The sequence below is a fragment of the Chitinophaga sancti genome, from assembly GCF_034087045.1.
Taxonomy (GTDB): domain Bacteria; phylum Bacteroidota; class Bacteroidia; order Chitinophagales; family Chitinophagaceae; genus Chitinophaga; species Chitinophaga sancti_B.
In genome coordinates this window covers 5584157-5641827 of sequence record NZ_CP139247.1, presented here as the reverse complement: position 1 = coordinate 5641827, position 57671 = coordinate 5584157, and the positions used below count along the sequence as shown (strand labels likewise).

Annotated in this window: 42 protein-coding genes (2 of these 42 running past the window's edge); 25 read left to right on the top strand and 17 right to left on the bottom strand. The window is 45.1% G+C overall.

Annotated features, from left to right (window positions below):
* A protein-coding gene (locus SIO70_RS22850) for a Gfo/Idh/MocA family oxidoreductase (RefSeq protein WP_320574637.1) crosses the window boundary here: on the top strand, positions 1–970 show its 3' portion. Its footprint begins 116 nt before the window's first position; 970 of the gene's 1086 nt are visible here — the last part of the coding sequence; its start codon lies beyond the left edge, outside the window; it ends in the stop codon at positions 968–970.
* A 102-nt stretch (positions 971–1072) separates the two neighbouring features.
* On the opposite strand, the gene SIO70_RS22845 is transcribed toward SIO70_RS22850, so the two are convergent.
* The gene (locus SIO70_RS22845; protein WP_320574635.1) at positions 1073–2008 is read right to left on the bottom strand and encodes an SMP-30/gluconolactonase/LRE family protein; all 936 of its coding nucleotides are present in this window, start codon (positions 2006–2008) and stop codon (positions 1073–1075) included.
* Between the two features lie 62 nt (positions 2009–2070).
* Between SIO70_RS22845 and SIO70_RS22840 the strand changes: the two genes are divergently transcribed.
* Complete coding sequence (locus tag SIO70_RS22840; RefSeq protein ID WP_320574633.1) at positions 2071–2427, top strand: DUF2200 domain-containing protein; 357 nt, start codon at positions 2071–2073, stop codon at positions 2425–2427.
* Here SIO70_RS22840 and SIO70_RS22835 read toward each other — a convergent pair.
* The 7 genes from SIO70_RS22835 to SIO70_RS22805 all read right to left on the bottom strand — a co-directional run bounded on the left by SIO70_RS22835 (position 2424) and on the right by SIO70_RS22805 (position 9815).
* Positions 2424–3764 (bottom strand): alpha/beta hydrolase, encoded by a 1341-nt coding sequence (locus tag SIO70_RS22835; RefSeq protein WP_320574631.1) that lies wholly within the window; start codon positions 3762–3764, stop codon positions 2424–2426. The genes SIO70_RS22840 and SIO70_RS22835 overlap by 4 nt on opposite strands.
* Positions 3761–4336 (bottom strand): hypothetical protein, encoded by a 576-nt coding sequence (locus SIO70_RS22830; RefSeq protein WP_320574629.1) that lies wholly within the window; start codon positions 4334–4336, stop codon positions 3761–3763. Before SIO70_RS22830 ends, SIO70_RS22835 begins: the two co-directional genes overlap by 4 nt.
* Before the next feature lie 6 nt (positions 4337–4342).
* Positions 4343–4609, bottom strand: a complete 267-nt coding sequence (locus SIO70_RS22825) for a PadR family transcriptional regulator (RefSeq protein WP_320574627.1) — start codon at positions 4607–4609, stop codon at positions 4343–4345.
* Positions 4610–5126: 517 nt separating this feature from the next.
* Positions 5127–5936, bottom strand: a complete 810-nt coding sequence (locus SIO70_RS22820) for a hypothetical protein (protein WP_320574626.1) — start codon at positions 5934–5936, stop codon at positions 5127–5129.
* Between the two features lie 118 nt (positions 5937–6054).
* Positions 6055–6552, bottom strand: a complete 498-nt coding sequence (locus SIO70_RS22815; protein WP_320574625.1) for a hypothetical protein — start codon at positions 6550–6552, stop codon at positions 6055–6057.
* A gap of 196 nt (positions 6553–6748) precedes the next feature.
* Positions 6749–9139 carry a TonB-dependent receptor gene (locus SIO70_RS22810; protein ID WP_320574624.1) on the bottom strand — a complete coding sequence of 797 codons (2391 nt, stop codon included), beginning with the start codon at positions 9137–9139 and terminating at the stop codon, positions 6749–6751.
* Positions 9140–9227: 88 nt separating this feature from the next.
* Positions 9228–9815 carry a hypothetical protein gene (locus SIO70_RS22805; RefSeq protein ID WP_320574623.1) on the bottom strand — a complete coding sequence of 196 codons (588 nt, stop codon included), beginning with the start codon at positions 9813–9815 and terminating at the stop codon, positions 9228–9230.
* Here SIO70_RS22805 and SIO70_RS22800 point away from each other — a divergent pair.
* The 4 genes from SIO70_RS22800 (at position 9809) to SIO70_RS22785 (ending at position 11994) form a co-directional block, all read left to right on the top strand.
* Positions 9809–10147, top strand: a complete 339-nt coding sequence (locus SIO70_RS22800; protein WP_320574621.1) for a hypothetical protein — start codon at positions 9809–9811, stop codon at positions 10145–10147. The two genes, SIO70_RS22805 and SIO70_RS22800, sit on opposite strands and share 7 nt — an antisense overlap.
* A gap of 122 nt (positions 10148–10269) precedes the next feature.
* Positions 10270–10836: a Crp/Fnr family transcriptional regulator gene (locus SIO70_RS22795; protein ID WP_320574619.1), complete on the top strand. Its 567-nt coding sequence runs from the start codon at positions 10270–10272 to the stop codon at positions 10834–10836.
* Positions 10837–11014: 178 nt separating this feature from the next.
* Positions 11015–11686, top strand: coding sequence for a type 1 glutamine amidotransferase domain-containing protein (locus tag SIO70_RS22790; protein ID WP_320574617.1), 672 nt, complete (start codon positions 11015–11017; stop codon positions 11684–11686).
* Positions 11687–11697: 11 nt separating this feature from the next.
* On the top strand, positions 11698–11994 hold the full coding sequence (locus tag SIO70_RS22785; protein ID WP_320574615.1) for a putative quinol monooxygenase: 297 nt from the start codon (positions 11698–11700) through the stop codon (positions 11992–11994).
* A gap of 43 nt (positions 11995–12037) precedes the next feature.
* On the opposite strand, the gene SIO70_RS22780 is transcribed toward SIO70_RS22785, so the two are convergent.
* A complete protein-coding gene (locus SIO70_RS22780) occupies positions 12038–14437 on the bottom strand; it encodes an ABC transporter permease (RefSeq protein ID WP_320574613.1) in 2400 nt (799 codons plus the stop codon).
* A 152-nt stretch (positions 14438–14589) separates the two neighbouring features.
* On the opposite strand from SIO70_RS22780, the gene SIO70_RS22775 reads away from it, so the two are divergent.
* Both SIO70_RS22775 and SIO70_RS22770 read left to right on the top strand, forming a co-directional pair.
* Positions 14590–14814 carry a hypothetical protein gene (locus SIO70_RS22775; RefSeq protein ID WP_320574611.1) on the top strand — a complete coding sequence of 75 codons (225 nt, stop codon included), beginning with the start codon at positions 14590–14592 and terminating at the stop codon, positions 14812–14814.
* Between the two features lie 133 nt (positions 14815–14947).
* On the top strand, positions 14948–15175 hold the full coding sequence (locus tag SIO70_RS22770; protein WP_320574609.1) for a hypothetical protein: 228 nt from the start codon (positions 14948–14950) through the stop codon (positions 15173–15175).
* Here SIO70_RS22770 and SIO70_RS22765 read toward each other — a convergent pair.
* Positions 15162–15536 (bottom strand): helix-turn-helix domain-containing protein, encoded by a 375-nt coding sequence (locus tag SIO70_RS22765; protein ID WP_320574608.1) that lies wholly within the window; start codon positions 15534–15536, stop codon positions 15162–15164. The genes SIO70_RS22770 and SIO70_RS22765 overlap by 14 nt on opposite strands.
* A 103-nt stretch (positions 15537–15639) precedes the next feature.
* On the opposite strand from SIO70_RS22765, the gene SIO70_RS22760 reads away from it, so the two are divergent.
* Positions 15640–16575 carry a quinone oxidoreductase gene (locus tag SIO70_RS22760; protein WP_320574605.1) on the top strand — a complete coding sequence of 312 codons (936 nt, stop codon included), beginning with the start codon at positions 15640–15642 and terminating at the stop codon, positions 16573–16575.
* Positions 16576–16583: 8 nt separating this feature from the next.
* On the opposite strand, the gene SIO70_RS22755 is transcribed toward SIO70_RS22760, so the two are convergent.
* Complete coding sequence (locus SIO70_RS22755) at positions 16584–16721, bottom strand: hypothetical protein (protein ID WP_320574604.1); 138 nt, start codon at positions 16719–16721, stop codon at positions 16584–16586.
* Between the two features lie 69 nt (positions 16722–16790).
* On the opposite strand from SIO70_RS22755, the gene SIO70_RS22750 reads away from it, so the two are divergent.
* Positions 16791–17279: an N-acetyltransferase family protein gene (locus tag SIO70_RS22750; RefSeq protein ID WP_320574602.1), complete on the top strand. Its 489-nt coding sequence runs from the start codon at positions 16791–16793 to the stop codon at positions 17277–17279.
* A gap of 192 nt (positions 17280–17471) precedes the next feature.
* The gene (locus tag SIO70_RS22745; protein ID WP_320574600.1) at positions 17472–19391 is read left to right on the top strand and encodes a TonB-dependent receptor; all 1920 of its coding nucleotides are present in this window, start codon (positions 17472–17474) and stop codon (positions 19389–19391) included.
* A gap of 88 nt (positions 19392–19479) precedes the next feature.
* Here the strand turns inward: SIO70_RS22745 and SIO70_RS22740 are convergent, their stop codons facing one another.
* Together SIO70_RS22740 and SIO70_RS22735 are read right to left on the bottom strand one after the other, a co-directional pair.
* The gene (locus tag SIO70_RS22740) at positions 19480–20811 is read right to left on the bottom strand and encodes an MFS transporter (RefSeq protein ID WP_320574598.1); all 1332 of its coding nucleotides are present in this window, start codon (positions 20809–20811) and stop codon (positions 19480–19482) included.
* On the bottom strand, positions 20795–21511 hold the full coding sequence (locus tag SIO70_RS22735) for an HAD family hydrolase (protein ID WP_320574596.1): 717 nt from the start codon (positions 21509–21511) through the stop codon (positions 20795–20797). The genes SIO70_RS22740 and SIO70_RS22735 overlap by 17 nt, the downstream gene beginning before the upstream one ends.
* Positions 21512–21592: 81 nt before the next feature.
* Between SIO70_RS22735 and SIO70_RS22730 the strand changes: the two genes are divergently transcribed.
* On the top strand, positions 21593–22195 hold the full coding sequence (locus SIO70_RS22730; RefSeq protein WP_320574594.1) for a Crp/Fnr family transcriptional regulator: 603 nt from the start codon (positions 21593–21595) through the stop codon (positions 22193–22195).
* 37 nt (positions 22196–22232) lie between these two features.
* Here the strand turns inward: SIO70_RS22730 and SIO70_RS22725 are convergent, their stop codons facing one another.
* The gene (locus SIO70_RS22725; RefSeq protein WP_320574592.1) at positions 22233–22892 is read right to left on the bottom strand and encodes an alpha/beta fold hydrolase; all 660 of its coding nucleotides are present in this window, start codon (positions 22890–22892) and stop codon (positions 22233–22235) included.
* Positions 22893–22919: 27 nt separating this feature from the next.
* Here SIO70_RS22725 and SIO70_RS22720 point away from each other — a divergent pair, with 27 nt between their 5' ends.
* Positions 22920–23858, top strand: a complete 939-nt coding sequence (locus tag SIO70_RS22720) for a hypothetical protein (RefSeq protein ID WP_320574590.1) — start codon at positions 22920–22922, stop codon at positions 23856–23858.
* Positions 23859–23986: 128 nt separating this feature from the next.
* Here SIO70_RS22720 and SIO70_RS22715 read toward each other — a convergent pair whose 3' ends face one another.
* Positions 23987–24859, bottom strand: coding sequence for an MBL fold metallo-hydrolase (locus SIO70_RS22715; RefSeq protein WP_320574588.1), 873 nt, complete (start codon positions 24857–24859; stop codon positions 23987–23989).
* 46 nt (positions 24860–24905) lie between these two features.
* Here SIO70_RS22715 and SIO70_RS22710 point away from each other — a divergent pair, with 46 nt between their 5' ends.
* The 9 genes from SIO70_RS22710 (at position 24906) to SIO70_RS22670 (ending at position 48011) form a co-directional block, all read left to right on the top strand.
* Positions 24906–25565: a hypothetical protein gene (locus SIO70_RS22710; RefSeq protein ID WP_320574586.1), complete on the top strand. Its 660-nt coding sequence runs from the start codon at positions 24906–24908 to the stop codon at positions 25563–25565.
* A 273-nt stretch (positions 25566–25838) separates the two neighbouring features.
* Positions 25839–28949, top strand: a complete 3111-nt coding sequence (locus SIO70_RS22705; protein ID WP_320574585.1) for a DUF4450 domain-containing protein — start codon at positions 25839–25841, stop codon at positions 28947–28949.
* A 4-nt stretch (positions 28950–28953) separates the two neighbouring features.
* Entirely contained in the window at positions 28954–29244 is a 291-nt protein-coding gene (locus tag SIO70_RS22700; RefSeq protein ID WP_320574583.1) for a hypothetical protein, read from the top strand.
* A gap of 521 nt (positions 29245–29765) precedes the next feature.
* A complete protein-coding gene (locus tag SIO70_RS22695; RefSeq protein WP_320574581.1) occupies positions 29766–34850 on the top strand; it encodes a hypothetical protein in 5085 nt (1694 codons plus the stop codon).
* Complete coding sequence (locus SIO70_RS22690; protein ID WP_320574579.1) at positions 34735–37626, top strand: hypothetical protein; 2892 nt, start codon at positions 34735–34737, stop codon at positions 37624–37626. Before SIO70_RS22695 ends, SIO70_RS22690 begins: the two co-directional genes overlap by 116 nt.
* Positions 37583–37906 (top strand): hypothetical protein, encoded by a 324-nt coding sequence (locus SIO70_RS22685; protein ID WP_320574577.1) that lies wholly within the window; start codon positions 37583–37585, stop codon positions 37904–37906. The genes SIO70_RS22690 and SIO70_RS22685 overlap by 44 nt, the downstream gene beginning before the upstream one ends.
* 146 nt (positions 37907–38052) lie before the next feature.
* Positions 38053–45087, top strand: a complete 7035-nt coding sequence (locus SIO70_RS22680) for a hypothetical protein (RefSeq protein ID WP_320574575.1) — start codon at positions 38053–38055, stop codon at positions 45085–45087.
* A complete protein-coding gene (locus tag SIO70_RS22675) occupies positions 45069–47390 on the top strand; it encodes a gliding motility-associated C-terminal domain-containing protein (RefSeq protein WP_320574573.1) in 2322 nt (773 codons plus the stop codon). Before SIO70_RS22680 ends, SIO70_RS22675 begins: the two co-directional genes overlap by 19 nt.
* A 117-nt stretch (positions 47391–47507) precedes the next feature.
* Positions 47508–48011, top strand: coding sequence for a class I SAM-dependent methyltransferase (locus SIO70_RS22670; RefSeq protein WP_320574571.1), 504 nt, complete (start codon positions 47508–47510; stop codon positions 48009–48011).
* A gap of 185 nt (positions 48012–48196) precedes the next feature.
* On the opposite strand, the gene SIO70_RS22665 is transcribed toward SIO70_RS22670, so the two are convergent.
* Positions 48197–50380: a beta-1,3-glucanase family protein gene (locus SIO70_RS22665; protein WP_320574569.1), complete on the bottom strand. Its 2184-nt coding sequence runs from the start codon at positions 50378–50380 to the stop codon at positions 48197–48199.
* A gap of 98 nt (positions 50381–50478) precedes the next feature.
* On the opposite strand from SIO70_RS22665, the gene SIO70_RS22660 reads away from it, so the two are divergent.
* Entirely contained in the window at positions 50479–51021 is a 543-nt protein-coding gene (locus SIO70_RS22660; protein WP_320574568.1) for a hypothetical protein, read from the top strand.
* Positions 51022–51120: 99 nt separating this feature from the next.
* Positions 51121–52149: a DMT family transporter gene (locus SIO70_RS22655; protein ID WP_320574566.1), complete on the top strand. Its 1029-nt coding sequence runs from the start codon at positions 51121–51123 to the stop codon at positions 52147–52149.
* On the opposite strand, the gene SIO70_RS22650 is transcribed toward SIO70_RS22655, so the two are convergent.
* The gene (locus SIO70_RS22650; RefSeq protein ID WP_320574564.1) at positions 52056–52670 is read right to left on the bottom strand and encodes an alpha-ketoglutarate-dependent dioxygenase AlkB family protein; all 615 of its coding nucleotides are present in this window, start codon (positions 52668–52670) and stop codon (positions 52056–52058) included. The genes SIO70_RS22655 and SIO70_RS22650 overlap by 94 nt on opposite strands.
* Before the next feature lie 385 nt (positions 52671–53055).
* Between SIO70_RS22650 and SIO70_RS22645 the strand changes: the two genes are divergently transcribed.
* Positions 53056–57671: the 5' portion of an Ig-like domain-containing protein gene (locus SIO70_RS22645; protein WP_320574562.1), read on the top strand. 10651 nt of this gene lie beyond the right edge of the window; the window shows 4616 of its 15267 coding nt (coding positions 1–4616); it begins with the start codon at positions 53056–53058; its stop codon lies off the right edge, out of view.

The window sequence follows — 57671 nt, the reverse complement described above, 5'->3', positions numbered from 1 at the left end:
AGGGTACGGTACCCGCGTTGCCGAAGCCATCCAATCCTGCTCGCGCGTCAAACTCGTCGGGGTCATCAGTGGCACGCCTTCAAAGATCAAAGCCTGGCAGGCCAAATACAATATTCCGGAAAAGAATTGCTATAACTATGAGAACTTTGACGAGATCAGAAATAACCCTGATATAGATGCTGTGTACGTCATTACACCTAATGCCCTACATCATGACCAGGTCATTCGCGTTGCAAAAGCAGGTAAACATGCGATTTGTGAAAAGCCAATGGCAGTTAATGCAAAAGAAGGGGAGGAAATGGTAGAGGCCTGCAAAAAGGCCAATGTAAAGCTCCTGGTAGGTTATCGTATGCACTTTGAACCCAATACCCTCGAAGTCATTAGAATGCGTAATAACGGGGATTTCGGTAAGGTTCTTTTTTTTCAGGGACTTTGTGGATTTAAGATCGGCGATCCCAGCCAATGGCGTCTTAATAAACAATTAGCTGGCGGAGGATCAATCATGGATATCGGTATCTATGCCATCAATGGCGCAAGATATATGACAGGAGAGGACCCTGTCTGGGTAACCGCACAGGAAACCAAAACAGACCATGTGAAATTTAAAGAAGGGGTAGACGAAACGATCCAGTTTCAATTCGGGTTTCCCAGTGGCGCTGCGGCCTCCTGTCTGTCTACTTATGCGATGAACAACCTGGACAAGTTCTTCCTGAACGGAGATAAAGGCTTTGCTGAAATGCAGCCCTCTACTAACTACGGACCCATTAAAGGACGGACTAACAAAGGAGAATTAACCAAACCTCATACCATTCACCAGGCAGTTCAAATGGATGAAATGGCAGCTATTATTTTTGATAATAAACAACCCATCGTGCCAGTCAATGGCGAAGAAGCCGTTAAAGACCTGAAGATTATAGATGCTATCTATGAGGCAGCACGTACTGGCAAAAAGGTAAACCTGCATCTATGATTAGATGAATCATTATATTCCGGCGAAAGTCCAGGAGGGGGGCAGGAATCAGGGTGGCCATTCAGCAGAAGACCAACCGGGTAAAAGCCTGGCAACTTTTATTCACTCTACCCCTCTCACCCTCATCCTCAACGTATACACCCCCTCTGACGCTGTAATAAACAGTAGCTTCCTATCTTTCCCTCCAAAACACACATTCCCCGTCCAGCTCTTCGAAACCGGTATATTCCCCAGTTTTTTACCTGTGTTATCATACACTGTCACTCCATTCCCTGTTATATACAAATTGCCCTCACTATCCAGCGTCATCCCATCAGATCCCTGCGGCACAAACTCCTGTTTATTTTTCAAACTCCCATCCGCATTGATTTCAAATCTATAGGTCTTATTCGCCGCTATATCCGCCACATACAAATACTTGCCATCCGGCGTACCCACAATCCCATTTGGCTTTACTACACCATCTTCCACTATTATCGGTGCACTTTCTCCCTTGCGCAAATAATACACCTTCTGTCCGGCAATATCAGGCTGTTTCCGATCCCAATATTCTCTTTGATAATACGGATCAGTAAAATAAATTCCACCTTTTGCATCAATCCATAAATCATTCGGCCCATTCAATCGCTTGCCTTCAAATAGACTCAATAGCACGGTTACTTTTTTATCAGGGCTAATAGACCAAAGCTCATCCTTCTCATCTGCACATGCGATCAGGTTCCCTTTTTGATCAAAATACAAACCATTGGAACGCCCGGTCTTATCCATAAATAAAGTGAGTTTCCCTTTTGTATCATACTTCCATATTTTATCATTCGGTTGGTCAGTGAAATAAATATCTCCTTTTTTATTCACCGCCGGACCTTCTGAAAAAGCAAATGTAGCAGGGAGTTTTTTTAGTTGAGCACCGGGTGCGACTACGCTGAGCTGGGCGGCTACCTGGGTCGAAATCAAACAAAAAGTAATTAAAGCGTGGATGCTGTTCATATAATTAGTTTTCTCTTCCCCAAAATAAGTAAAACCGATTGTACAATTCATATTACGCGCACTTTTTATTGCTTATGGAAAAGATCATAAACCAATAATAACTATCTTTAAATATGGACCATCATGAACGTATCGCAAAACTTACCTTCGCCGGTGTCTACCCCATGTACCTCCAAAAGGTAGAAAAGAAAGGCCGGACAAAAGAAGAACTGGATCAGGTGATCGAATGGTTAACCGGTTTCAATATCCATCAACAAACCGAACTCATTAAAGAAAAAGTAACTTTTGCCACCTTCTTCCAAAAGGCAACCATAAATCCCAATGCACACCTCATTACCGGTGTGATCTGCGGCTATCGTGTAGAGGAGATCGACAACCCCTTAACCCAACAGATACGGTACTTAGATAAGCTGGTAGATGAGTTGGCCAAAGGGAAGAAGATGGAAAAGATATTAAGAACGGAGCACTAATGCACCGTCCTTATTTTAATCCATTTAGTAATCTCTTCTAACACCAATGGAGAAAAGGTCTGTTCAATCCTCGCATACTCTGTCGGACTCCCTGTTTTGCATTCCTGGAACAAGTGATTTAAACCCTCATACTCTTTGATCGTTGCATCTTTATTTCCTGCCTCTTTCAGCGCTGCCGCTATTTTTGGCAGGTTGTCCTTTGCTGGTACCTGCAGATCTTTATCTCCATTTACCGCCAGCACAGGACAATGCACTTTCCTGAGAGAAGTGGTTGGATCATATTTCATAAAGAACTTGATCCATGGCCATGGATGCATCATTTCTTTCACCTCCTCTTCCGGATTTCCTTCTCCCAATTGCTTATAATAGGATGTCAGGTCTCTTTTGATCGTACTATCATCATCATTGTTGAGGATGATGTCAAAAGCTCCTTTATTTGTCGAATTAATTTTTGTAATGGCACTATCTGCTGTTCCTTGTGCATGTAATACCAATGCTGTTTGTTTGAGGAGTAATTCATCACCCCTGATACCCGTACCGGCCAGCATAACTATGAAGGCTACATTTTTATTTCTTGCTGCGACTATCGGTGCGATCAATCCGCCTTCGCTATGCCCTATCAATCCAATTTGTTTTATTTCTTTGCGTGTCTTCAGGTAGGCAATGGCGCTTTCTACATCGTTAGCGAAATCCAGCGAGGTAGCTGATTTGAAATCACCGGTTGACTTAGCTACTCCCCGGTCGTCATATCGCAACACTGCAATTCCCTGACGGGTCAGGTAGTCTGAAATAATCAGGAATGGTTTATGTCCCAGTAGTTCCTCATCCCGGTTTTGTTGGCCGCTGCCTGTGATAAGAATTACAGCAGGGTAGGAGCCGGTTTTCCTGGGCAGGGTCAGGGTGCCAGCCAGTGTTACATGTGCCTGGGTATCTTCGAAGGTGACCTCTTCAGAATAGTAAGGAAGCGGTAATGTTGGTTCCTGTGGATGTTTGACAGGTTCCACAAAACCTCTTACAAATGTAAGTGGCAATGTTTTACTTCCCTGGGTAAACGTACCTGTCAGGCTATCGGTTTTATATTCACCAGTGTATGCGGCATGAACGGCATCGATTTTTAAATGAATGTCAGGGTTGTTGTAAGTGAATTCACTTACAGGAATACCTTTCGCTCCCTGGTCCGGACTATCTAATGTAACGTTGTACCCGGTATCCGACTTTTGAATATTTAATACCACGCGTAGTGGCCCCAGCTTGCCATTCCAGCTACCAGCAATGTCCTGTGCAATCCCGGCAATAGCTATGAGCAGGGTTAGAAAAGTGATCGTAATCTTTTTCATGGTTTTTTCTTTCTTATTACTTTAAGAATATAGATAATAATGAAGTATAGCAGAATACAGGTAACAATGGCAATCGGAATAAAGTAATTGCCGGCAATTTCCCGGATACCTTCCTGTTTTCTTGTGATTCCAAAAAAGAATGTATGCGGACCTACCCAGAGACCGGTTATTTCCGGTTTGATAATTTTCATGACAATCAATATTGGAAAGGTCACCAGCATGATGGTCATAAATGAAAGCACGATATATGCGATCCCGTTTCGCAGGTTCAGGAACAGCGCCTGTAACAGGTACCTGACATTGAAGGTCTTGATAGCCTGGTCAATTTTTTTGCTGGCCACGACCTCTTTGAGTGTTATTTCCGGATCGCCTAGTCTGTCCAGGATATTGAGTAGTGCCGTCATCTCATCCTCCCTGTGATCTGTGATATACTCATAGATATAGCTGTTCACCTCCATCAGACATTCTTCCTGGTCTTCCTTTGAGAGGATTTGTACGACTCTTTTACAACGATTTATATAGTTATTATATACTCGCTGGCTGGCAGGGTTTTTAAATTCTATTGCTTTCATGCAGGATTATTTTATAAAATTTTCATCTATAGATTTCTTCATTGCCGCCAGGTGTGCCCTGCCATCTTCTGAAATGTAATAGTACTTGCGGGGGATACCCGTTGGTTGTTCTATCCATTTGTAGATTAGTAACTCCTCTTTCTGAAGCCGGGTCAGTAGTGGGTACATGGTGCTTTCAGTCACCTCGGTGTTGAAATCCTCTTTTAGATGCTGAATGAGTTCGTAGCCATAGCGTTCCTTGGCGTCAAGCGCCTTTAGAACGAAGTATGGCAATAGCCCTTTTTTTAATTGGGTCTCCCAATTTTTTAAGAATTCGTTTTTCACGATGCAAATATATGGTATTAGGATGTACTATGCAATACGATGTATTATTAAATTCAAAATACACTGATTATCAATATAAATTGAAGGGGGCAAAATGCCTGATTGGCAGATATGAGAATTTTTTGGTTCCTATGCCGCTTATTTATTGGCTCAATAGCTCATTCACATGTGCTTAGGATTGTCCTGACTTAGGAGCAGCTTATAGGGGTATACACATACTAAATCACTGCAAACATACTTTGCTGCAGGAATGATCAATAAGGTGGTTTTTTAAGAATATAGAGTGGTGCCTGACTCAAAAAAGTCTGGAACGATATGAAATTAAAGTAACTGTTATCGTGGATGAATTTGCGGAGAAAGGAAACAGGTGGAATTTAGATAGATGAATCTGCTGAGAACCAGTGGATACCCGAATAAAATAAAACAGGCTGTATCATAAAAAGATGATACAGCCTGTTTCTACATACTATTGCTTACAAGTAGTATTGTAATCGCTAAAGATCTGGATACCCATATCCTGCAATTTGCTACCACCCCTGTCTAACTCACCTTTGATCAATTTGCCCATACCGCTCTTTTTCTTTTCCTCCTTGGCCGGATCATAAGTGCTGTAATTACCTCCAGCAAGTTTGTCTGCTACAGTAGGACAATCGCTTACCAGTTTCTTGATGTCAGATGTGGTCAGCTCTTTTGGCTTATCATCACCTTTCTGTACCAGGATATCCGGGTTGTCGCGAAGGTTTTGATTAGAAGCTTCCATTTCTGCAACGTCGCTGTTACCTACAGCTACAGGAGCCGGATAACCATACAGACGATACATTTTGATAGGGCCGTCAACCAATACTTCTGCCATGTGTGTGGTGTTGGAGAGGTTCTTGATTGTTTTAATCTGCGCACCTAAACCGCCACCGCTGGTTAAAGCTTCGCGCTTGTTGACAAACTTGATCATACGGAAGTGTCTTTCCACGCTATCTTCGATAGCTACGTACTCTTTCATATCATCCGCATCCAGTACTTTAAATTTCTGCTTCTTTTTTTCGGCGTCAATTGATTCCTTAGCAATAAATTTGACTTTCTTCTGGTTTCTCCAGGGATTTGATGCATTGCCATACAGCTTTACAATTCCCTCGATTTTCTGGTCGTCTTTTGTGATAATGTACCCCTGTTTTTCTGTCCCTTTAAGTTCGTACTCATCGTTTTCAGTGTTGGTAGTGTCTTGTGCAAAGGCTGCCATTGATAGAATGAACATGCCTACAGTCAGAATTGATTTTCTCATAGATGTTTTTGAGGATTATGCAGGCAAAGAAAGTACGATTATTTATCATATTAAATAAAAATGGACTGTTTTAGAGATTGTAGGGACGGATTAATAAAGCAATGTCGGGTGGTGGAGTTTATTGCATAAATACGCCTGAAGGGCCGCCGTATAGTGGAGAATAGCCGTAAGAATTACTTCTGCTTACACTTACGCTACCGGAAATGGAAAATGTTTTATCATTACTGATATACATTACACCCACCTGGGCAGCAGGGTAAATGCCAAAGCTCCTGGTCTGCATAGGGCCATAGCCGGTTTTGCTGGTTGTGGGTTGGTAAAACAGGTTATTGGATTGAAACAGGGTAGGAGTGGCAGATATATTGCCAAAGGCAAAGAGGTTGTTAGTCAGCTGACGGTTCAGCTGTAATGCCATTGGAGCTGACAAAAACTTACTGCTACCGCCTTTAAATGCCATAAAACCGGTAGAAATGCCGGTATATTTAGTCACAAACCATTTATTATGCTGCCTGGTAGTATCAGACAATCGGCCAGGTGCCCCGGAATAAAACGGGGACTGAGCCTTTGTCGCTAAAGCAGACATTATAATCGCGATAAAAAGGATGGCGCGTCTCATAATATGAAGGTAACTATCCTTTTTGTGAATAATGCTAAGAAAATCATAATATTCATACAGGAAGGGTGCCTTTTCAGGAAAAGACACCCTTCACAAGGGGAATGTTTGCCTGGTATAATTATTTACATTGCAAATACATGATTTTGGCGTCAGCGTATCCCTGTTACTTAAGTCACATCCCCTTTTTTATTCATTTTTAAAACTTATAAGAAATAGACAACCGATAATTTCTCGGCGCTTCTGCCTGATAGTAATAAGCATTGATATAAGAATAATACGACCCACTAAACAAATACTTATCTAATATATTAAAAGCATTCGCCGTGATGCGCAATTTATTTCCTTCCCAGAATAAACCACCATCCAGTTTGAAATAATCCGGTAATCGCTGCAACCCTACACTCCATGTATCTGTCTCACGACCTGCCAGATACGTAAACCCACCTGAAATACCAGCGCCTCTCAGCTTACCGGTCCGTAGTTTATATGTCAGCCATGCATTGGCCACATGCTTTGAATAACCAGGCACCACGTCGCCCACTTTAATACCTGTAGCTTCAGAAACACCCGGATTTACCTTGCTCACTTTTGAATCCGTCAAGGCATAGTTTGCTGTTAAGTCCAAACCAGGCAGAATTTCACCACGGAGATCGAACTCCACACCCTGTGCTCTTCTCTGACCAAATACAATACTCAGTCCAGAATTTGCCGGAGCATTCGGATCTGCAGTCAGTTCATTTTCTTTTAAGATGCGGTATACAGATACGGTGGTATTCCATTTCCCTTCCATCCAGTCTCTTTTAATGCCAACCTCTGTATTATTACCTGTCAATGGTTTTAATTTACCCACGCTCACAGCACCTGCCTGTGGGGTAAATGCCTGGTCATATAATGCGTAGATAGAAGTATAGTCGTCAATAGATACACTCAAACCTATTCGTGGTGTAAAGCGTTTTGCTTCGCTCACCGTACCGAAATCGGCCTGGTTGATATAAGTATAACGACCTGCTAATGTCAGTCTCAATTTGTTATTGAATAAACCCAATTCATCCTGCAGGTAAAAGCTGGAATAGCGGGAGTTGATAAGGCCATAACCCTTAGCGGCTCTTGCTTCCAGGCTTAAGGTGTGGTCAAACACAGGGTACCCGTTGGATGGATTATCGAGGGTCAGGCCTGGTGCAAAAGGATCGAATGGTGCAGTGCCGGTATCCAGCGAATGTGTTTGTGCATAATCCGCCACGTACTTTTTATTACCCATGTCAATACCTGTTAAGATCTTGTGTACCACAGGACCAGTAGTTACCTTACCATTCAGGAAAAACTGCCCTAAAGACATGGTACTTTTTGCTTCCCAAATACCTGTGTTCCTGTAATATTTACCATCAGCTTCTACAGAATCTGCCCACATAGATGAGCCATCCTGATTATAGAGATAATAAGCAGCTTGTGCGGTCAGTTTCCAGTTTTCATCGATCTGGTGCTGCACATTAACGGTAAAGCTGTGGTCGTTGATGATGGTAGGTTTCAGGCCAGCTGGCAGGGCACTTAAAGTACGGTCATAAGTGGCATAACCAAATGGGCTGAATATATAATAAGATCCTACGTCAGACATATTTGCACGCTGGTAGGTATACTCGGCAGTTATCTTGGTATTATCATCTACCTGGAAAGAAACGACCGGTGCAAAAGCATACCGATCGTTGAACTCATTTGTTCTGAAAGAGTTTTTGTTTTGACCGGAAAGGTTCAGGCGGTAGAGGATCTTTCCATCTTTGCTTAACTTTCCATCCAGGTCCAGCGAAGCACGGTTCAGGTTATAACTACCCATCGTATAGCTGAATTCATTTTTGCGCTGACCGGTAGGTTTCTTCGTCACCACATTATACAAACCACTTGGGTCGCCACTGCTGATCATGAATCCTGCCGGGCCTTTTACGAATTCAATGTGGTCTACAAAACTCATATCTTCCGTGAGTGGTCCCCAATAGGAGCTGACTACATTAAACCCGTTGCGGAATGCCTTTACCTGGGAGCCACGCATAGTGATATTGGTATACAGATCGCCCCAGTGTTCTAATCTTACAGCACCACTCACATTACGGATGATGCCATCGCTCATACTGATGATCTGTTGCTCTTTGATAGACTGGTTGGAAACCACCTGGATATTTTGTGCCACTTCTATCAATGGTTCCTGCAGGCGTAGGGACTGCGATGGATTGTCCATCTTCACACTATTGGTACGTGCATTGACCATCACTTCTTTGAGCTGGGTTCTATTGATGTTCAGTTCAAAATTTACGGTTTCATTCTGACCAGCTTCTACAGTCACCTGTTTTTCCTGTGGTTGGATATTGACTGCACTTACGGTGATAGTATAGGTGCCTGGTGCCACACGGTTGATACGGAAATGGCCTTTGTCGGTCGTTGCAGCGCCATAAGACGTACCTTTGAGGCTTACGGTTACATAAGCTACAGGATTACCGTCTTTTGTGGTGACTACGCCGTTCAGACTGCCGTGTTGTTGTTGCGCATATACAGTTGATGTCAGCAACAGTAAAGAAAAAATAGGAAATAGTAATTTCATGATCGCAGGTTGACTATAATGTTGGCAAAGAAACATTAAAATCAACCGGGTGTATAGCGGATTCACCAGAATTTCCGGATAGCGTAAACTATTTTCCGGATAGCGTAAATGCAGGCTGAGGCTTACTGATATTAGAAAGTGCAATGAGTCCCGCACTGGCAATGATTGCCCCGCCTACAAATGGAAACCCTGCCCCCACTATATCTTCCATGGAAGAAGAAAATAGAAACGGCAAACAGAATAACATGCCTGCTGTACCCATGAAAATAGCCGTATAGGCACCGAACTTTGTGATCCATGAGGTAACAGGCATGGGATGGAGGGGCGGCGCATAGCTAAACACCGCCTCCCGCAGGGTACTGGTCTGGCAGTGGGCATAGTCTTCTATCGTCCAGGTACTGATAGGTTTAGCCTGTGTACCGTTTATAAAATCATGGTAAAAGGTACGCCAAAGATCGGGGAGGAGAAGGGCACCGAATAAAAAGATCAGGAGGCTGGGGATGGTCCGGTTACCGTTTCCCAGCATAAATGCCTGTAGACGGATTTCGTGTACGGGTGTCATTTGGAAGCCGAGTAAGACATGCTTCAGATCATGGCTTTCGTAACCCGGTACAAGGTGCAGGTTGTGGCGTATAAGACAGACCGCGATGTCCTTACCCAGGGTACCTTTTGACACTCGTTATCTGTAGCTTTTTTACCTTCCTTGCCTTTGGATCGGACGATGAAAAGAAAGACATTTCTAAAATGAACACCGAAGCATTTACGATTTCTAAAAATTTTGTAGAAGAACAACTAAAGGCACCCGGTAGTGCAGATTTTCCAACACTGGATTTAACTTCTGACTACATTGGGGACAATACCTTTAAGGTCAAGAGCTACGTGGATGCTCAGAATAGTTTCGGGGCTAAGCTCAGAACACATTATGTAGCAACCTTGAAATTCAATGGTGGCGATTGGGCAGATAAGTCGAACTGGACGCTGATTGATCTGAAAACCACTGAACAATAATCGGGAGGGAATATCAAATTGAGAATTGTGTAAACGATTAGCTATTTCCAACCAATACCGGGTAAAAACAGGTTGTATCGTAATTTCTGTACAACCTGTTTTTTATACCTTTAGTGTCAACTATGGATAGACTAAGACAACATATTGACGCCATTGCACCATTAACCGATGAAGAATTTGAGTATGTAAAAGGTTTCTTTACCCTGAAAAAGGTACGAAAGAACCAGTTCCTAATTCATGAAGGAGACGACGCGAAATATGAATACCTGGTCCTGTCAGGGATCTATAAGGTCTTCTTTGTGGACAATGCAGGAAAGGAATACATTATGCAGTTTGCACAGCAAAACTGGTGGATGTCCGACTACTATGCCTTCTTTAAACAAAAGGAAGCCTCCATGTTTATAGAATGTATGGAAGGTGGGGAAGTGCTCTATTCCACACTGGCGTCCAGAGAAAAGCTATCTGCTGACCTGCATAAAATGGAACACTTTTTCAGGGCCAAGCTTACCAATGGCTATGTTGCCCTGCAACAACGGATCAGGTTATTGCTTTCAAGTACGCCACAGCAGCGCTATGAGGAGTTTTCAAGGTTGTATCCTGAGTTGATAGAACGAATACCAAAGAAGTTTATAGCAGAGTACCTGGGGGTAAGCCGGGAAACCCTGAGCCGGTTATATGGTAAAGTGTGATTCTGAGTCGGTTGTATGGCAATGTACAATACCGAGCCACTATATAGCACAGTATAATCCTGATCCCCTTTACAACTAAGTGTGATCCGGATCACACTTTTTTAGTGACCAGCCTCCTTCTCTGACCCTGCCCTATGGATGTAATTTTGAGTAATCAAAAACACTTAAATCTTACATCATGAAAACAAAAGTATTAATCATCGTATCCAATGCCAATGTAATTGGCACTCATAATAGAAGAACCGGTACCTTTCTGCCTGAAGTAGCACATCCTTATGCAGAATTTGAAAAAGCAGGTTTCGAGGTGGATTTTGCCAGCTTAACAGGTGATACCCCTTATTTAGATGCCTTGAACCTGGCCGATGATCCTGATAACCTGAAGTTCCTGACCGGCAAGGGCTGGGCAGATATGCAGCAGGCAAAGAAACTCTCCACTGTAGATGTGAGCGCATATGATGTCGTGTTTGTACCTGGTGGACTCGCACCAATGGTCGATATGCCGGAAGCTCCCTTACTGAAAAAAGTTATCGCTGAAACTTATGAACGGAATGCTGTGGTAGGTGCCGTGTGTCATGGACCTGTATCTTTGTTAAATGTGAAGTTGAGTGACGGGTCTTACCTTGTGAATGGCAAACAAATCACCTCTTTCACTACTGAGGAAGAAGACAATTACGCCAGGAAGGATGTACCTTTTGATCTGCAAACGGCTTTGACCAGTCAGGGTGCGATATTTCATGCAGCTGCGCCATGGTCTGCGAATAGTATTGCCGATGGCAGACTGGTAACAGGTCAGAACCCTGCTTCAGCAAAAGGAGTAGGCGAGAAAATAGTGGCTATTTTAGAAAAATAAAAGAGAAAAAGATGAATACAGAATCAGTTTATGTATTTGCCAAATGGCAGGTGAAGGAAGGACAGTTGGATGTGGTGCTGGAATTATTACAGGAAGTGGCGGCGAAGAGTAGGGAAGAGGATGGGAATTTGTTCTATAACCTTCATCAGAGTAAACAGGATGCAAATACCTTGTTGTTGTATGAAGGATATATCAGTGAAGCAGCGGTGGAGGTACATAGGAATTCAGTGTACTTTCAGGAGCTGGTGATCGGGAAGATTGTGCCATTGCTGCAGAATAGGGAAGTGGTGGTAGCAGCACAGATTTAAGTGCAGAGCCGGGGATGTTATCTCCGGCTTTGTTTTATCAATCCTACTCCCTCCTCAAACTGTTCACCGGATTTGCAAATGCCGCTTTTATAGCCTGAAAACTCACTGTACATATAGCTATCAACAACACCAGCCCGCCAGCCCCTGCAAAGATACTCCATCCTAACGTAACCCGGTATGGGTAGTTTTCCAGCCATTTGCTCACCGCTATCCATGCAAGGGGCATCGCAATGAGCAATGCAATCATCACCAGTTTTACAAATTCTACTGACAACACGGTGGCTATACTTTGTACTGAAGCTCCCAGTACCTTCCGGATACCGATTTCCTTGGTCCGTTTTTCTGCTGCAAGTACTGACAAGCCAAACAACCCGATACAGGAAACGAAGATGGTAAGGATGGCGCCAAACAGGATGATCGATTTCCACCTTGTTTCATACTCGTAGTTAAGTTGGTTTGTATCCTTCATAAACCAATAATTATAGGGACTGAATGGGTAGAAGGTGTTATACTTTTTCTCGATAAATGCCAGGCCTCGTGCTCTGGTATTGGGTTTGAGCTTTATATTAAATGTACCATATGGATTCGCATTGTCCATGGTGAACAGCTGTGCCCCAATTGCTCTGGTAAGCCCTCCATAGTGATAATCTTTTACTACCCCAATCACCTGGTAGGTCTTGTTATCTTTGAAAGTAAAAATAACGGTTTGGCCGATTGGATTTGTCCACCCTGCATTTTTTACAAATGTTTCATTAACGATAACGGAATGTGCAGAGTCACCCGGAAAGCGGGTAGAAAAATTCCGACCCATCACCAATGGAATTTTTAAAGTTGAAAGATATGATTCGTCTATCGTCTCCCATTGAAAGTTAACTGTAGACTCATCCGCCAGTTTCACATTGGTGCCCCAGCTACCGCTGTTCTTAGGAGCAACGGAGATAATATCCGGTGACTTCAGCAATTCCATTTTGAATGTAGCCGCTTCTTCGTGGGTCATGTTTTGTTTATCGACCAACACAAGATTGGTGTCATCATATCCCAGGTCCGCCTTTGTGAGGTAATTGAACTGGGAATACATGGTAATGGTGGCGATAATCAGGAAGGATGCCAGAGTAAACTGCAATACCACTAGTGATTTTTGCAGCCAACCTTTCCCCTTCAGGGTAAACCTGCTATACAATGTATCAATGGGGCTATATCCTGATAATACCAGTGCGGGGTAAAAGCCCGCCAGCAAGCCTGTAAGCAGAAATAAACCAATGTACCCCAGTATTAAGCGCGCATCAAGCAGATAAGACATGGCCAGCTTCTTATTGGACAATTCATTGAAGACAGGCAGGACCAACTGAGCCACGGCAATGGCAAGTAAAAAGGCTATGCCACATAAAATAAAGGATTCACCGAGGAACTGTATGATGAGTTGACGACGATCACTACCAATGGCTTTACGGATCCCAATCTCTTTTGCCCTTCTTACTGAGCGTGCTATTGTAAGGTTCACAAAGTTGATACTGGCAATGAGCAGCACGAAGCCGGCAAGACCAGAAAGTATATAGGCATAAATAGGATCGCTGGCATTCTCCAGTCCATTGCTGGCGCCAAAATCCTTACTCATGTGAATGTCAGTCATGGGTTGCAGAAGGTACGTGCCTAAATTACCATCTCTGAAGTCACCAAATTTAGCGGTCATATTCGCAAAGCTGGCAGCAGCGTCTTTTTCATAGAACCGCTTCATCTGTGCGGTAACAGTCTGCGGATCCGCATGCTCGTCCAGTACGATAAAGGTATTGAGGTAGTAGGAAAACCAGTTGTCATTATCCTTGACAGCGGCGGCGTCATCTTTGGTCGGGACGAGTATTTTATATTGGATGGAGGAGTTCTGTGGACAGTTTTCGGTGACAGCAGTCACCTGGTAAGGCACAAAGGTATTTTTTTCACTGACCATCATAACTTTGCCGACAGCGTCGACAGTGCCAAATTGTTTCTTTGCTTCATCCTTTGTGAGTACGATGGAATGAGGGGATAGTAAACAGGTACTGGCATCGCCGTCTATCACCTTAAAGGTGAAGGTGGAAAAGAAATTTGGATCCACAAAAAGTACCGCCTTACCTTCCAGCGAAGTGGCGGTCTTAAAGTCCATACCACCACCCTGTACGCGGGTAAACGATTTGATGCCGGGAATATGCTCAGCGAATTTTGGACCTTGCAATACGCTGGTAAAACTGTTGTTTTGTTCTGCCCCCTTACTGGTGAATTTGTAGACCAGCCTGTATATATGCGAACTGTTCTGATGAAAGCGGTCAAAGCTGACTTCATCCTTTACATACAATAATATCAACATGGCGCAGGTAAGGCCAATGGTTAAACCCACTATATTGATGAGCGAATAAATTTTATTTTGCGCCAGATTGCGGATAGCGATTTTGAAATAGTTCCCGAGCATACGTGGTTTTGAATACTAAGGCACATCAATGCGTATGCCAAAATACAAATGTATGATTGCTAGTAAATTAAGGATGCCGAACTTCGAAAAAACTGTCCGGATAAGGACAGCCGTTGTGCGGGAGCGGGCAATTAAATTTATACATTTGATATATGGAAGATTACGTAATCATTGTCAATCGCATCGAAGACCTGCAGTTAACAAAAGATATCACGGAGTTGGAACTGATCTTTGACAGGGCAAAGCGCACCATTGTTGGTGGGCAGGATGTGATCCTTGTAAGACAAAACAGGAATGGTCAGCAGGAAAAGTTTCAGACTATTACTAACCAACAGGATTTTGAGGAATACAGGAAGCAGGTATTTAAATGGCTTTGATTCTTTTGTCGGGGATCTGCTACTTTGGGAGGTAAGCTAACGCTGAATGTTTCAGTTGAGGTCGGGTTCATCATACCTCAGGTATACAAAATTATCTGGCATAATTATACGGGTGGTATATTAAACGATTATTATGGTAGAGAAAATAACAGTTGATGGTAAAGATGTATGGTTAGATATAGAAACGCAGGAGGGGGAGCCCAATGTGATCCCTACAGAGTACTTCATCGTCTCTTATACTACAAAAGAGCATGAACCGGGTAGGATATTCAATGGAGAAGATGGTGCTCCTAAACGATTTACTTCACCTGTGGAAGCTGTGGAATATGCTGTAGAAAAATTGCCTGTTATTTTAGGCTAGTCATGTCCTTAATCACCCTATCCCTGTGATTTTTCCCCCATTCTGCCATATCATCCAAAATGGGTTTTAAAGATTTGCCATATTCAGTCAGTGCATATTCCACTGTGAGGGGTTTTGTCGCCATCTCCGTACGGCTGACGAGCCCGTTTATTTCCAGTTCCTGCAATTCTTTGGACAGCATTTTCGGGCCGATCCCATCTACCAGGCGTTGCAATTCCAGGTAGCGACGTTTGCCTGATCCCAGTATCCCCATGATCAGCATTTTCCATTTACCGCTCAGAATATCCTGTGTATCCTGAATGGCTTTAAAATGCCGTTTGCATTCATCTGATATGTGGCCGTTGGCAGCAGTGTTTCCCATAATGCAAATATAGTTGACTTCCTGCAAGGGAAGTACTTCCCTTGCAGGAAGTGACTAAGTTTTAGGCGTAAGGCCCGGTAATTTTGCAATCAAATAGGAATGTATGATTACAAATGTTGTATTGATTGAAGAAACAGATAAATTAAAATATCAGACTGTTGAATTAACGCCTCCCGGTCCACAGGAAGTATTGATCCGCCAAAAAGCCATCGGGGTGAATTATGTAGATGTATTTTTCAGGAATGGTACCTTCCCTGTCGATGCCTTTCCTGCGCCCATTGGACTGGAAGCTGCCGGTATTGTTGAGCAGGTGGGCGATGCAGTGAAGCACTTCGTACCAGGAGACCGGGTGGCTTATTATGGCACAGCTGGTACTTATGCGGAACACAAGGTACTGCGTGAAAATGAGCTCTATCACCTGCCTGATGATATAACTTTTGAACAGGCCGCTTCGGTAATGGTAAAGGGATTGACTGCACATATGTTGCTAAAAGCCAGTCATGTAGTGAAAGCCGGGGAAGTCTTATTGGTACATGCCATGATGGGAGGAGTAGGTTCCTTATTGAGTGCATGGGGGCGGTCAATAGGCGCTACTGTAATTGGTACCGTAGGTAGTGCGGCAAAGAAGGAACTCGCATTAAAGCTGGGCTTTCAAAAAGTAATTAATTTGCAAAATGAGCAGTTAACAGAAAAGGTGGATGTAGTATACGATGGCACAGGCAAAACTACTTTTCAGCAATCATTGGAGTTGATAAAACCCGGTGGCACTGCTGTATTATATGGTTGGCCTTCCGGCATGCCAGATATAGATACGCAATGGATGGAAGATAGAAATATCCATTTTGTAACGGCTGTCCTGAATCATTATCCTGCCTACCAGGATAAAAGTGGGAAAACGATGGAAGAGATCTTTGACCTGATCCGCAAGGGAGTATTTGAGATCAGTATGCCGGCTGTATATTCTTTAGCTGATGCCGCAAAAGCACATGCAGACCTGGAATCCAGAAAAACGACAGGTAGTATTATTTTACAACCATAAAAAATAAGTTATCTCATCTCAAAGCCATTTTTGAAAATGGAAAAATGGCTTTGAGATGAAATGTAGTGCTGACCAATCTGGCTGATGATGGCAATGAAATCCACGCTTGTGTCAAACATGTCTCCGGCAGCTTCCATCGTTTCCATGATTTGCTGTAGCCTAATTTCACTTATTGTAGGCTAAAAGAAAAGTTGCTACATTTAAAGAAAAAAAACATGATCAGGCATGCTGCCCTCACTGACCTACCAGCTATTAGAGACATCTGGAACTACTATATCCTGAATACCACTTATAATTATGACTTCGAGCCTAAAACAATGGAGTTTATGGAGAGCTGGTTTCATAATAAGGCGGAATTGGGATTGCCCATTTTTGTAGTAGAAGTAGATGGGCAGCTAGTAGGATATGGTGCTTATAGCCAGTTCCGGGAGCGGAATGCGTATGCTCATTCTGCGGAGCATGGTCTTTATTTTAAGAAAGATTTTCATGGGAAAGGTATGGGCCGGCAATTGCTGGAACGGCTCTTGTCAGACGGGAAGGGGCGGGGCTTTCACACGTTTATTGCGGTGATTGATTCTTCCAATGAAGGCAGTATTATCTTCCATGAGAAAATGGGGTTTGAAAACATTGGTAAAATAAAAGAAGTGGGCCGTAAAAACGGCCAGTGGTTAAACCTGGTTTTATTACAAAAGATCCTTTCTTAAGGTTGAACTATAGAGATTGCTTCTAATGTAAATGCACTACTTTAAGCGACAGGGAAAATTATCTCCCAGTGAAATGTGTGATCAAAAACCCGATATACTACAGCCACTATTCCGTCTGACAGGGATTAAACACGGTGTATGAACTAATTATTTTTACTGTACCTTTGCCGCCCAATCAGTAAACCATACCTAATGTTTCCAAAACTAGCATTACCTATGGCCGCCAGCATGCTATATGCTATGACGCTGCCGGCGCAGGATAAAATAAATGAATTAGACGCAGTTACAGTCACCGCCACAGTGAATCCGGTAGTGAGTTCTAAAACAGGTCGTAACTTATACGTAATAAAAGGAGAAGACATTGCTAAAATGCCTGTCCACTCAATAGATGAAGTACTCCGCTACCTGCCAGGTGTGGAAGTACAAGCCAAAGGCCCGATGGGGGCTGCCAGCGATATCGTGATCCGTGGTGGTACCTTCCAGCAGGTACTAGTGATCCTCGATGGTGTTCGTGTCAACGATCCGAATACCGGGCATTTCAGCAGTTACATTCCTGTCAACCCTGCCGAAATTGATCATATCGAAGTACTAAAAGGCGCTTCCTCCGCGATCTATGGTTCCGATGCAGTAGGTGGCGTGATCCACATCATCACCAAAACCTTTGCACACAACCAGCACAGCGCACCTGCCAGAAAGATCACAGCAGGTGCTACAGGTGGAGCATACGGACTGTTTAATGCAAACGCCAATGCTTATTATAGTACTGAAAAACTGGCCGTTGACATCGGCGGACAAACCAATAATGCAGATGGTCAGCCGCAGCGTGGTATTGATGGATATTTCCACCTGTACACTATTTCCGGATCCGCCAGTTATAAACTGAGTGATAACTGGAAACTCTCTTACCGTCTGAGCTATGACGATAGAAAGTTTGCCGCGCAGAACTTCTACACTACCTACGTTTCCGATACCGCCAACGAAAAACTTTCTACCTGGTGGCAGCAACTGAACCTCTCATATCGCAAGAATAATAATGCTTTTAGTCTGTTGGCAGGCTATAAGAATATGAACGATCACTACGTATATAATTCCGTTTCTGTTGCCAATGACAATCGCAGTAAGCTGTTGCAGTCCCTCGCTACTTACGGGCATAAGTTCAACGACGATATCAGTTTTGTAGCAGGTGGTCAGTTCCAGCAAAAGAGCATTGTCTCCAACGACAGAGGCAATCACATCGTGAACCAGGCAGCAGGTTTTGCTTCCATGACAGCGACAGTATCTGATGTACTCACACTGAGCCCGGCATTGCGACTGGACTGGGATGAGCGGAGTGGTTATGAACTGGTACCTCAGCTGAATGCCAGCTACAGAACAGGTCAGTTCCAGATCCGTGGTAGCGCGGGTAAAACTATCCGTAACGCTGATTTCACAGAACGATACAACAACAATAACAAAGCACTGGTTACAAGTGGAAAGATCGGCAACCCCGATCTGAAAGCAGAAAGCTCCTTCAGCTATGAAGCTGGTGCGGATTATTTTGGAAAATATCTCCGTGTTTCTTCTACCTTATTCCAGCGTAGGTACAATGACCTGATCGACTGGACCACTACGGCTTACGATAACATGCCTTATAAACATAACCTGTCACCTACAGGTGTATATTCACTGGCTACCAATATTTCAAAGATGGTGACCAGCGGTGTGGAAACTGATATCCAGTTTACCAGGACTTACCAGGAGAAGCATACCGTAAGTGCTACAGCCGGTGCCACCTGGTTGTATTCTGATATCCAGGAAGGTCAGCAGTCTTTTTATATCTCTTCACATGCACGTTTCCTGCTGAATGGTATGTTGTCATACCGTAACCAGTTATTTGGAGTGAGTGTAAATGGTTTGTACAAGGTAAGAGATCCTCAGGCAGCCAGCGGTATTGCTGGTATGGTCACAAAGGAATACTTTGTAGCGAGTATTAAAGCAGATATATTCGTGATCAAAAATAAACTTAGCCTGAACGTAGAAGCGGACAATGTATTTAATAAAACATACGCGGACCTTACAGGTGCTCAGATGCCCGGACGATGGCTGATGGGTGGGTTTAGAATAACCTTATAATGAATGAGGCGGTATTATAAATTTATGAAACTCCTGAGAGTCCCATAAATTTGAATCTATTCGTTATCCAAATTGAAAGAGTGTGTATCTAACTTTTGATACACACTCTTTTTTTGTATAATAATCTTAAAATTGATAACCCGGCTACGATGCATAACATCCATAATGGCCGGCTATTCAACTCCCCTGAATCATGTGGCATGAAGATGGAAATAAGTGGTAAGCCAATTCCACCACCCACAAAATAAGCTGTATTAATCAGGCTGGCAGCAATCCCCAAATGTTCAGGAGGTACATGCTCCATGGCGATCATTGTATACCCGGTATAGCAAAGCGTCATGCCTATCCCTGCAATAAAGGCGCCACCTGCCAGCAGGAAAACTAAATTATGAATCTGTACAGCAATGACCAACGAAAACGCGCCAATGAGCATTGCAACCGCACCCCCCATGGCTATCTTTTTAGGAGAAAATTTCAATGATAAACCAGGTAGTCCAAACCTTCCTAACAATATAGATATGATATTGAAGGGCACCATGAGAAACCCTGCCTCCGCAGGGGTAAAATGAAAGTTTTGTTGTACGAGAAAACTCATCAGGAATAAATATCCCGTGAACAAGGCGCCTAGTAAAAAAAACAATAAAGTACCTTTCCGTAAAGAAGAAAGTATTAATACCTTCAGATCTAATAATGGCACTGGCTGGGTTTTAAGCCTGCTATATAAATAATAACCGGCTACTATTAAAACAACCAGAGCAATCAACATATAACTACCTTCAGTAATTTTCGACAAACAAATCATGCCCAATACCAGCGCAATCGCAGCCGGAATATCCGGCAACCTGCTATCACTCTTTGTATCCTTTTCCAGATAGATATACGCAATCACAAGAATTGCCAACAGTATAGGCACATTCATCAAAAACACCCATGACCATCCCCAGTAATTGGCGATAATCCCACCTACAGACACGCCACCTGCTGCCCCTGTGGCCGCAAAAGAACCAAAGATCCCCATCGCCTTACCCCGTTCATGCGGCTCTTTAAAATAGTAATTGACGATAGAAAAAGCGGACGGCATTAATAACGCTGCCCCTAATCCCTGTAAAGCCCTGAAAAGGACCAGGGTATTGAGCGAATGTGACAATCCCGCACCCAGTGAGGTAATCAGGAAGATGCCACATCCTGCCATAAAAATTGTCTTTCTACCAAGGTAGTCAGACAATTTACCACCAAGAATTAAAAAGCTCCCATAGATCAGGATATAGATACTTTGTATTTTATACCCGGAATCATTGCTCAATCCGAGGTCAGCTTCAATTTGTGGCAATGCCAGGTTTACGATGGCAATGTCGAGGGCTTCTACAAAAATGCCCATAGAGGCAATCGCTAAGACAAGGTTTTTATTCAGTAACCGCATTTTGTTCCGGCAGTAGTTTGGCGAGTGTATCAGTGATCGTGGAGAACTCATAGAAGTTCGGATGGTTAATTGAAAAGTCAATGCGTTCATGTTCCCACGTGGTATGAAAAGGAATATGGCCGCCAAAACCACCCAGTGAAAGTACAGGCAGTACGTCTGACTTCAGGGAATTGCCCAGCATCATAAATTCTGCTGGCTGTATATCCAGTCGTTTGATGAGCTTTGCATAATCATTCTCCTGTTTATCGCTCATGATTTCAATATGATGAAAGTAATGTTCGATACCGGAGAGACGCAGTTTCCGCTCCTGGTCCAGCAGATCCCCTTTGGTGGCTACTACCAGCCGGTAATGTGGCTGTAGTGCCTGCAATACCGTTTCAACTCCTTCCAGCATAATCACCGGCTTACTAAGCATATCCCGGCCTATCTGAATGACTTTGCCAAGGTAGGCGGCGGGAATATTGTTTTCTGTGACTCTTAGGACCGTTTCCAGCATCGATAAGACAAAAGCCTTTACTCCATATCCATAAAGGGACATGTTGTCCATTTCGGTCTTAAAAAGCTCTTTAATGCTTACATGTCTTGGCAGGAAGTCTTCCAGCATGATGGTAAACTGATCTTCCGCCTCCCGGAAGTAGGTTTCATTTACCCATAAAGTGTCGTCTGCATCAAATGCGATGACTTTAATATTGTTATGCATGATTTCTTTAATTAGAATCGAATGGCAAAATTATTATCTATTTTTGTGCGAAACCAGGACATTTGTCCCAACTAAATAAAAATGCTTAGAACAAATACATATTTCTTGTCATTTGCAGAAAGTTCGCCTGAGCAGCATATAAAATGTTTTAACGCAGGGGAGCGGTTGATGGTTCAGGACAAAAATGCCCGGGAGATTTTAATTTTGAAGAGTGGTGTGACCAAATGTTATCGGTCAGAGGAAAATGGCAAGGAATTGATATTTGAATTTTTGGGGAAAGGGGAGATCCTGGGGGATCTGGAAACGATTCTACATTCTGTTTGCCTCTGTAGTGTGGAGGCGATCACTCCTGTAGAAGCTTACTCTTTTTCCCTGGAGCAGTTTGATGCCATCATAGACAATGACAAGACATTTCACAGGAAATTGCTGGAGGAACTGGCGCTTCGTATTTATCAGACAGCTACACGTGCTTCTTACCAGCAGAATTATCCGGTTGAATATTCATTAGTCAGGTTCTTATTGATCCACAAAGAACAAAACCTTTCATTCAGCAAACAGGATATTGCCGATTACCTGGCGATAACGGTACGTAGTCTGAACAGAACAGTCAAACAGTTGCGCGAAGGGGCGGTGAATACAGATATTTCTGATGTTGAACTTAGGCAATTGTTGATTGGATTGTAAACAGCCGTTCTATTTTTCCTAATACCTGGTGTAAACATTATATTTTCTTTTTCACCCAATCTTTGGTAGCAGTTGTGAGCACAGGTATCATATCCTTATTCTTCCCCGCTTTGAAAGAGTGATCCGCGCCTTCCAGTTTTATAAGGGTGGCTTTCTTTAAGGACCTGCATACTTTTTCAATCAGGTCCCAGGTAGCCAGGGTATCTTTAGTTCCCTGTAGGAACAGCATAGGTACTTTTACTTCTTTTAAATGTTCCGCCCTGTCTATAGATGGTTTGCCTGCGGCATGCAGGGGAAACCCGTAGAAGATCAGGCCTTTCACATCCTTTCTGTGGTTCACCGAAAGATATTGGGATGACATACGGCCGCCAAATGATTTACCTGCTACAAATAGAGGGATGGCTGGGTACAATTCCCTCGCTTTATCGATAGCGGCGGCTATCGCTTGTTGTGCGACGGCAGGGGAGTCAGGGCGTTTCTTTTTTTGTTCTGTAAAAGGGAAATTGAACCGGAGGGTACCAATGCCTGCATCTGCGAGCGAAGTAGCCAGTGCTTCCATAAAAGAATGGTGCATGTCGGCACCGGCGCCATGTGCTAATGTCAGGATACATATAGGCTTTTCCGGGAGGGTGCAGATAGCAGAAACGGCTCCGGGTGCCGCAGATATAGTCAGTGATAATTGTTTTATTTCCAGCATGCAACAAAGATAATGATATCCCACCTTATGGATTTCACCCAATATTATATAACAGCCATCTTACTGGACAAACCATTTTCGAGCCTGTTACTTCCAAAGGAATATGCAAAGATGATCCAATACGTGGATTGTATGGTGGATACGTGTAGTGTTGTCATGGTGGCTCAAAAGTATGGTGAAGAAGACAATAACCAGGCATTTAAAAGTATCAAAGAATATGTGCGTAAGCAGAAGCATAATGGGACCAGTGAGTTTTACTATATGGATAGTGTAGATCAGCAATTCATTCATGATGAATATGCTACGAACAGGCAGGTCAGGAAATGGATGGATGATGCGGTGAAAAATGCATTGGATAGTGGCAATGGAGGATGCGAGCTGGAAGAAGTGGCCAGGAATATTTATTCAATGGATACGGTTTTGCTGTTGATGCGTTCCCGTATAGTGGTGGGACAATGTAGTCAGGACAGAGCACCCATTGAGCATGCACGGAATATTGCAGTTATGGCCTCTCAGGCACACCAATGGCCTGTCTTTATCAGGGCACACCTGGATATAATGAATGATCGTTTTTACCGGAATACAGATGGTAGTTACGCACAGGCAGGGCGTGGTACCTATCTTCGTGAGTTGGAAGTGCTGGATATCCCTACTCAACAGTTATTGCTGGGATCTATCTTTAGAGGGACTGATATTCCAAATAAGCATTATTATGGTAATTTAGGTCGCATTGGCCGTGCATTTACAGAATCTGCAAAGGCGGGTGAATTTGAAAAGCAGGTGAAGAAAATGATAAAGGATAAAAACCTGGATCCTTTTAACCAGTGTTTGTTTAGTATGGTGTATTATAGCTACTGCAACTGGCAATCTAATGCTGCTGACAGGGTAGCGAAATTAACAGATTTTAAAAAAGATGTGACTGCTTGTCCTGCGTATATTAGAGCTGTGTTTAGGTCAGAGGAGTAATGATAGGATGAATAAGTTGACTGTCAGAGGAGTAATGATAGGATGAATAAGATGATTGTCAGACGAGTAATGATAGGATGAATAAGTTGACTGTCAGACGAGTAATGATAGGATGAATAAGATGATTGTCAGACGAGCAATGATGGCATGGATAAAATGTCGAAGACTGTCTGACCCGGTAGTATCCTGTACACAGGTATCTGGATGTTGTACTTTTTACATAATTCCCGTACACTTTCATCAATTTGTTCATTCGAATATCTGGATGAAAAATGCCCCAGGATCAGGGCTTCAATCTGAATCTCTGCGACATTTCTGAGTACATCTTCCAATTTACTATGTTTATTACGATGCGATTGAATTTCAACCTCATCCCCTAAAAAAGTAGCTTCGTGGATCAGTATTTTCGCGTGGTTCCAATAGCTAAAGTTTTCAGCCGGGGTATCTCCGCTGTAAGCCAGCAGGATGGTCTCTACGATATGGTGTGTCGCTTCTTTACCTAGGGTATCAATAGCCTTTTTGATGTCAAGAGGAGGGAGCGACACATATTCCTGCTTCAATTTGTATTTTACCTGTACGACTTTGAAGCCAAAGCTTTTGAATACATTTTCTGCCGCAGGCACGTGGTTATTTCTCAATGCTTCCACATAGATGTCTTTTTTAATCCAAACCCTTTCCCTGTCCACAATAGGGTGCCATACTGTGCCCTTTACATGGGGGTCAAATTTCATGGAGAAATCACGGAGTGCGGGAAATGAACTACTATCCCTTGGGTAATGTATAATGGGAAAGCCATCTCTGGCATTGAGCTGATTGAGCTGTAGCAAACCTGTGAGGTGGTCTCTGTCGGGATGTGAGATAAAAACGTTCTCAATTTTCCTGCTCTTTTGTAAGAGGGCCGACATTAACCCATCCCCACAGTCGAAGAGCAGCCCTAATTCTTCAATGAAATACCATGTTGAAAATAATGCAGTCGAATATCCGGAAATTGTCAGGTTCATAATGTATAAAAATAGGATATTAGTAACATTAAAGCAAAGATCCGATATGACATATTTCGAGCAAATCAGGCATTTATATGGTATTGCAACGCAGGAGGGATTTGGTTTTGAAGCCACAGAACTAGTGCAGCCGTTGCCATTGATATTAAAAGGATATTATCTCACCTTAGGGAAGCATGCCGCTGTCAACTATTCTCATAATAGATTGTTGAAGCCCGATCAGATTGTTTTTTCACAGGATGAGTACCTGATCTTTTATGAAGAGAATCAGGGAGTGGTATTTTGGGGGATAAAGAAATCAGACCTCGCATTGCCTAACCCTCCTGTATATGGGAATTATTCTGGTGATGAAATGAATCCTGACTGGCACCAGGAATGTGCTACTACAGATGGATTTTTATTATTGATGGCAGTGTATAACGGTGTATTGGGTGGGCTTGAATTCAATGCTAATTCATTTGAGGCGGTGCCGCTGGAAACTGTGGTTTATGTGCAGGAGAATTATGTGGAATTGAAGGAAATCTCTCATGCTACTCAACGGGTGTTTACAATCGATTATGAAGAAATGGTGAGTTTGTCTTTTGATAAGGAAGGGAATTGTACGGGGACTTTTATTGGTACAAATGATGGGGAGCGGTTTGATAAAATGCTTGACCAGTTAGATATTGAGTGGAGTTATATTTCTTTGGAGGATGAGGAAATATGATTTCCCATCAGGCGTAGTCCCAATGATATATTCCCAATTCGAACATACAGGTACTCCGACTATTACCCGTAGGTATCCCGTAGATAACCCGCCTCTTTATAGATACGGGTTATCTACGGCTTATAGGCGGGATATAGGCGGCTTATAGGCGGGTTATCTCCCTGAATGTACTATGGATGTGCTATAGAGGAATAGGTTTAGAATTCTCCCTAAATATTTTTTCATCATAGGGATTTATGGATGATAAAAATATCTATTTTATATTGTATTGTTATGAAAAATTACACCATTTGTTTGCTCCTGTTGTTCCATGTGTATACAGGAGTGGCCCAGAAATCAGGTGATTTCATTGAACAGACTTCCTATAACGACGATAAAAGAGGCACACCTAGGACCCTGCAATACCACCCGGAAGGCCACGATTTTGTATGTATAAACGGTAAAAACAGGTATACCCGGGCTTTGTACGGAGGGCCGACGGCCTTCAGGCTGGAAACCAGTGACCGCCCCGTTTTTGCAGCATATATAGAAAAGAACAGCCAGCATATCGGTTTTTGGATAGATATACCCGGCAAGCCCTCCAAATGGCTTGATTCTACCTCTTTTTGCGAAGCCCGTTACAATGCAGGCAAAAGAACTTATTTCCTGAAAGATAAATCATGGGGAAAAGGGGAGTTACGTATAAGCGTATTAGCTTTATATGATAAAGAAGGTGCTATCTGGAAAATTGATTACAATAATATGCCTGCAGGAAGTAAAATTTCAGCAGCCATCACGAAAATACGCGCACAAAAGTTGTCCCGTTCAGGTGATATGGGGGCAGATCCTCCCGGTGTATTTGAAGCTGCTGACAACCCTGTATATACCAGTACCTGTCAGTTGAAAACCAGTGGTTATATCCTTTTAAATGACCTGCAATTAACAACTACCAATGCCAATGATATTTACGATACGACTGAAAATGGAAGACTACAACTGGCGGAACGTATTCAGATCGAAACCCCTGATCCATATATCAATCCTATTGGTGGTGCATTGGTCATGGCTGCTGATGGCATTTGGGATGGCAAAAGCTGGTTACACGGTGCTATCGGTTGGCGTATGCCACTTACCGGCTGGCGTGCAGCCTATGCAGGTGATTTTTTAGGCTGGCACGAACGGGCCCGTATCCATTTTGATGGCTATGCTGCCAGCCAGGTCTCCACTGTACCTAATACCATTCCTCACCCTGCACAGGATGCTGGACTGGATCTGGCGCGTGCGGTGAAACAATGGGGAACCCCTATGTATAGCAATGGGTATATTGCCCGTAACCCAAATCGTCCGGATCAGATGCATCATTATGATATGAACCTGGTATACATGGATGAATTACTCTGGCACCTGCAATGGACGGGAGATCTGGCTTATGCTAAAAAGATCTGGCCTGTGATCATCAGGCATCTGGCCTGGGAAAAACGCAACTTTGATCCTGACAATGATGGTTTATATGATGCCTATGCCTGCATATGGGCAAGTGATGGTATGTATTATAATTCAGGTGCCGTTACCTATTCATCGGCTTATAATTACCGCGCCAATACACTGGCAGCCGCCATCGCTGTAAAGATAGGAGAGGACCCGCAGCCTTATCGTACAGAAGCAGGTAAAATACTTACAGCCATCAATACACGTTTGTGGCTAAAAGATAAAGGTTATTGGGCGGAGTACCAGGATTATATGGGGCTAAAACGCCTGCATGAAAGTGCAGGTGTATACACCATTTACCACACCATTGACAGCGATGTACCTGATGCGGTACAAGCCTTTCAGGCCACCCGGTATATTGATACCAAAATTCCGCATATTCCTGTAAAAGCAAAAGGGTTAAGAGATGAAGGATATGCCACTATCTCTACCAGCAACTGGATGCCTTATACCTGGAGTACGAACAATGTGGCTTTTGCAGAAGTAATGCATACAGCATTGGCATATTTTCTTGCCGGTAGAAATGAAGAAGGTTTCAGGCTATTTAAAAGCTCAGTATTGGATGGAATGTATTTGGGGGATAGTCCGGGCAACTTTGGCCAGATTTCATTTTATGATGCTGCCAGAGGTGAATGTTACCGGGATTTCGGTGATGCTATTGGGATTGCCTCCCGTTTGTTGATACAAGGGTTATTTGGCATTCGGCCGGATGCGTTGAATAACCGTGTTATCATCAGGCCGGGATTTCCTAAAGCATGGCCATTTGCTTCCTTAAAAACACCGGATGTAACCTTTCAGTACAAGCAGGAGGGGACTCATGATACTTATCATATTGATACGCATTTTCCAATACTTGAATTGCAGGTGCCCGCAAAAAAGGATCGTATAAAAAGCATACTGGTAAATGGCAGACCGGCCAAATGGCAACTATCTCAAGCTGTAGCCGGTTATCCGCTGATAGCTGTTACTACGCAAACCTACAGTGCTGATATCGTTATTGAATGGGGAGGTAGTGATATTATCATACCGTCGATAACCGGCGAACAGACTTTCAAAACCGTCACACAGGGTGATATGACGTGGCTGGCAGCAGTATCGGTAAAACCGGCACAACCCGCACCAGCAAAGCCTGAAATTTATACTGCATTTTCTCACGTCATCCCTGAATTATGCGAGCCACTAAATATAGATACACAATGGAATGCCTCCGTCACGGACATTTTCAAAAATGAATATCGTTCACCACGCTCTCCTTTTACCACGCTTGAAATTCCCCTGCATGGAATAGGAGAGTGGACACATCCTAAGATCACGGCTGATATTGAGGATGTAGCGTTAAGAAAAGACACGGTATTAAATACCAATATTGGCGTGCCTTTTCGCACATCAGGAAAAGCATCCAAAAAAGATATCGCATTTACCTCTCTATGGGACAACTACCCGGACAGCATTCTGATAAAATTAGATGGCCATGCAGAACATGCCTACCTGTTACTCGCCGGTAGCACAAATTCAATGCAAAGCCGTATTGCAAATGGCCGGGTGACCATTACTTACACTGATGGCACAAAACAGATACAGGACCTCCTTAACCCCGAAACCTGGTGCCCTATAGAACAGGATTATTTCACTGATAACTTTGCTTTTAAAATGCAACAACCCAAACCCTGGCGCCTGCATTTTAAAACAGGATATGTATCACAGGACCTTGGCTGTTATCTCAAAATCAAGGGTGTCTATGGCCGGGAAATCGAAGGAGGAGCCGGCATGCTCCTGGATATTTTATTAAACTCAAATAAGGAATTGAAAACCCTCACCTTACAGACCCTTTCCAACGATGTGGTGGTCGGTTTAATGGCTATCACCTTGCAGTGCATTAATAAAAAAACTAATTTAACGCCGCAATTTATTCAGTAAACGTATGAAGCATCCGAGCATGATCACCTTGTTCCTGTTACCCGGCATGTATTTAACTGCCTGTCATTCAGCGACAAAAGAAAAGAATTCCGATTCAGCAATAGCAATAAAAGCACCTTTTAAGACTTCGCATATAGCTGGCGATAAGTACGTGGTCCTAACTATCCTTGCAGGTTCCAACTGGTCAGCCATTGGACCTGAAATGGTAAAAACAGATGCCGGCTTTTATTGTTCTAATGCATCCGATGTGCAGGTGGACAAAATTCCTGCACAATATTGTTCACTGCTCAATTAGCTGCTCTGGGTACAGTGGTGCTAACGTAATCTTGAAATGAAGGGATTGAAACCCACGACTGGAAGATCCCTTTTCACGATTATCCATGCTGATAAAAATAGATAATATACTACCACAATAAACCCATTTTAAATACTAAAATAGCACTTCTCCTACCTCCTGAAAGTTATATTACAAAAAATATTACATACTGAAAAAGCCTTATAAGTTATTGACTTATAAGGCTTTTTGGTTTATCCTACATTTTGTTATGAATTTGTTAAAAACTTGTATCTCGCTGAATGCCAACTGGTAGTGTAGTTTACCAATTATAAAATAGTAAAATATATCAAAACTATTTTATATTTGCTCGTTCGTATATAATTATCATTTTGGCCTATGAAACACATTTACAAACACCGGCTCGCCATCTGCAGAACTAATAGGATGGACTTTCGCCCTCAAAATTATGAAAACGCTCATTGGGTTACAACAGCCTGAAACTGAAGTTATCTGATAGTTTTTTTTCAAAAAGTACGAAGATGAAAAAGATTCTAATCCTATTATGCGGCTGTTTGTTGCTTTTTACTGGTATAGCGCGGTCTCAAACCTGGTATGTTAACATGCCTGATACGGTCTGTATGTCTACGAATAGTAGTACTGCAGACCAGATCAAGTTTACCAGTATGAACGCCCAGCTGGCGAGTGGCCAACAAACAAAGGTAACCTGGACCATTACTACGCCCAATAATTCTGAGGCTGATTATAATATCCTGTATTCGCAGAATGCTTCCTCTGTCAAAGCAACTCAGCTAACTCTTACGAATTTGCTGACGTTGCAGTTTTTGGCTACAGGTAAATATACTTTTACGCTATCAACGAGTTATAAGTCAGGTAGTACCACCAAGACTGTTACCACCACCAGGAGTATATATGTTGTAGATTGTACAATCACAACCTGTAGTGGGGGTGATGCAGAGATGCCAGGTTTCACTGAAGACTTTGGTACCTTGCCCACCAATGCTACCCGTAAAGCATATTCCCCAGCTTCTGCAGTAGGTTATACTTACGTGGCGTCAGGTGATCCGGCCGATAATTATTATGCGATCTCAAATACAACGCACCTGAAAGGTGACTGGATTACCACCAGTGATCATACAGGTTCTACCCGTGGTGGTATGCTGGTTGCGAACTCCAGTTATACGCCAACTGTATTTTTCCAGAAAGAAGTAGATGGTCTGTGTCGTGGTTCGGTTTATAACTTTAGTGCCTGGTTTATAAATGCGGATAGCTCCTATGTAATGACGAACACCTGTGCATCTGATTTTATTTATGCAGGGGTGACTTTCCAGATTGTGAATGCGGCCAATACCAGTCAGATATTGGCGAGCTTTCGAACGTACGCGGTTTCGCCCAACTTCTCAAAAGCTACATGGCAACGGTTCGGTGGATCTTTCACCGTACCTACCGGCGTTACGGACGTAATTGTACGCATTATCAATAACTTCCCCGGTGGTTGTGGTAACGATATTGCGTTGGATGATATTCAATTCTCTTATTGTAGCCCGATTATCACCGCTTCTATCATTGGCTCTGCCAGCAGCCTGAAAGAGGTATTGTGTGAGGGCGTTGCTACTACGCTCGTTTCTTCTTATACCCCAACCAATTACTTTACAAATGCAGAGTACCAATGGGAAATGTCTGATGATGGTGGTGTGACCTGGTTTGATGTTCCTTATGGTACTGCTAACAAAGACACCCTGGTAATTGCGGAAGGAGAATTGAAAGGTACGAAAGACGTAGCTGCTGATTACCTGTTCCGTGTCAGGATCTATGAAAGCGGAAGCTCCTCACAAACATGTGCGGCCCCGTCATCATCGGTCAAGATCACGATACTACCAATGCCGATACTATACCTGACCAAAGCGCAGGTCTGTGAGGGAGGCACGGTTGATCTACAAGCCTCCGGTGGTTATGATTACTTTAAATGGAGTGATACGAGTTACGTTGGTCCAGACCGGCAGATCACAGTTCTACGTGATACTACTATTACCGTATACGGTTATGTAACTTATGGTGTAGATGGTGGTAAGACCTGTATTGACTCCAATAGTGCTACTATTAAGAAGGATGACAAACCTATTGTGGAGGTGGCCGCTTCTGATACTTCATTGTGTGTGGGTAGCAGAGTAACCCTGAGTATTGCCGATGCACTGGCACCAAATGGTGACGCTACCAAGAGTATCCGTTGGTACAAAGGTACTAGCGTTGCTACTGGCACTTTGCTCTCTGATTATAACGATCAGACGGGTATGATATATAATACAGAGACCCTTGCCGACAGCTCCTTTATTGTCGTCGTCACGAATGGTACCTGTACCGTCACATCGGCGCCATTTATCCTTCACCTTACGGAGGTACCCACACCACCTGCTGGTACGCATGTGACCAAGTGTGTGGAAGATGGAAGCAATGCCTCAGGTACCTTCACCATGACCCGTAGTACCATTACTGGTACAAAAGGCGTGTGGACGATCACCGGTATCTCTGGTCCTGGTATTTCTGGTGACACCAGCTCTACCATCAACTTCTCCGACTACGTTACTTTAAATAAGAACAACCCTGCTGCAACGGTTACCCTGAACAATCCGGGTATCACCGTTTACCTGCAGTGGACTGTGACTGCAACCGGCAACTCTGATTGTGTGGGCTATGCTTATGATACCCTGACACTGATCACTGGCGCTACCACTGCTTATGCAGGTCCGGATACAACGTTGTGTGGTACTAATAATGTATTTACCATGCAGGCGAACGAACCGGATCTCACCTTGACAGGCGACTTTGCAGAAACCGGTACATGGTCAATAGTAGGATCCCCTACTGGTGTAACCATCGATGATATACACGCCTATAATACTACTGTGAGAATTACCAACGGTAGCTATCAGGATGTGACGCTGGCATGGACTATCAACAATGCAAGTAATTGTGGTACCAACTCCGATCAGGTGGTGCTGCACTATACTGCGCTGCCAACCATGACTCTGAAGCCTGATACCGTTTGTAACACACAGGGGTATTTCACGATGGATACCACAGCTACTACCGGTACGCCAACTTACTATAGCGTAACCGGTACTATGCCCGGCTTTTCTGCAGTACCTGAAACTGCAATAACTTCATGGCCGATCACTGTACCTATTCCTACTGGTGTTGCTGCAGGTGAATATACATTTACAGTTAACTTCAGAAGTAATAATGGTGGTTGTACCAACTCAACTACTATCAAGGTAAATGTTGAAACACCGCCAACCGCTCCAACCAGTGTAACAGTAAGTGCACCTTCTATCTGTACAAGTGGTTCTGCTACTCTGACAGTTGTAGGCGGCACCCTGGGTACTAACGCCAATGGTACTACCGCAGGCCAATATGTATGGTATGCAGGTGGTTGTGGTTCCGGAACTTCAATCGGTACTGGTTCTTCTATCACTGTGAGTGTGTCTGCAACGACTACATATTATGTAAGAGTAGAAAGCAACGGTAAATGTGGTACTACCGCCTGTGCAAGCGGTACTGTCACTGTTTATACTGCACCGACTACTTCCAATGCCGGTCCTGCACAGACACATTGTAATGATTCCCTGTTCACCATGGCGGCTAACTCCGCTTCGGTAGGTGCAGGTGAATGGACTTACACTGGTACTGCAACTATTACAAATACTTCCAGTCCTACTACTACAGTATTCGTACCTGCAGGTAAGACTGCAACGCTGACCTGGACTATTACCAACGGCGCCTGTACCACTTCTTCTACTGTATTACTGACTAACTATATGCAACCGGTAACAGCGAACGCTGGTCCGGATTCTATTATGCAGTGTGCGAACAGCACATTCACCATGCAGGCTACGGCAGCTTCTCCTGCTACCGCAACCGGTACCTGGTCCACCTTCACAGGTAGCAAAGCCACCATCACTACAGGCATGTTCAACAATCCTGCAGCTACGGTGACCCTGGCAGCTGGTGATACCGCTACACTGATATGGACAGTGACCAACGGTACCTGTTCTTCTGTTGATTATGTAAAACTGATCAACTACGCTACTCCTTCTACTGCCAATGCAGGCCCTGATACTGTGAAGCAGTGTGCGACTCCTTCCTTTACCATGGCGGCGACTACACCAACCATCGGTACAGGTAAGTGGTCTGTAAAGAGTGGTACTGCTACTATCGGTACTGCTGATAGCAGCAACGTAAATGCTGTGATCACCGTAGCGACTGGTTCTACTGCTACCCTGTACTGGACCGTGACGAATGGTACCTGTTCTTCTAAAGACAGTATTGTATTAGTGAACTACGCTATGCCAACTACTGCCAATGCAGGTCCGGATTCCATTGTACAGTGTAATAATGCTTCTTTCACCATGCTGGCTACAGCAGCAGCTCCTGCTACAGCAGTAGGTACATGGTCAGCATTTACAGGCAGCAAGGCCACCATCACTACAGGCATGTTTAACAATCCTGCAGCTACGGTGACCCTGGCAGCCGGCGATACTGCTACTTTAATATGGACTGTCACAAATGGTGTTTGTTCCAGCACTGATTATGTCTTCCTGAAGAACTACCAGGCGCCTTCTACAGCGCAGGCAGGCCCGGATTCCATCAAGCAATGTGCGAACGGTACCTTTACGATGTCAGCTACTGCAGCTAGCGTAGGTGTTGGCACCTGGACTGTATCCAAAGCTACTGCTACTATCACTAATCCAAACAGTACGACCGCTACGATCACAGTTCCAGTTGGCGACAGCGTAATGGCTTACTGGACAATCGTGAATGGTACATGTTCTACCGTGGATAGCATAAAACTGGTCAACTATGTGAAACCAACAGATGCTGAAGCAGGTCCTGATCAACACCAGTGTGCGACCACGACCTTCACGATGGCGGCGAATGCACCATCTGTATCTACGGCTTCCGGTATGTGGACCAAACCAACCGGATCTACCGCAACGATCTCAAATCCAACAAGTCCAACCACTACTGTAACCCTGCCAACAGGTGATAGCACCAGGTTGTACTGGACCATCACGAATGGTGTATGTAGCACAACGGACTCCGTATGGATCGTAAATAACCTGTCACCCACCGCTGCGAATGCCGGTCCGGACACTATTAAGCAGTGTAACAACGCTACCTTTACAATGTCCGCGAACTCACCGTCAGTATCTGGAGCATGGGGTACCTGGACAGTGGTTTCTCCATCTACTTATACCATTTCTGCTGCTCAGCTGAACGACCCGACTGCTACCTTCAGCGTAACTGCCGGTCAGACTGTGGTACTGAAATGGACGATCACTAATATCGGTTGTACATCTTCAGACAATATCGTTCTGATCAACTATGTACAGCCAACCGCAACTTCAGCAGGTATTGCACAGACTCATTGTTCTGACAGTCTGTTTACGCTTGCGGGTTCTACACCAATGACCGGTGCAACCGGTTACTGGTATGTACGCAGTGGTACTGCCACTGACTACACCAACCAGCGCTACTTCAACTGTTATTGTTCCAGCTGGTCAGACTGCCTTATTACGTTGGGTAATTACCAACGGTGTCTGCGCTGACTCTGCATCAGTAACAATTACCAACTATATGCAACCGGTAGCAGCGAACGCCGGTCCGGATTCTATTATGCAGTGTGCGAACAGCACATTCACCATGCAGGCTACGGCAGCTTCTCCTGCTACCGCAACCGGTACCTGGTCCACCTTCACAGGTAGCAAAGCCACCATCACTACAGGCATGTTCAACAATCCTGCAGCTACGGTGACCCTGGCAGCTGGTGATACCGCTACCTTGATATGGACAGTGACCAACGGTACCTGTTCTTCTGTTGATTATGTAAAACTGATCAACTACGCTACACCGACTACTGCGAATGCAGGCCCGGATACTGTGAAACAGTGTGCGACTCCTTCCTTTACCATGGCGGCGACTACGCCAACCATCGGTACTGGTATGTGGTCTGTAAAGAGCGGTACTGCTACTATCGGTACTGCTGATAGCAGCAACGTAAATGCTGTGATCACCGTAGCGACTGGTTCTACTGCTACCCTGTACTGGACCGTGACGAATGGTACCTGTTCTTCTAAAGACAGTATTGTATTAGTGAACTACGCTATGCCAACTACTGCCAATGCAGGTCCGGATTCCATTGTACAGTGTAATAACGCTTCTTTCACCATGCTGGCTACAGCAGCAGCTCCTGCTACAGCAGTAGGTACATGGTCAGCATTTACAGGCAGCAAGGCCACCATCACTACAGGCATGTTTAACAATCCTGCAGCTACGGTGACCCTTGCAGCCGGCGATACTGCTACTTTAATATGGACTGTCACAAATGGTGTTTGTTCCAGCACTGATTATGTCTTCCTGAAGAACTACCAGGCGCCTTCTACAGCGCAGGCAGGCCCGGATTCCATCAAGCAGTGTGCTGACGGTACCTTTACGATGTCAGCTACTGCAGCTAGCGTAGGTGTTGGCACCTGGACTGTATCCAAAGCTACTGCTACTATCACTAATCCAAACAGTACGACCGCTACGATCACAGTTCCAGTTGGCGACAGCGTAATGGCTTACTGGACAATCGTGAATGGTACATGTTCTACCGTGGATAGCATAAAACTGGTCAACTATGTGAAACCAACCGATGCTGAAGCAGGTCCTGATCAACACCAGTGTGCGACCACGACCTTCACGATGGCGGCGAATGCACCATCTGTATCTACGGCTTCCGGTATGTGGACCAAACCAACCGGATCTACCGCAACGATCTCAAATCCAACAAGTCCAACCACTACTGTAACCCTGCCAACAGGTGATAGCACCAGGTTGTACTGGACCATCACGAATGGTGTATGTAGCACAACGGACTCCGTATGGATCGTAAATAACCTGTCACCCACCGCTGCGAATGCCGGTCCGGACACTATTAAGCAGTGTAACAACGCTACTTTTACAATGTCCGCGAACTCACCGTCAGTATCTGGAGCATGGGGTACCTGGACAGTGGTTTCTCCATCTACTTATACCATTTCTGCTGCTCAGCTGAACGACCCGACTGCTACCTTCAGCGTAACTGCCGGTCAGACTGTGGTACTGAAATGGACGATTACTAATATCGGTTGTACATCTTCAGACAATATCGTTCTGATCAACTATGTACAGCCAACCGCAACTTCAGCAGGTATTGCACAGACTCATTGTTCTGACAGTCTGTTTACGCTTGCGGGTTCTACACCAATGACCGGTGCAACCGGTTACTGGTATGTACGCAGTGGTACTGCCACGGTGACTACACCAACCAGCGCTACTTCAACTGTTATTGTTCCAGCTGGTCAGACTGCCTTATTACGTTGGGTAATTACCAACGGTGTCTGCGCTGACTCTGCATCAGTAACAATTACCAACTATATGCAACCGGTAACAGCGAACGCTGGTCCGGATTCTATTATGCAGTGTGCTAACAGCACATTCACCATGCAGGCTACGGCAGCTTCTCCTGCTACCGCAACCGGTACCTGGTCCACCTTCACAGGTAGCAAAGCCACCATCACTACAGGCATGTTCAACAATCCTGCAGCTACGGTGACCCTGGCAGCTGGTGATACCGCTACCTTGATATGGACAGTGACCAACGGTACCTGTTCTTCTGTTGATTATGTAAAACTGATCAACTACGCTACACCGACTACTGCGAATGCAGGCCCGGATACTGTGAAACAGTGTGCGACTCCTTCCTTTACCATGGCGGCGACTACGCCAACCATCGGTACTGGTATGTGGTCTGTAAAGAGCGGTACTGCTACTATCGGTACTGCTGATAGCAGCAACGTAAATGCTGTGATCACCGTAGCGACTGGTTCTACTGCTACCCTGTACTGGACCGTGACGAATGGTACCTGTTCTTCTAAAGACAGTATTGTATTAGTGAACTACGCTATGCCAACTACTGCCAATGCAGGTCCGGATTCCATTGTACAGTGTAATAACGCTTCTTTCACCATGCTGGCTACAGCAGCAGCTCCTGCTACAGCAGTAGGTACATGGTCAGCATTTACAGGCAGCAAGGCCACCATCACTACAGGCATGTTTAACAATCCTGCAGCTACGGTGACCCTTGCAGCCGGCGATACTGCTACTTTAATATGGACTGTCACAAATGGTGTTTGTTCCAGCACTGATTATGTCTTCCTGAAGAACTACCAGGCGCCTTCTACAGCGCAGGCAGGCCCGGATTCCATCAAGCAGTGTGCGAACGGTACCTTTACGATGTCAGCTACTGCGGCTAGCGTAGGTGTTGGCACCTGGACTGTATCCAGCTACTGCTACTATCACTAATCCAAACAGTACAACCGCTACGATCACAGTTCCTGTAGGCGACAGCGTAATGGCTTACTGGACAATCGTGAATGGTACATGTTCTACCGTGGATAGCATAAAACTGGTCAACTATGTGAAACCAGCTGATGCAGATGCAGGTCCTGATCAACACCAGTGTAACACGACCTTCACCATGGCGGCCAATGCACCATCTGTATCTACAGCTTCCGGTACATGGTCTAACCAGCCGGTTCTACCGCAACGATCGCAAGTATCAACAGCCCAACCACGACTGTAATCCCTGGGTGACAGCAGCATGTTGTTCTGGACGATTACAAATGGTGTATGTAGCACAACACCGTATGGATCGTAAATAACCTGTCACCCACCGCTGCGAATGCCGGTCCGGACACTATTAAGCAGTGTAACAACGCTACTTTTACAATGTCCGCGAACTCACCGTCAGTATCTGGAGCATGGGGTACCTGGACAGTGGTTTCTCCATCTACTTATACCATTTCTGCTGCTCAGCTGAACGACCCGACTGCTACCTTCAGCGTAACTGCCGGTCAGACTGTGGTACTGAAATGGACGATTACTAATATCGGTTGTACATCTTCAGACAATATCGTTCTGATCAACTATGTACAGCCAACCGCAACTTCAGCAGGTATTGCACAGACTCATTGTTCTGACAGTCTGTTTACGCTTGCGGGTTCTACACCAATGACCGGTGCAACCGGTTACTGGTATGTACGCAGTGGTACTGCCACGGTGACTACACCAACCAGCGCTACTTCAACTGTTATTGTTCCAGCTGGTCAGACCGCCTTATTACGTTGGGTAATTACCAACGGTGTCTGCGCTGACTCTGCATCAGTAACAATTACCAACTATATGCAACCGGTAGCAGCGAACGCCGGTCCGGATTCTATTATGCAGTGTGCGAACAGCACATTCACCATGCAGGCTACGGCAGCTTCTCCTGCTACCGCAACCGGTACCTGGTCCACCTTCACAGGCAGCAAAGCCACCATCACTACAGGCATGTTCAACAATCCTGCAGCTACGGTGACCCTGGCAGCTGGTGATACTGCTACCTTGATATGGACGGTGACCAACGGTACCTGTTCTTCTGTTGATTATGTAAAACTGATTAACTACGCTACTCCTTCTACTGCCAATGCAGGCCCGGATACTGTGAAACAGTGTGCGACTCCTTCCTTTACCATGGCGGCGACTACGCCAACCATCGGTACTGGTATGTGGTCTGTAAAGAGCGGTACTGCTACTATCGGTACTGCTGATAGCAGCAACGTAAATGCTGTGATCACCGTAGCGACTGGTTCTACTGCTACCCTGTACTGGACCGTGACGAATGGTACCTGTTCTTCTAAAGACAGTATTGTATTAGTGAACTACGCTATGCCAACTACTGCCAATGCAGGTCCGGATTCCATTGTACAGTGTAATAACGCTTCTTTCACCATGCTGGCTACAGCAGCAGCTCCTGCTACAGCAGTAGGTACATGGTCAGCATTTACAGGCAGCAAGGCCACCATCACTACAGGCATGTTTAACAATCCTGCAGCTACGGTGACCCTTGCAGCCGGCGATACTGCTACTTTAATATGGACTGTCACAAATGGTGTTTGTTCCAGCACTGATTATGTCTTCCTGAAGAACTACCAGGCGCCTTCTACAGCGCAGGCAGGCCCGGATTCCATCAAGCAGTGTGCGAACGGTACCTTTACGATGTCAGCTACTGCGGCTAGCGTAGGTGTTGGCACCTGGACTGTATCCAGTGCAACTGCTACTATCACTAATCCAAACAGTACAACCGCTACGATCACAGTTCCTGTAGGCGACAGCGTAATGGCTTACTGGACAATCGTGAATGGTACATGTTCTACCGTGGATAGCATAAAACTGGTCAACTATGTGAAACCAGCTGATGCAGATGCAGGTCCTGATCAACACCAGTGTAACACTGCGACCTTCACCATGGCGGCCAATGCACCATCTGTATCTACAGCTTCCGGTACATGGTCTAAGCCAGCCGGTTCTACCGCAACGATCGCAAGTATCAACAGCCCAACCACGACTGTGACCATCCCTGTGGGTGACAGCAGCATGTTGTTCTGGACGATTACAAATGGTGTATGTGCGGATGTAGACACCGTATGGATCGTAAATAACCTGTCACCCACCGCTGCGAATGCCGGTCCGGACACTATTAAGCAGTGTAACAACGCTACTTTTACAATGTCCGCGAACTCACCGTCAGTATCTGGAGCATGGGGTACCTGGACAGTGGTTTCTCCATCTACTTATACCATTTCTGCTGCTCAGCTGAACAACCCGACTGCTACCTTCAGCGTAACTGCCGGTCAGACTGTGGTACTGAAATGGACGATTACTAATATCGGTTGTACATCTTCAGACAATATCGTTCTGATCAACTATGTACAGCCAACCGCAACTTCAGCAGGTATTGCACAGACTCATTGTTCTGACAGTCTGTTTACGCTTGCGGGTTCTACACCAATGACCGGTGCAACCGGTTACTGGTATGTACGCAGTGGTACTGCCACTGTGACTACACCAACCAGCGCTACTTCAACTGTTATTGTTCCAGCTGGTCAGACCGCCTTATTACGTTGGGTAATTACCAACGGTGTCTGCGCTGACTCTGCTTCAGTAACAATTACCAACTATATGCAACCGGTAGCAGCGAACGCCGGTCCGGATTCTATTATGCAGTGTGCGAACAGCACATTCACCATGCAGGCTACGGCAGCTTCTCCTGCTACCGCAACCGGTACCTGGTCCACCTTCACAGGCAGCAAAGCCACCATCACTACAGGCATGTTCAACAATCCTGCAGCTACGGTGACCCTGGCAGCTGGTGATACCGCTACACTGATATGGACAGTGACCAACGGTACCTGTTCTTCTACCGATTATGTAAAACTGATCAACTACGCTACACCGACTACTGCCAATGCAGGCCCGGATACTGTGAAACAGTGTGCGACTCCTTCCTTTACCATGGCGGCGACTACGCCAACCATCGGTACTGGTATGTGGTCTGTAAAGAGCGGTACTGCTACTATCGGTACTGCTGATAGCAGCAACGTAAATGCTGTGATCACCGTAGCGACTGGTTCTACTGCTACCCTGTACTGGACCGTGACGAATGGTACCTGTTCTTCTAAAGACAGTATTGTATTAGTGAACTACGCTATGCCAACTACTGCCAATGCAGGTCCGGATTCCATTGTACAGTGTAATAATGCTACTTTCATCATGCTGGCTACAGCAGCAGCTCCTGCTACAGCAGTAGGTACATGGTCAGCATTTACAGGCAGCAAAGCCACCATCACTACAGGCATGTTTAACAATCCTGCAGCTACGGTGACCCTTGCAGCCGGCGATACTGCTACTTTAATATGGACTGTCACAAATGGTGTTTGTTCCAGCACTGATTATGTTTTCCTGAAGAACTACCAGGCGCCTTCTACAGCGCAGGCAGGCCCGGATTCCATCAAGCAGTGTGCGAACGGTACCTTTACGATGTCAGCTACTGCGGCTAGCGTAGGTGTTGGCACCTGGACTGTATCCAGTGCAACTGCTACTATCACTAATCCAAACAGTACAACCGCTACGATCACAGTTCCTGTAGGCGACAGCGTAATGGCTTACTGGACAATCGTGAATGGTACATGTTCTACCGTGGATAGCATAAAACTGGTCAACTATGTGAAACCAGCTGATGCAGATGCAGGTCCTGACCAGCACCAGTGTAACACTGCGACCTTCACCATGGCGGCCAATGCACCATCTGTATCTACAGCTTCCGGTACATGGTCTAAGCCAGCCGGTTCTACCGCAACGATCGCAAGTATCAACAGCCCAACCACGACTGTGACCATCCCTGTGGGTGACAGCAGCATGTTGTTCTGGACGATTACAAATGGTGTATGTGCGGATGTAGACACCGTATGGATCGTAAATAATAATCCTCCTGCTAATGCAGATGCGGGTGTAGACACTATCAAACATTGTAACGACGATGCCTTTACAATGACAGCAAATACACCTTCTGTCGCTGGTGCTACCGGTTACTGGAGTGCTGTATCTCCTGCTTCTTATACTATCTCAGCTGCACAGCTGAATGATCCGAACACGACCTTCACGGTAACTGCCGGTTCTACGGTAGTACTGAGCTGGACCATCACCAACCTGGGTTGTACCACTTCTGACAACATTGTGCTGATCAATTACGAACAGCCAACTGCAGTAAGTGCGGGTACTAACCAGACCAAGTGTGCGGGTTCTGCCTTTGTACTGGCCGGTTCTACACCAAACGTAACAGGTGCTATCGGTACATGGTATGTTCGCAGCGGTATCGCTACTATCGCTACCGGCGAAGAGCACCTGCCAGCTGCTAATATAACGCTGCCAAATGATGCCTCTGCTGAATTACACTGGGTTGTAACAAATGGTGTGTGCGCTGATTCAGCGGCTGTGATACTGACTAACTACCTGACTCCTGTTAAAGCTGATGCAGGTACGGACTTGGTGAAACATTGTTCTGACAGTGCTTTCGTGATGAGTGCAAACGTACCTGATGTAACAGGTGCTATCGGAGAATGGACATTCGTAGGTACTACTACCGCGGTAGCAAGTGATCCGAACGATCCGAATGCTACCATCTTTGTTCCTGCAGGCGATAGCGTACTCGCTATCTGGTCAATCGGTAACGGTACATGTTCTACCAGCGACACAGTGAAACTGGTGAACTATATGTCACCAACCGCTGCCGCCGTACCAGCAGATATGCAACAGTGTATGACCACTACCTTCCCTGTAACGGCGAATGCTCCGGATGTTCCGGGTGCCATCGGTTATTGGACGGTAGTGAAGGGTAATGCTACCTTCCCGGCTGCTGACCTTAATAATAACAGTACTACTTTCACTGTACCAAATGGTGATAGTGCATACATCTCCTGGACACTGACCAACGGTATCTGTTACAGTGCCGATACAATTAAACTGTACAACTATCAGCAGCCAGCGCAGGCAGATGCCGGTGCTGACTCCCTGGTACAGTGTAATAACACTACATTCTCTATGGCAGCGACCGCACCAAACCTGGCAACAGCAGTAGGTAAATGGTCTCTGTACCCAGGTAGTGCCGCAAGCTTTAACGCGACCGACTCTACTAATATCAATGCCGTATTCACCCTGCCTGCAGGCGATACCGCAACCGCAATCTGGACAGTGACCAACGGTGTCTGCTCCAGCTACGATATGATCCTGTTGAAGAATTACGAAGCGCCAGCCCAGGCAGACGCGGGTCCTGATTCTCTGAAACATTGTAACGATGCCGTATTCACCATGAGTGCAACTGCACCATCACTGACTACCGCTACCGGTACATGGACCGTATCTACACCAATTGCTACTATCACGAATGCAAACAGCATTACCGCTACTATCAACGTACCTGCGGGTGACAGTGTAATGGCTTACTGGACAATCACAAATGGTAATTGTTCTACAGTAGACAGCATTAAACTGGTAAACTATCAGCAACCAACAGCAGCTGCTGCAGGTACCGATACCCACCAGTGTGCGACCAGCACCTTCACCCTGGCAGCTAATACACCTGATGTAGCCGGTGCCGTAGGAACCTGGACATTACCAACCGGTTCTACTGCTACTATCGCTACAGCGGATGTGCACAATCCAAATGCTGCCATCAGCGTACCGGAAGGTGATAGCGTAATTGCTACCTGGACCATCTCCAACGGTGTATGTACTTCCAGCAGCACAGTGAAACTGGTAAATGATAAGATGCCGGATGTGGCAAATGCCGGTTCTGCACAGACGCATTGTTCTGACAGTGCCTTCGTCATGACTGCCAACACTGCTACCATTGGTACCGGTACCTGGTCATTCTACACAGGTTCTGCCGCTACGATCGCAACGGCTGATCTGAATAATCCGACAGCTAAGATATTTGTACCAGCAGGTGATACTGCCACTGCAATCTGGACAATTACTAACAATTCCTGCGCAACCAGCAGCACTGTCTTCCTGAAGAACGACATGATGCCGGAAGCTGCAAATGCCGGAGCTAACCAGACTCATTGTAATGACTCTGCCTTTATAATGACTGCTACGCCAGGCGCCATCGCTACTTCTAAAGGTACATGGACTGTAATCAGTGGTACTGCAACCATCGCAGCTGCTGATCTGAACAATCCGACTGCCAAAGTAATAGTGCTGGTAAATACAACGGCTGTTCTCCAATGGACCCTGAGCAATGGTACATGTACTGGTTCACCAGCTACTGTAACACTGACTAACCTGGGACCAGTAATGGGCAATACGATCTCCGCTGATCAGACAGTGTGTGCTTCTGAAACACCTGCTCAGCTGAAAGGAACGACTACCCTGAGTGGTGGCGACGGTACCTTCACTTATCAGTGGCAGATCAGCACGACCAGTGCAACCACCGGGTTCTCTAACGTGACTACAGGTACAGGCGGTACTTCTGCTTCCTATACCCCAGGTACACTTACCGCTGATACCGTATGGTTCAGACGAATTGTGACCTCCGGCGCTTGTAGCACCACCATCAGCAATGTGGTGAAGATCAGAAGGATCACTACACCTCCGGTAGTAGTATCTGTACCAGCTGCTATCACTACTGATTGTGTACTGGGTAAAGATTACACTACGCTGTTCGGTACACCAGTGTTCAGCCACCAGCCTTTCACTAACGAGGCGCTGACTGTGACTTACACTGATAATACGCAGACACCGGATGCTTGTACGACTATCATCAGACGTACCTGGACAGCCGTAGACCGTTGTGGTCTCACAACTTCAGCCCAGCAGACCATCACTGTGACCGATACCAAAGCTCCTGTGTTCACTTCCACAGCACCTGCTGATGTGACCGTAGAGTGTGATCAGGTGCCAGCTGCTGTAAACCTCACAGCAAACGATGCTTGTTTAGGTACCCTGACCATCGCGCCAATTGAAACAAGAATAGACATCGCAGGTCAGTGTACCAGCAATTACTACCTGATCCGTAAATGGGTAGCGGTTGATAATTGTGGTAACGCCAGCGATACCCTGAAACAGACCATCACGGTAAGAGACCAGACTGGCCCTGTGTTCACCATAACTGTTCCTGCTAACGTTACTGTAGATTGTGATAAGGTACCAACAGCTGCCACGCTGACGGCTACTGACAACTGTACACCTGGTACTATCACTGTAACTCCAGTGGATACCAGGCAGTCAATCTCTGGCAGCACATGCAGCAACACTTACCAGATCACACGTACCTGGACTGCAACCGATAATTGTGGTAACAGCACTGTTCTGAAACAGATCATCACCGTTCAGGATACGACCAGACCAGCGTTCTCAATGCCCTGGTGTCTGATACGACTGTGAATTGTGATGCTGTACCTGCATTGCCAACGATCACAGCTACTGACAACTGTTCTGCAAGTGTGAAAGTATCTGTATCCCAGACGAAGGTGTTCCTGAGCACTACATGCTCTAACAACTACCGCCTGACCCGTACCTGGACCGCTTCTGATGATTGTGGTAACACTGCCACCATGAAACAGGTGATCACCGTTCAGGATACTACTAAACCAACATTCACCATCACACCGCCAGGCGATACTACAGTAAGTTGTAGTGCAGTGCCAACACCGCCAGGCAACCTGTCAGCTACTGACAACTGTACCGCAACCAGCAATGTGAAGATCAGCTACTCCCAGACCCGTCAGTCTATCACCGGTGCTTGTGCAAGCAACTACCAGCTGATCAGGACATGGGTAGCGAAAGATGAATGTGGTAATACCAACACTGTTCGTCAGGTAATCACAGTTGTAGATACCACCAAACCAGTGATCGATCCGGCTCCGGCTGCTGTTACTGTCACTTGTGGAGGTACCATACCAGCTGCTGCTACCCTGTACGCAACTGATAACTGCGATGGCAACTTCCCTAAGAAAGCGACCATGACCACCGATCCATACACTGTGGATGCTTGTAACGGTTACACCATCACCAGAAGATGGAATGTATCTGATGCATGTGGTAATGCCGCGATCGAAAGAGTACAGATCATTACTGTAGCAGCATGTCCTAAACCACAACTGGACGCTACACTGCCAGTGAACTGTTCTGACAATACGAAGTTTGCATTGCAACTGCTGACCAAAGTAAACAAACCAACATTTACACTGCAGAGCGTATATCCTGCAGGTACCGTAACCACACCGAAGAGTCAGACCAGCAATGTGTTCGACCTGAATGGTGCAACACAGGCTACTTTCATCGTAACTGATGGCGTAACCGGTTGCGTATCTGATCCGGTAACTTACACCCTGCAATATGTACAGAAACCAACTGTCAACCTGGGTAACGATACTGCGATCTGCGAAGGTAACTCAGTCACCCTGGATGCCGGTGCAGCAAATGCAAGCGCAGGCTACACGATCAAGTGGAATACTGGAGCGACTACCCAACAGATCACCGTATCTGCTGCCGGTACTTACTACGCAACTGTAACCAACAATGGTTGTTCCGCTACAGACTCTGTGAAGGTAACGGTGAATAAACCACCAACAGTCGAAATCCGCGATACCACTATCTGTGATGGTATGACAGTAAAACTGAATGCCTATGTACAGGGTGCTTCTTACACATGGAGCACTGGTGATACCGGACCATCTATCACGGTAAGTACCGCAGGTACTTATACTGTAGATGTATCACTGAAGGGTTGTACTGTAACCGACCAGGCAACTGTAACAGTGGCTACTGCACCAAACGTGACCCTGACACCTGATACGTCTGTATGTCCTGATCAGACAGTGATCTTACAGGTTGAGCCAGATGGCGGCAGTGTGAAATGGTCTGATGGATCGCTGACAAACTCTATCATCGTATCTAAGCCTGGTGACTACTGGGTGACTGTAACGAAGAATAGTTGTGTAGTGACCGATACTGTGACCGTTACCAACAAGGCAAACATCAGCTTAGACCTCGGTCCTGACAAGGATATCTGTGCCGGTGGCCTGGTAGTTCTGGATGCGACTAACGCGAGTGCGATCTCTTACCTCTGGAATGATGGTACGACCGATCCGATCAAGGAAGTAAGCACACCGGGTATCTACACTGTAACAGTACTTGACAAATATTGTAATCTGACTTCTTCAGATAGTGTAAAAGTAACAGTGGCTGGTCTCGGAGATATTTCTCTGGGCAATGATACCACTATCTGTATCGGTCAGACCCTGACCCTGAGTGTAGATGCCGGCACCGGCAACAGCATCAGATGGCAGGATGGCGCTACAACGGCAACGTATGTAGTGACAGCGACCGGGTACTATAAAGTGACTGTTTACAATGATTGTGGCTCTGTGACCGACGACATCACAGTTACTTACAAACAATGTGAAGCGAAGCCAGACTTCCCGAATGCGTTCACGCCGAATGGTGATGGTAACAACGATACGTTCAAACCTCACGTAAACGGTCCTATGTACGATTACGATCTGCGCGTCTTCAACCGTTGGGGCCAGGTAGTGTTCCTGAGTAAAGACCAGACCAAAGGATGGGATGGTAGATTCCAGGGATCACTGGTAGATGTAGGAACTTATGTGTATCTGTTGAGCTACAAGAATACGGCAGGTGGAGAGACAAGAATAGTGAAAGGTGAAGTGACCGTAATAAGATAAGAGAAGTGTAAAGTAGAAATAGGCTGAAGGCGTCCCGGAGTACCCACCGGGGCGTCTTCTCTTTTTATTTAATGCCTTCCCAAGCCGGCTGCTTCATTTTTCATTACATTTGTCCAAATGAGTAGAATGCTGTGGAATGAACGATATACGAAAGGACTCCCTTCTCTGGAAATACCAGATCCTTATTTTTTGTCCATGTATGAGCAGTTTCCCGCTGGTGGAAAGGCTTTGGATGTGGCGGCAGGTAGTGGCAGGCATACGCTGTACCTGGCAGAGAGAGGATGGGAGGTGACGGCGGTGGATTTTTCGGATGTGGCAATGGAGCAGTTGAGTTTGCGTGCGGAGGGATTGAAGGTAAGGACGGTGTGTGCGGATTTGTCGGCATTTGAAATTGCGGACAAATATGATCTCATTGTATTGTATTATTATTTTGATGTGGCGATATTTCCGGCTATTATCGATGCGCTGAAACCCGGAGGGGTGCTGGTTTTGAAACTGGCAATTGAGCGTGCAGCCGATGAAAATATATTACCCTTATTGAATGAACTAGAGCAGCTCAATTATAGCCAGCGTCCCGTAAAACACAGGGGCGTGGCAGAAGGTCTTTTTAGAAAAATATAATTACTCGTTGGCCAGGCTCTTTACTGGATTCATCAGCACCGCTTAAATAGCAGTTTTACCGATAGTGATCCATGCTATCAGCATGGGCGCCGAAAGAGAGAGAGCTCCGTTTTTGGTCAGGAATTCCGCCTTTATAGAAATATAAAAAGGCCTGTATTCATTCATGAATACAGGCCTTTTGGTTTTTATTGTTTCAGGATCTTCACAGTCTTCTGACTACCATCTTTGCGGTCTATTTTGATAATGTAAACACCGGGTACCAATGAAGATACGTTGATGTTTGTACCAGGATTGGTTACCTGCATAATCGCATGTCCGCTGATGTCAAAAACACTCATGGTTCTTATCTTATCATTATTACGGATATACAGCTGGTTGCTCACCGGGTTAGGAGACAGGGTCACCGTTGTGTGCGTGTCTTCTGTAGCAGTGGCAGCAGCAGCTACTCTTGCGCCGGAAGTACTGGTAATGGTCAGGTAATTCAGGTTGAAATTGCCTGTAGCAGTTGCAATGCCGATGCTGTAAGTACCAGCGGGCAGAGATACAGTATGTGCTACATCGGACCATACCTGCCAGCCACCTGTATTAGGAATAGTGACAGTGCCCAGTTGTGTAGCTCCTGCATCTTTTTCAAGGCGCAGTGTATTGCCGGAAGAGGTACTTGCTACACGATAGTCTACTACATAAGAACCGGTAGCAGGGATTGTTACTTCATAACTGAGCCAGTCACCTGCATCAATATAACCTACATTTAGTCCGCCGCCTGCATCGCTGGTGGTTTCTGTCTGTACGCCTGACATGTAATTGTAGTTCTCGGCTTCGATCTTGATAGACGTAGTGCTGGTAGTCGTTTCAACTTTTAAAGAAGATGTAGAGTCGTTGAAACTGTTGTCTACCAGACAGGCGTCATCAGCAGTGAAGCTAACTGTAGCACCACCAAAATTGTCATTCTTGTACAGGGTTACTTTATAACCTGAGCTTACTTTGAGAGAGGAGATATCGTCATTCAGAATACCCAGTGCATTCAGCTGACTCAGGGTATAAGTACCTGTACTCAGACCTATTGCAGAACCAGCGTAGTTACAATCTTTGTAGACGGTCACCGGGCTGTTGGAAGTAAGGCCGGCAAAGCCACCGATGGTAATTGTAGCCCGGGATGGAGAAGGTGCATTGATGGTAGAAGACTGATTGAAAACATCGTCGTAGCAGAAAGCGTACGTCAGACTATTATAGCTGATGTCGCTACGGTGCCAGAACTTACAATACCAGTTGTAAGGAGTGGTCTGGTAATAAAGTGACGGTGTAGAGAAGTCCTGTGTCACGCCAGTGGCCTTTGTCAGGTCAATTGCATGACGATTGATTGCAGCGCAGATCTGTGCCTGTACTACTTTGTCCCACTGACCGCCACTGGCCATCACGCCACTACCTTCCATGACTTCGATCTGGGAAGGTTTGGCAGAGATGGTGCCTACAGCGCCATCAGAACTTCTTGTGAAGGTAAAGGTACTACCGGACACTTTACCACTCCATGTACCTGCATCACCTGCATTAAAGATCAGGTTACCGCTGGTGTACTTGGACCAGATAGCATCAACATAGGAGCCAAAGTAGCTGGCCTGTGCACCGCCTGTTTGCCATGCAGTGGTTTTGGATGGGAAGTGGATAATGCCGTTGGTAGCGTCGTAGCAACCGGCAAATTCAGTAGGCGCGGTAGTCTGCCACTGGTTGAGGATGTAACTGTGGGTGACAGTTTCACCTACTTTTTGATAGAAGCTGCTGTTGCCCCATACTTCGAGGCCCATTGGGTATTGATACGCATCTACACGCGTAGTGTTTACCCACAGACCATTAGACGCGTTTGTCAGCTCAATGTTCTCGTAACGGATGCCCTGGTTGGGATCGGTTGGGTTAGCAAGATTGGGTGCTGCATAACCGCTGGGAGAGCCGGACGCGCCGAAGAAATAAAGGTACAGCTGTGAGTTAAAGGAGATCAGGATACGACAACCAGCGATGCCGGGAACGTTGACCACCTTGTTTGGAATTTCACTCAGCTTTGCGAAGCAGGCGGCATATTTGCCGTTGCCACCGGGGCCGTAGTTTCCATTGATGACAGGACCTGATACTGTATTATAAGACGTACTCATAGGATTGACTGCGCCGGTTTTGGGGTCAATCCATACATGATTGTCATTGATAATACCAATTACTGCAACGTAGACGTTGGCATCTGTGTAGGCAGAATTGTTGTACAGTGTAAAGGGAACCGTGGTTTGGGCATGTACAGTGGCTCCAATAGACATGGAAAGGCCAAGCAGTACGACCAGGCGGGTACAAAAGACCCTGAGGGAAAAGAAAGGTCTGATTTTCATAGCGATTATAGGTCTTAAATTTAAAAGAACTTGTACAAAGGTAGTTTTTATTCCGAAAACCCAAATACTGCTTATTTTTACCTGATAAAAGTCATGGAATGAACAGGGAAGCAGTCATCAATGCGTTTATTACAGCAGTGAATACTTACTACTCTTTAGAGAAAGATACCATGCTGGCATTGGAAAAGCTGTTACGCATAAGGGAAATTCCGGCAGGTACAAATTACTTATCTGCAGATGAGGTGCCTGTGTTTATCTCATACATATATCAGGGGCTTTTTTCATATTATTTTCAGTATGAAAATGGAGATACGGTGATTAAAAAATTCTTTCCTGAGCAGACATTTATTGCATCTACATCGGCATTGATCATGCATGAAAAGAGCCGGTATGCGATAGATGCGCTGGAGGATAGTATTGTAATAGAGTATTCTTTTGCAGAGTTTAAGCATCTGTTGCAAAAGCATCATGACCTGGCGTTATTCTGGATTAACTATCTGGGAAAGCATTGGGTGGTAGAAAAAGAGCATATTGAGATAGCGCATAAATACTTGTCCGCCAGGGAGCGGTACCAGCATTTTGTAGGCGCTTCGCCTGCGCTGGCAGGCCGTTACAGCTACAGCAGATTGCGTCTTATTTAGGTATAACACCTACACAGTTGAGCCGTATAAGAAAAACCTCATAAACAGCGCTCAACATATGTAAAGCAGCAGCTGAAAATTAGCATCGACATTTGAGTTATGGAAAAGCTGAAAGGAATTATTTATGTAATTATTGGGGCGGCGAGTTATGGCATCTTAGCCACGTTTGTGAAAGTTGCAGGGCAGGAGGGGTTCTCTACTGCATCCGTTACACTCTCTCAGTATTTAGTAGGGTTTTTAGTATTGGCATTATTAGATCTGAAAAAGAAACCGGTGATCACGGGTACCACGACAGATAAATATAAGTTATTGTTAGGTGGCACGTGCCTGGGATTGACGAGTACTTTTTATTATTTAGCTGTACAGTATTTGCCGGTATCGGTGTGTATTATCTTATTGATGCAGACGATCTGGATGGGGATACTGGTAGATTGTGTGATTGAAAAGAAACGGCCTGCATTGGCGCAGTTACTGGCAATTGTAGTTGTGCTGGGAGGTACGTTTTTAGCAACTGGTTTTATAGGAGGTGAATGGAATTTTACAGGTATATGCTGGGGGATGATGGCGGCCATGAGTTATACCGGGGCGATGTATGCGGCAAATCATATTGCAATACACAGGCCATTGTTTTATAGATCCAAGCTATTGGTATTAGGAGGTATGCTGGCAATATTGGTATTCTGGAATATTCGTATAGTGGAGGGTTTCATGCCATCAGTATTATGGAGATATGGTTTATTGCTGGCATTGTTTGGCACTATTTTACCACCAATATTTTTCAACAAGGGGTTTCCGTTGATAGGAATGAGTGTAGGAAGTGTGTTGGCAGCGGTAGAAATACCGGTATCTATTGGAACGGCGCATGTAGTATTGTTTGAGCAGGTGAGTCCTTTGCAGGTAGTGGGATGTGGATTAGTGATATTGGGAATGGTAATACCGAATATCCGATTTGGGAAAAAGGTGTTGATGGCAACGGTGTTATTGTTTGCTTTTGTGCCTTTGAGGGTGGCGAAGATAGATACGATCAAAGTGTATCAATACACCTTCTTAACAGTATCTGAAATCCTGAAAGTCAGGTTAATCCTCGCTCCAATCTTCCTGCTGGTCTTTGGTACATGGTGTTCATAAAAATCCTGCATAGTTTTACCCATTAGCAAAAAGCTTCCATGAGTCAACGGTATATCCAGCGGCAGCACATCTTTTCTCGTTTTATGTCTCACTTTAAATAATCTTGTCTCGCCAAATGTCACCGAGGCAATCGGGTGATGTATGCCATCTGCAGGTAGCGTATCGCTATGCCATGCGACGGAATCATTTCCATCCCTGTAATAATTTAACAATACCCTGTTAAAATAAAGCCCACATGCAGCTTCTACCTTCTCTTTGATGTCCAATAGCTCCTGAGTCCATTCAAGCCCGTTTTCACCCCCGTAATAAGCGATTAAGCGTGGATCTGGTAGTACCTTATCATACATCTTTCGGTTATGCTGTTTCCAGGGGGTATTTTCTTTCAGGAGTTTATAATAATGGTCCGACTCACTTTTAGAGAAAAACTGCTCCCGCAGTTCGAGGGTGGTATCCGGCAGGGCATAGTCAATGTACCTCACTTTTCCCTGATCAAACAGCTCATTGTCTTTAAATAGTAGCATAGTTCACAAAAATACTAAAAAATTTAGTAAACTGTTGTTTCAGGCATACTTAGGAGACCTATCAGAAAAATAAATAATTTATGAGTAACCATTAATGAAAATTAATATGTTTTCACGCCAATGTCTGATAATAATATTCATAAAATAACTGTTTTAAAATAATTTTAATATAATATGAAATTTTAATACTTTTGTCGCGGGTAGGTCCAGTTTATAACCTTTCGTAAGTAGGATGGAATCCCATTTTTTGACAATGTAGCTTGGATGAATAAAAAGCGTTCGGTGATCTTCAATTCCCCATTTCCCTCTGAATACGTGACGATAAGTTATACCCTGTACCTAACTATTTAACGGCTATCTGTAAGGGACGCCTATCTCTATCTTTATGAAGAATACATTACTGTTAAGCTTCGGCTTATTGCTTTGTTCGTTGATGACATTTGGTCAAATGCCGACCAGTCCATGCAGCCCCAGCGGTGGAAAAAAGGCAGACATTTTGAGCGTAGAAGCTAAATACAGAGCACCCGGAGGTGCTGCCCCTGTTTTTATTATTCCAGCAGGGACTTCTTCCATCAATGTGTATGTTTCTTCCGAGACAGGTATCACTACAGGTAGTGATAACCCTCAGGGAGACGAGGACTTCATCAATATCAGTGCTGTGATTGATATCTCAGGAGGAACGTCATCCGGTTACGTGAATGTGGCTAAGAATACGAATACTGATGGTTCGGGAACGAATGTGTATGGGTGGCAGAAAGTTGCCCTTGGCAGTTTTATCCCTGCCGGAAACAAGGTAGGGGATGCCACACCAACTGACCTGAACAATGTGAAGTTTGCAATTTCCGGCAGCACGCTTACCATTACAGAGACCGTTACTACAACGCATTCTTCTTATTATGTAGAATATTGTTCTCCTTATAATAATTCACTGACTCCACTCGATCCCCAGGTAAAAGCGTTATTGCATGGCACGGGTACTGCTAATACAGACCTGGTTATTGCCATTCCAACTGGTACTAATATTATCAGTATCCAGGGTAAGGGTACCAATACCAGTAATACCGATCTGAATACAAATTCCGGAACAGAGGAAGGTTATTCCAATATGCGCTTTACCATCGACCTGGATGCAGCTTTGACGGATGGCGTAATCACTTTGGCGAATGGTGGTTCTGTAGACAGAAGATCGACTTATGTGATCAATAACCTGTCCAGTGCATCCACCATGAGTTTCCTTTCATCAGCAGCGATTACTGGTGATTATTCCACCAAACTGGGTACCACCGGAGCAGTAGGGGTATGCAACCCGCAGATTTACATCTCGGGAACGAACCTGGTCATTAAGCGTGATGCGAATTATGCCCGTGACTTTGACGATGCATATGTCGTAGAATTTTACAAAAGAGTAGGACAGGGGATGAGTGCAGAATTCTTCAATACCGATTTTGCATTTATAGCCAAGGGTACCAGTTCTTCAGCAGGGGTTGCCAAAACATTTTCTATTCCGCTTGGTACAACCTCCATGTACCTGAATGAAACGGGAAACGCGGTGAATACCGATCGTGAAAGTAATGAAAACTCACTGGCTGCATATGCATACATCGATCTGTCAACAAGTACCGCTACAGGTTATTTTTATCAGCAGGTAGGTTTGGATGGTGCTACCAGGAGAGATGACAACTTTGCTTTTAAAAGCGTACCACTGGATGGAACCAGTGCGCGGAACCATGCGAATACAGTAGGTTATAAGGGTGGTTATGGATATGATATTTCTTTTTCCCTCTCAGCCGATAAAACCACGCTGACGGTGACTAATAAAACTGGTCTGGCCAACCCGGATTATCAGATCCTGGAATCCATGGATTATTATGGCGCCCGACCGGATATTGCTTTTAATGCCGCTGATATTTCATTTACAAAAGGTAGCTCCTGTAATATCGTGAGGGCAAGTGTGGAAGTCTGTAACCCGGGTGCGGGCAATGCCAGTGCGGGCATGCCGATTTCGATATATCACGGGGATCCTACTACGGATCCCGCAGCTATTTTATTATATACCGGCACCTTCAACCAGACGATCCTGCAGGGAGAATGTAAAACATTTACCTATGACATGGATCTGAGTGCATTTGATAACCTGGATTTCGACGTCACCCTGATCATCAATGATAATGGTAGTTTTGTAAGTGGTGGGGTAGGACATGCAGTGGGTACGCCTTTTACATTATCTTCCCTGGCCAGTCAGAATACGGGTTATAAGGAGTGTTACTTCGATAATAACCTGATCACAAAGGCAATGGATGTCAATAATTGTCCGAAGGCGAACCTGGATGCGGATAACAGTTCAGGTGCTACGGGCAATTATAATTACCTGAATTATTTCAATGCGGGTAGCTCAGGTGCGAAGATCACTGATACGGATCTGAGCATCGTAGATTATGATGGAGATAATATGGAGACGGCGGTGATTACGCTCACGAATGTGCTGGATGCAGGTAGTGAAGGATTGTACATCAATGGTACATTGCCAGCAGGTATTACTGCAACCGGCAGTGGTACCAGCACAATCACACTGACGGGGTCTGCTTCGCAGGCGAATTATATTGCTGCGCTGAAACTGATTGAATATAGAAACAGCAATAGTGCACCGAATACAACGAACCGTATCATCACGACAACATTGAATGATGGTACAGAGACAGGGCCGGCTTCAACTACAACGATCATCATCACAACAGATCCGCGTATCAATGTAACGGGTAATGGTACATTGATTAATGATAATAGTGGTACGGTGACGACAGTAGATGGAACTGATTTTGGTACGGTAACGGCGGGTACGGTAACAAATACATTTGTGATCAACAACGTGGGTACCGGGGTAATTAACCTGACAGGTACACCGAATGTGGCAATCAGTGGTGATGCAGGTTTTACGGTGAGTGCGCAGCCAACAGGTTCCTCTATAACAGCGGGTGGCAGTACGAGCTTTACGGTTACGTTCAATGCTGCTTCTCATACAGTAGGTGCTTATGTGGCAGTTGTGCGGATATTGAATAATGATGCGGATACGGGCCGGGCGGATTATTCCTATACGGTTATGGCGACAGTCAATAACTTACCGGTAGTGACGAATAGTACGGTGACAGGAATAGAAGATAATACCCTGGCATTTACAGCGACTAATTTTACATCACAATATTCAGATGCGGATGGAACTGCGTTGAATAAGATCCGAATTGTTACTTTGCCATTGAATGGTAGTTTCCGGTTGAATGGAGTGGTGATTACAGCGGGGCAGGAGATTCTGGCGTCACAGTTGGGGAATATCACGTTTATTCCGACGGCCAATTGGAATGGAACGACCAGTTTTGACTGGAGGGCATCAGATGGAACTTCTTATTCAGCGGCGGCGGCGAAGATGACTATTGTGATTACAGCGGTGAATGATGCGCCGGTAATTACAGTGCCGACGAGTATTGCAGTAACAGAGGATATTCCGGCTTCATTGAAGGATATATCATTTGCGGATGTGGACGCGGGTACGGGTAGTGTGACGGTTACTTTTTCAGTGCCGGATGGATCTGTGAGTGCGGTGTCGGGATCGGGAGTAGTGGTGAGTGGTACGGGTAGTGCGTTGGTATTGACGGGTACAATTACGGATATTAATGCATTTTTGACTGCGAATAAAGTTACTTATTCTTCATCACAGAATCCGCCTGCAACGGTTACATTGACAGTAAATGTCAATGATAATGGGAATACGGGTGCAGGGGGTGCAAAGCAGGATACTAAAACTGTTACATTAGGTATTACAGCGGTGAATGATGCGCCGGTGGCGGTGGATGATGTGCTGACTATATTAGAAGATAATGTAGGTACGGGAAATGTATTGACAAATGATACAGATGTGGAGGGAAATGCGCTGACGGCTAGTGTGCAGACAGGTCCGGTGCATGGTACGATTGTGTTGAATACGAATGGTAGTTATACTTATACACCGGCGGCGAATTATAATGGGGTGGATAGTGTGAAGTATAGTGTGTGTGATAATGGTACGCCGAATATGTGTAGTGTAGGTACGCTTCGTATTACAATCACAGCAGTGAATGATGCGCCGGTGGCGGTGGATGATGTGCTGACTATATTAGAAGATAATGTAGGTACGGGAAATGTATTGACAAATGATACGGATGTAGAAGGGGATGCGCTGACGGCTAGTGTGCAGACAGGTCCGGTGCATGGTACGATTGTGTTGAATACGAATGGTAGTTATACTTATACACCGGCGGCGAATTATAATGGGGTGGATAGTGTGAAGTATAATGTGTGTGATAATGGGACGCCGGGCATGTGTAGTGTAGGTACGCTCCGTATTACGGTGACTCCTGTGAATGATGCACCTACCGGGGTTGATCAGAATATTACGACTCCTGAGGATGTGGCTTATTCTGGAAGTGTAGTTGGTTCAGATGTGGATGGGGATGCACTGACTTATAGCAAAGCGACCGATCCATCACACGGAACCGCTATCGTCAACGCAGATGGAACATATACTTATACCCCGGCAACCAATTACAATGGCCCTGATAGCTTTACTATCGAGATCAATGATGGTAATGGTGGTACTGCAACAGTAACAATCAACATCACCGTAACAGCAGTAAATGACGCTCCGACTGGTGCAGACCAGACTATTACCACACCCGAGGATACTCAATACAATGGTAGTGTCGTAGGTAATGATGTGGATGGTGATGCGCTGACTTACAGCAAGGCTACCGATCCTGCACACGGTACAGCTACTGTCAATGCAGATGGAACATACACTTATACTCCTGCTGCGAACTATAATGGTCCTGATAGTTTCACTATCGGGATCAATGATGGTAATGGCGGTACAGCAACGGTAACAATCAATATAACTGTAACAGCGGTAAATGATGCCCCAACTGGCACAGATCAAAACATCACAACCCCTGAAGACACACCATACAATGGTAG

Excerpts from the sequence above, each read along its gene's own strand:
- SIO70_RS22845 (WP_320574635.1), bottom strand. The coding sequence starts at position 2,008 with ATGAATTGTACAATCGGTTTTACTTATTTTGGGGAAGAGAAAACTAAT.
- SIO70_RS22840 (WP_320574633.1), top strand. The coding sequence starts at position 2,071 with ATGGACCATCATGAACGTATCGCAAAACTTACCTTCGCCGGTGTCTAC.
- SIO70_RS22835 (WP_320574631.1), bottom strand. The coding sequence starts at position 3,764 with ATGAAAAAGATTACGATCACTTTTCTAACCCTGCTCATAGCTATTGCC.
- SIO70_RS22830 (WP_320574629.1), bottom strand. The coding sequence starts at position 4,336 with ATGAAAGCAATAGAATTTAAAAACCCTGCCAGCCAGCGAGTATATAAT.
- SIO70_RS22820 (WP_320574626.1), bottom strand. The coding sequence starts at position 5,936 with ATGAGAAAATCAATTCTGACTGTAGGCATGTTCATTCTATCAATGGCA.
- SIO70_RS22815 (WP_320574625.1), bottom strand. The coding sequence starts at position 6,552 with ATGAGACGCGCCATCCTTTTTATCGCGATTATAATGTCTGCTTTAGCG.
- SIO70_RS22810 (WP_320574624.1), bottom strand. The coding sequence starts at position 9,139 with ATGAAATTACTATTTCCTATTTTTTCTTTACTGTTGCTGACATCAACT.
- SIO70_RS22795 (WP_320574619.1), top strand. The coding sequence starts at position 10,270 with ATGGATAGACTAAGACAACATATTGACGCCATTGCACCATTAACCGAT.
- SIO70_RS22790 (WP_320574617.1), top strand. The coding sequence starts at position 11,015 with ATGAAAACAAAAGTATTAATCATCGTATCCAATGCCAATGTAATTGGC.
- SIO70_RS22785 (WP_320574615.1), top strand. The coding sequence starts at position 11,698 with ATGAATACAGAATCAGTTTATGTATTTGCCAAATGGCAGGTGAAGGAA.
- SIO70_RS22780 (WP_320574613.1), bottom strand. The coding sequence starts at position 14,437 with ATGCTCGGGAACTATTTCAAAATCGCTATCCGCAATCTGGCGCAAAAT.
- SIO70_RS22775 (WP_320574611.1), top strand. The coding sequence starts at position 14,590 with ATGGAAGATTACGTAATCATTGTCAATCGCATCGAAGACCTGCAGTTA.
- SIO70_RS22770 (WP_320574609.1), top strand. The coding sequence starts at position 14,948 with ATGGTAGAGAAAATAACAGTTGATGGTAAAGATGTATGGTTAGATATA.
- SIO70_RS22765 (WP_320574608.1), bottom strand. The coding sequence starts at position 15,536 with ATGGGAAACACTGCTGCCAACGGCCACATATCAGATGAATGCAAACGG.
- SIO70_RS22760 (WP_320574605.1), top strand. The coding sequence starts at position 15,640 with ATGATTACAAATGTTGTATTGATTGAAGAAACAGATAAATTAAAATAT.
- SIO70_RS22755 (WP_320574604.1), bottom strand. The coding sequence starts at position 16,721 with ATGGAAACGATGGAAGCTGCCGGAGACATGTTTGACACAAGCGTGGAT.
- SIO70_RS22750 (WP_320574602.1), top strand. The coding sequence starts at position 16,791 with ATGATCAGGCATGCTGCCCTCACTGACCTACCAGCTATTAGAGACATC.
- SIO70_RS22745 (WP_320574600.1), top strand. The coding sequence starts at position 17,472 with ATGTTTCCAAAACTAGCATTACCTATGGCCGCCAGCATGCTATATGCT.
- SIO70_RS22740 (WP_320574598.1), bottom strand. The coding sequence starts at position 20,811 with ATGCGGTTACTGAATAAAAACCTTGTCTTAGCGATTGCCTCTATGGGC.
- SIO70_RS22735 (WP_320574596.1), bottom strand. The coding sequence starts at position 21,511 with ATGCATAACAATATTAAAGTCATCGCATTTGATGCAGACGACACTTTA.
- SIO70_RS22730 (WP_320574594.1), top strand. The coding sequence starts at position 21,593 with ATGCTTAGAACAAATACATATTTCTTGTCATTTGCAGAAAGTTCGCCT.
- SIO70_RS22725 (WP_320574592.1), bottom strand. The coding sequence starts at position 22,892 with ATGCTGGAAATAAAACAATTATCACTGACTATATCTGCGGCACCCGGA.
- SIO70_RS22720 (WP_320574590.1), top strand. The coding sequence starts at position 22,920 with ATGGATTTCACCCAATATTATATAACAGCCATCTTACTGGACAAACCA.
- SIO70_RS22715 (WP_320574588.1), bottom strand. The coding sequence starts at position 24,859 with ATGAACCTGACAATTTCCGGATATTCGACTGCATTATTTTCAACATGG.
- SIO70_RS22710 (WP_320574586.1), top strand. The coding sequence starts at position 24,906 with ATGACATATTTCGAGCAAATCAGGCATTTATATGGTATTGCAACGCAG.
- SIO70_RS22705 (WP_320574585.1), top strand. The coding sequence starts at position 25,839 with ATGAAAAATTACACCATTTGTTTGCTCCTGTTGTTCCATGTGTATACA.
- SIO70_RS22700 (WP_320574583.1), top strand. The coding sequence starts at position 28,954 with ATGAAGCATCCGAGCATGATCACCTTGTTCCTGTTACCCGGCATGTAT.
- SIO70_RS22695 (WP_320574581.1), top strand. The coding sequence starts at position 29,766 with ATGAAAAAGATTCTAATCCTATTATGCGGCTGTTTGTTGCTTTTTACT.
- SIO70_RS22690 (WP_320574579.1), top strand. The coding sequence starts at position 34,735 with ATGTACGCAGTGGTACTGCCACTGACTACACCAACCAGCGCTACTTCA.
- SIO70_RS22680 (WP_320574575.1), top strand. The coding sequence starts at position 38,053 with ATGTCCGCGAACTCACCGTCAGTATCTGGAGCATGGGGTACCTGGACA.
- SIO70_RS22670 (WP_320574571.1), top strand. The coding sequence starts at position 47,508 with ATGAGTAGAATGCTGTGGAATGAACGATATACGAAAGGACTCCCTTCT.
- SIO70_RS22665 (WP_320574569.1), bottom strand. The coding sequence starts at position 50,380 with ATGAAAATCAGACCTTTCTTTTCCCTCAGGGTCTTTTGTACCCGCCTG.
- SIO70_RS22660 (WP_320574568.1), top strand. The coding sequence starts at position 50,479 with ATGAACAGGGAAGCAGTCATCAATGCGTTTATTACAGCAGTGAATACT.
- SIO70_RS22655 (WP_320574566.1), top strand. The coding sequence starts at position 51,121 with ATGGAAAAGCTGAAAGGAATTATTTATGTAATTATTGGGGCGGCGAGT.
- SIO70_RS22650 (WP_320574564.1), bottom strand. The coding sequence starts at position 52,670 with ATGCTACTATTTAAAGACAATGAGCTGTTTGATCAGGGAAAAGTGAGG.